Origin of the sequence: Pseudonocardia sp. ICBG1034 (genome assembly GCF_020131375.1) — a bacterium.
Classification (GTDB): Bacteria; Actinomycetota; Actinomycetes; order Mycobacteriales; family Pseudonocardiaceae; genus Pseudonocardia; species Pseudonocardia alni.
Genome location: NZ_JAHLEK010000024.1, coordinates 57,402 through 114,088 on the forward strand (window position 1 = coordinate 57,402; position 56,687 = coordinate 114,088).

A 56,687-nucleotide genomic window follows, 5' to 3' on the forward strand; every position below is an offset into this window, starting at 1 on the left:
GCCCCTGGGGATGGCCGTCAACTCGTTCACCTCGCTGTCCCTGGACCCGCCGCTTGTCCTGTTCTGCCCCGCACTGGCCTCGTCCACCTGGCCGGGGATCCGGGCGGCCGGTCGGTTCGCCGTGGACGTGCTCGCCACGCGGCACGCGGCGCTGGCCGGTGTCTTCGCCCGCTCCGGCGGGGACAAGTTTGCGGGCGTCCCCCTGCGGGAGACCGCGGACGGCCTGCCGGCCATCGAGGGGGCCGTGGCTCGGTTGGTTTGCTCCGTCGACGCCGTCCACCCTGGCGGTGACCACGAGATCGTCGTGGGTCGGGTGCAGCACGCCGAGCACGAGGACGATCTCGATCCCCTGCTGTTCCATCGGGGCCGGACGCCGGACTACCACTTCGTCTGAGCTACTGGTGTCGACACCTCCGGACTACGGTGAGGTGGTCTGCGAAGAAGGAGTCCGCCGATCATGACCGCAGTGCGCGCCGGGCTGCACGCCAAGACCCTCGCGGCGTGGGAGGCCAGCTACTTCGCGGAGCTCTCGCGTGAGATCCGGCACGCGATGCTGCGCGACGCGTTCGTGGTGACCGTGCCCGCTGGTCAGCCAATCTACGAGGCACTCGGCCCGCCCAGGCTTGCCCTGCTGCACGAGGGCCAAGCCCGGGTCAAGGTCGTCTCCAAGGACAGCCGCGCGGCCACCGTTCGGTACGCGGGCCCGGGGCAGGTGATAGGCCTGCCGTCGGCGATCGCGCAGAGCTCCCCCGTGGGCGCGGACGCGATCACCGACTGCGAGGTGTCCATGCTCAACGTGGCCACCCTGCGCAGGCTCGCGGCGACCGACGCGCAGCTGGCCTGGCTGCTGGCCCAGCAGGCCTGCCAGATCGTGTTCGAGACCGTCGAGTTCCTGGGCGACAACCTCTTCGGCACGGTCCAGCAGCGGGTCAGCAGGCACCTGCTCGACCTCGCGTCCAACGCCCCCGAGGGCCTGATCGTCAGGGTCGAGCAGCAGGAGCTGGCGGACGCCATCGGCTCGGTTCGCGAGGTCGTGGCCCGAGCCCTGCGCAAGCTGCGCGAGTCGGGGATGGTCGAACGGCACACCAGCGGCATCCGCATCGTGGACCCGAGTGGCCTGCACCGCCTCGCGTCAGGCGGACAGTAGGCCGCCCCCGACCAGCGCCGATTCGTCGGGGCTGCCGAGAATGACCCGGAAGCTGTTCCCGCAGGTCATCGGCTGGAAGATGACATACAACTACGAGAGCTACCGCAAGGTCGGCGGCGCAATCCGCCGCGAGCACCCCGCGGTCTCGGTACTCGGGGCGACCGCGGTCAACTTCCACGAGAACCTCGCAATGGACCTATTCGACGGCACCGTCACCGGCTCGTTCAACTACGCCCTCGAGCCGATGCTGGAGCACATAGCCGCCTGGCGGGACGGCGATCTCGCCGGGGCCCGCAAAATATGGCTCGACGGCGGCCTCATGGCCCTGCACGAGTTCGTCTACGCCGAGTGGGGACGGTTGCACGTCCGGTACAAAATCGCGACCTGGCTCCGGGGGCTGATCGCGAGCCCGCTCATACGGTCTCCGATGCCAAAGCCGCTGCGGGCCGAGGTGGAGACACTCGCGCACCTGCTCGCCGGCGCAGGTCTGTCCGTGCGCGACCGCGCCCACATCGAGGCGCTGACCGCTGACCCCCCCACTGACCGCACGACGAGCGCCCGGCCCCGCGAACGGGGTTGGGCGCTCGTCATCGGTCAGAGCCAGGCGGGCAGGGCGGGGGTGCCAGCGAGGAAGGCGCGGCCGGTGAGCCAGCCCGCGACCTCCGCCGCGGGAGCGGTGACGGTGTGGAGACGGGGCTCTGCGCCCAGCCGCCACTCCCCTGCGCGGTCGGTCGGGCGCAGGGTGCAGGCCGGGCAGCCGTCCTTCGTGGACAGCATGCCGGTAACGTCGTCCAGCAGCAGGTCGACGAGCTCGGCGGGCAGGTCCGCGGTGGTCACTCCGGTGTCGAGGTCCACGGCGTGCAGCCAGACCTCGCGGTTGCGCATCCAGGGCACCTCGGCGGCTGGGATCGCCCGGCCCAGGGCGCTGCGGACCTGCGCCGCCCACTCCTGCGGCGCGAGCGCGGCGAGGGCGACGTCCAGGTCCTCTGCCGTCGAGTGCAGCTCCGCGCGCAGCCGCTCCGGCGGGAACGCCGCGGACTCCTCGATCTCCGCGGCGCGCTGGGCGCGGTCGGCGTACATCGGGGCCTCGACGCCGGTGCGGGCCCAGGTCGCCAGCCGCACCAGTGCCTCGGCGTTGCGTGCCACGTGTCCCACCAGGTGCGCCCGGCTCCAGCCGGGGAGCCCGCTGGGCTCGGCGAACGCGGCGTTGTCGAGCTTGTCCACCGTGGACAGAAGCAGGTCGGTGCCCTGTCGCAGCCACGGCAGCGTCGCGGAGGTGTCGTGCCGGTCGGTCATGCGTTCGCTCCCGCGGACTCGGTCTCGAGGCGCTCGGCGATGTCCGCCCGGAGCGCCTTCTTGTCGATCTTGCCGACCTTGGTTGACAGCAGCGTCGCAACGAGCTCCAGGCGCTCCGGCCACTTGAACCGCGCGACCCCGATCGCGGCCATGGCCTCCCGCACCGCCTCAAGGGAGACGGTCGCGCCGGGCCGGGGCACCACGTAGAGGCAGACCCGCTCGCCCAGCTCTCGGTCCGGCATCGCCACGGCGGCCACCTGACTCACCGCCGGCAGCTGGTAGACCAGGTTCTCGACCTCCTCGGCGGAGATCTTCTCCCCGCCGCGGTTGATCATGTCCTTGTCCCGGCCCTCGACGATCAGGTTGCCCTCGGGGGTCCGGCGGCAGATGTCCCCCGAGCGGTACCAGCCGTCCTCGGTGAAGGCGCGGGCATTCTGCTCGGCGGCTCTGTAGTAGCCGCGCGGGGTGTAGGGCCCGCGGGTGAGCAGCGATCCCGGCTCGCCCTCGGGCACGTCCTGATCGAGGTCGTCGACCAGCCGCACCTCGTCCGCGGGGCACATCGGACGGCCCTGGGTGCCGCAGACGACCTCGACCGGGTCGTCGAGGCGGGTGTAGTTCAACAGGCCCTCGGCCATCCCGAACACCTGCTGCAGCCGGGCCTCGAGCACGGGCTCGACACGCCGGGCCAGCTCGTCCGCGATCCGGGCACCGCCGACCTGCAGCACCCGCAGCGGGGCGGGCGCACCGTGCTCGACGGCGTGCTCCAGCCACCGCCCGGCCACTGCCGGGACGACGGCGGTGTGGGTGATGCCCTCCGCCGCGATGGTCGCGAAGGCCCGCCCGGGCTCCGGGGACGGCAACATGACGACCGTGCCGCCCGCGAGCAGCACACCGAGGATGCCGGGGCAGGCCAGCGGGAAGTTGTGGCCCGCGGGCAGGCTGACCAGGTAGACCGTGTGGGCGTCGACGTCCGCGACCTCGGCGCTCGCCCGGGCGTTGTAGGCGTAGTCGTCGTGGGTCCGGGCGATCAGCTTGGGCAGGCCGGTGGTGCCACCGGAGAGCAGGAAGACTGCGACCTCCCGGCTGCCCGGGGCGGCGGCGTCGAGCCGAGCCCGCTCCTCCCCCGTTCCCGGGGCACACAGCGCACGCAGGTCCACGCTGGACTCGTCGATCTCGGTCCCGTCGACGAGGACATGCCAGTCGGCGTCGGTGACCGCCCGGACGTCGGGTCCCAGCTCGTGGGCGAGGGCCTGGTGGTCGAAGTCCCGCATCCGGTCCGGCACCGCGATGGCGACCGCCTCGGCATGCGCGGCGAGGTAGCTCAACTCGGTGCGGCGGTGCGCGGGCAGCGCCATCACCGGCACGATCCCGGCGCGCAGGCAGGCGAGGGTGAGGATGACGAACTCCGCGCCGTTGCCCAGCTGGACCACGATCCGGTCCCCACCGGAGAGGCCGAGATCGAGCAGTCGCGCCGCTGCGGCGTCCGCACGGTCGGCAAGCTCCCGGTGGGTTAGCCGCAGCCCGGTGGCGGCGTCGACGAGCGCGGTCGCGTCCGGGGTGCGGTCGGCGACCTCGCGGAGTAGGTGGCCGAGCGGCACCCCCGCCCAGTAGCCCGCCTCGACGTACCGCGCGGCGTCCGCGGCGGGCCAGGGCACGGTGTGCTCACGGATGGGGGTGGGCATCGTCGGCCTCCCGGTGCAGGACGACGGAGTCGAGCGCGACGAGGCCGGCGTCGGTGAGTCGGAGTGGGTTGACCTCGATCTCCGCGAGGTCGGGGGCGCCATCGAGGGCGCCGCCGAGCCGGGCGACGACCTCCCCGAGCGCTGTAGGGTCCAGCGTGGGGCCGCCGCGCCACCCCTCGAGCAGGGCGTGGCCTACCAGCTCGGCGGGCATCAGGGCGGCCTCGGCGGCGGTGAGCGGGGCGAGCCGGACGGTCACGTCGGCGAGCGCCTCGGCGGTCGTCCCGCCGAGCCCGACGAGCACGATCGGCCCAAACACGGGGTCCCGGCGGGCACCCAGGACGAGGTCGATCCCGTGGGGCGCCATGCGTTCCACGAGGAAGCGGACCGCGCCCGCGGCCTCCAGCGCGTCCAGCGCGGCGTCCAGCTCGGCGGCGTTCCGGATCCCGAGCCGGACGCCGCCGATCTCGGTCTTGTGCAGGACGGTCGCGTCGAGCAGCTTCACGGCCACCGGTCCGCCGATCTCTGCGAGCGCGGCGTGGGCCGCGGCCCGGTCCGCGCAGGCCCGGCGGGGCATGGTGGCGATGCCGAGGGTGTCCAGCAGCGCCTTGGCCTGGTCCTCGTCGAGCGGACCCGCGGTAACGGCCAGTTCGACGGGTGCGGGCAGGCCCGCCGGGCGGGCGCGGCCCCGGGCGTCCGCCAGGACCGCCGCGATCGCAGCGGCGACCCCGTGCGGGTCCTTGGCCACAGCCACGCCGGCGGCGATCAGCTCGGCCCGGCAGCGCAGCACGTCCAGCCCGGTGCCGCCGACGCCTAGCACCACCGGCACGCCGGGGACCCGGCCCTCCTTGACCGCCGCGGCGAGGTCCACCGCATCCGGCTCGTGCAGGGCATACCCGGCCACGACCGCGACCTCTGGGTCCCCCGCCACCGCAGACAGAACGGCGCCGAACTCCGGCCCCGGCCGCCCGGTGTCGACCGGGTTGCGCTGAAAGGTCAAGGGCGGCAGCAGGGTCGAGAGCGCGTCCTGGGTGGCGGCTGTTAGACCCGGGACGCGGGCGCGGCGGCCGCGGAGGTCGTCGAGCAGCAGCAGGCCCGGGCCAGCCTGCGCGGTCACCACACCGACGCCCGGGTCGGCAGCGGGGGCCGCACGGATCACCGAGAGTGCGCCGACGGCGTCGACCAGCTCGCGCTCATCGTCTACCAGGACGGCGCCCGCCTGGGCGAGCGCGGCGCGGGTGGTGCGCCACGAGGTGGCGAGCGCCCCGGTGTGGGACGCGGCGAACTCGCCGACGTCGTTGCGGCCCACGACGAGCGCGACGACGGGCTTGTGCGGCACGAGTGCCGCCACCGCCTCGACAAGCGCCCGCCCGTCCGCCACCGACTCGATGTGCAGGGCGACGGCGCCGGTGGCGGGGTCCGTGGCCAGGTGGGCGAGCACCTCCGGCGCCGTGACGTCCACGCCGTTGCCCAACCCGACGGCGAGGCTGACCCCGTGGCCGGCCTCGGCGAGCAGGAAGGCGAGCGCGTGGTTCACACCGCCACTGGCGGCGACCACCGCCACCCGGCCGGCCTCGACAGACGCGACGCCGGGAACGAAGCTCGCGGTGAGGCCGCGCGGCGGCGCGAGGAAGCCGCTGGTGTTGGGTCCGAGCAGGCGGATCCCGGTGTCGCGCACCGTCTGCACGAGCCGTTCCTGGAGCCCGATGCCGGGGCCGCCCGCCTCGGCGAAGCCACCCCCGCAGATCACCGCCGCTCCGACGCCGGCGGCCGCGGCCTCGGCCAGCACGCCGGGGCAGGCGCGCGCGGGCACGCAGATCATCGCGAGGTCGACCGGACCCTCCGCGGTGGCCGCGGCGAGTGAGGGGTACATCGTCTCGTCCCGGCCGTTGACCAGGGCGAGCCTGCCGCTGAACCCGGAGAGGGAGCGGGCGAGTGCGGCCCCGAGTTTGCCCGGCGTGCGGGAGGCTCCGACCACCGCGATCGCCTCAGGAGCGAACAGTGCGGCCAGCGGTGTGGTGGTGGCGGTCACGAGGTCCCCCAGGCGTCGAGAACCTCGGCAGGGGCGCCGACGAGATCGGTGCGGCCGGACAGCACCGCGGTGACGGCCGTGTCCCGGTCCAGCGCGGGATCGACGACGAGGGTGGGCAGGCCCTCGGCCAGCCGGGCCTGCTCGGCGACGAGGGTGCGGGTGTGCGCGGTGCCGCCGTGCACGGCGACCAACACCGGACCGCGTAGGGCCAGCGTGGTGAGCTCCGCGAACACCTCCGGGAGACCGGCCTCGGTACCCGGCGCCGCGAGCACCCCGCCCCACGACCCCTCCGCGGGCTCGCCCAGGGGCAGCCCGGCGGCACTCGTGGGGACTCCCCCGGCCGACTCGACGGCCACGGCGCGGCCGGGCAGCGACCAGCCCCTGTGTGCGAACGCAGTCTCCAGCGGCTCCGCACCGTGCGCCTCGACCCAGCCCCGATGGCTCGCCTCTACGAAGTCCGGGGCGCGACGGGCGAGCCTGCCGTCGGAGATGCTGCGGGACAGGAAGTGGTAGGCGAACTGCCAGGGCTCGAACGCCTCGTGGTACCGCCCGAAATGCTCCCACCAGGCCAGGCTCGGGCGCGCCGAGTCCTGGATCCGGCGGACCGAGGGCTGGGCCGCCTCCTCGTAGGCGGCGAGCGCCGCGCCCAGATCACCCGGCTGCGCGGCGACGGCGGCGGCGAGCGCTACCGCGTCCTCCATCGCCATCTTCGTGCCCGAGCCCACGGAGAAGTGGGCCGTGTGCACGGCGTCGCCGAGCAATGCGACGGGCCGCGGCGTGGTCGTGTGCCACCGCTTGGTCCGACGGGTGCGGAAGTTGCCCCACCGGGAGTTGTTGGTGAGCAGCCGGCCGCCGTCGATCTGCTCGGCGAACAGCTTTTCGAGGTACTCCTTAGAGATCAGGTCGCTCTCGCCGGGCGGGCGGGTCACGTTGAACTCGTCGAGCCCGGCGCGCCGCCAGGAGGCCTCGTCGGTCTCCACGATGAAGGTCGAGACCTCGGCCGAGATCGGGTAGCCGTGCACCGCGAACACCCCGTCTGGGCTGCGCTCGTGCACGAAGGTCAGGCCGTCGAACAGGTAGTCCGTGCCGAACCAGATGAACTTCGCGGTCGCGGTGTCGATCTCCACGCCCAGGTCGGCGTCGAGCTCGTCGCGGATCCTCGACCCGGTGCCGTCCGCGGCGACCACGAGGTCGTAATCGCCCAGGTCGGCCAGTGATACCTCGGTGGCGAAGCGCAGCTCCGCGCCGACCTCGGAGGCGCGCTCCTGCATGAGCGAAAGCAGCGTCCTCCGGACGACGGCGGCCATGCCGTTGCCGCCGCAGCGGATCCGCTCGCCCTTCAGCCTCACCTCGATGTCGTCCCAGTGCGTGCCGTGCTCGGTGAGGGCCTCGCGCAGCACCGGGTCCGCCTCGTGGATGCCGGCCAGGGTCCGGTCGGAGAACACGACACCGAAGCCGAACGTGTCGTCCGCCCGGTTCCGCTCGAACACCGTGACCTCGATCGACGGGTCCGCCCGCTTGACCAGGGTGGCGAAGAACAGCCCACCGGGCCCGCCCCCCGCGACGGCGATGCGCATGTCAGCCCGCCTTCACGAAGCTGTTCTTCAGCTCGCCCACACCCTCGACCCGGGTGACCACGACCGAGCCCTCGCCGAGGTAGCGCGGGGGCTTGCGGGCGTGCCCGACCCCACCCGGTGTGCCGGTGGCGATGATGTCGCCGGGCACGAGGGTGATGATCTGGGAGATGTAGGCGACCAGCTCCGCCGGACCGAACACCAGGTCGCCGGTGTCCGCCTTCTGCACCACGTCGCCGTCGACCTCGCAGGAGATCTCGCCGGGCTCGGCGTCAGTGACCAGCCAGGGCCCGACCGGGGTGCTGCGCTCGAAGGTCTTGCCCTGCAGCCACTCGACGGACCGGTATTGGAAGTCCCGGGCGGTCACGTCGTTCACCACGGTGTAGCCGGCGATGGCCGCGGCGGCCTGCTCGGGGGAGGCGTGCCGGACCTCGGTGCCGATCACCACACCGAGCTCCGCCTCCCAGTCCACCTGCTCGGAGCCCGCGGGCAGCTCGACCGGGTCGAGCGCGCCGACCAGCGAGCGGGCGAACTTGGCGAACAGCGCCGGGTACTGCGGCAGCTCGCGCCCCATCTCCAGGATGTGGGTCCGGTAGTTCAGCCCAACGCAGAAGATCTTCTCGGGCTGCGGCACCAGCGGGGCGTAGTCGAGCCCGGCGAGCTCGTGCCGGGTTCCCGTCGCGGCCTCCGCGGCGGCGCGCCAGTCCGGGCGGGCCAGGAACGCGCCGAGATTAGCCACACCGAGCTCGACGGCCCCGTCCACGTCCACCCGAACGGCAGCGGTTCCGGTGGCGGTCCTGATGGTGGCAAGCTTCACGTGCGGACCTCTCGTGCGGTGCGGGCGAGGCCGAGGGCCTCGAAGACGGGGTCGTCGGAGTAGCGGAAGGCGTCGAGCCCACCGGGGCTATCGAAGGCGAGACCGGCCCAGGACGGCACGCAGAACAGGTCGCCCGTGCCGACCTCGTAGCGCTCGTCCCCGACCGTGACCACACCGGAGCCCTCGAAGATCTGCCAAACCGACGAGCCCGCCGTGCGGGTCAGCGCGGTCGAGGTGCCCGCCAGAAGGCGGTGCATCTCGCAGCGCATGGTGGTGAGGCAGTCCCCGGCGGTGGCGGGGTTGGTGAACCGGACGACGGCGTGCCCCGGCTCGACGACACCCGGCTGCCCCTCGCGCTCCAGCTCGAGCTGGGCGGTCAGCGCTGCGTCGGTGTGCTCCCAGCGGTAGGCCATGAGCGGGGAGGCCTTAGGCGTGGGCGCGCCGACCGGCGTCAGGCCCGGGTGCCCCCAGAGCCGCTCGTTGCGGGAGACCTCCGGGGTCTCCTTGGTGGCCAGCACCTCTGGCCCGAACTCGAAGAAGCTCGCGTCGATCGTGCGGACGAGCGGGATGTCCAGCCCGTCGATCCAGGCCATCGGGTGGTCGGTGGTGTTGTGGTGCTCGTGGAAGTGCATGCCCGGGGTGAGCAGGAGATCGCCACGCCGCATGGCGACCGGGTCGCCCTCCACATTAGTCCAGACGCCCTCGCCCTCGACCACGAACCGAAAGGCGGTCTGGGTGTGCCGGTGAGCGGGCGCCTCCTCGCGCGGGCCGAGGTACTGAATCGCCGCCCACAGCGTGGGAGTGGCGTACGGGGTGCCCGACAAGCCGGGGTTGGCCAGCGCGATCGCGCGCCGCTCGCCGCCCCGACCGACAGGCACGAGGTCGCCCGCGCGCTCGGCCAGCGGCAGCAGCGTGGACCAACGCCAGAGCATGGGCACCGAGTCCGGCCGCGGGCTCGTCGGCATCAGGCCGCCGATCTGCGTCCACAGCGGCTTCATGTGCGCGGCATCGAAGGCCGCGTACAGCTGCTCGAGCTGCTCCTGCTCCTGGGGGGTTATCTCCGGCGCAGTGGTCATGCCCCGCTCCTTCCGTCCCCGCGGCGGCGCGGGCGAGATGGGTTCCGACCCCCATAATATACAACGTTCCTTCAACGACCGTCTATCGTTTGTAACTTCCGTCAGCGTGTCCGGCCCGCGGGCAGCTCGGCGGCGCCGAGCAGAGCGTCCACGCACGCCTCTGCCGAGCCGCGGAGCAGCCCGTGTGCCTCCAGGAACACCTCGTGCGCCTGCCGCCCGCTCCACCGCTCGGGCAGCAGCTCGGGCGGCAGGTCGGGGTCGTGGAAGGGGAAGCGGCGGTAGTCCTGCACCAGCCGCATCCGCTCGACGAGCGCGGCCGCCCCATGCAGCTCGCCCGCCCGGTAGCCCGCGAGCCGCGGTCGGTACGTGCGCAGCAGCTCGGCGTACGCCCGGTCCAGCTCGGGCAGGTCCCACGACCGGCCAGCGATGTCCCGGTCGGCCGCGCTGCCTGCCGAGCGCGACCGGAATACGTCGAGCTGGACGGCGGGCTCGGCGGCGAACTCCGCCCGGATCAGCGCCGTCCGGTCGTGCGGGCTCACCCAGACCCCGGCCGAGAGCGGCCCGAAACCGAACCAGGCCAGCTTCTTGCGCAGCTGCTCACGCAGCCCACGCTCGCTCTCCGGGACCGAGTACAGGACCATGTGCCACTGCCCGTCCCAGGGACCCTGAGCGCGGTGAAAGATCCGCTCGCGGCCCTCATTGAGGAGGGTCCAGGCCGCATCAGTGAGTGCGTAGACGGTCTCGCGCCCCTCGCGGCGGCTGGCCAGCCAGCCCTGCTTGCGCAGCCGCGTGACTACGACCCGCACGGTGGACTCGGGCACCTCCACGGCCCCCATCAGCGCCACCAGCCCACGCAGCCGCACCTCTCCCCCGCGGTAGCGGAGGTAGTCTCCGAACAGGTCGAACACCACCGACCGTGCCTGCACGCCGACGCTCCTCTCCGCCGTGAGGGGAGCATGCGACGTTTCCCTCACGGTCGGCGCGATTGTGACACGTCGGAGATCGACCGACCACCGTCAGTCGGCGTACACCGGGGCCAGGTCGAAGAACACCCGATAGTCCTCGACCAGGCCGTCCTCGCGGCGCCGGACGACCGACACGACCGGGACGGTGACCACTCGGCCATCGAGGCGGGTGTAGGTGATCTCCAGCTCGACGACTTCGGTGTCGGCCTAGTGCCAGTGCCGGGTGATGCGGTGGCTCAGGCTCGCGATCGTGGTGAAGAACCCGCCCCCCGCCGCGATCTCGTCCGGGCCGGTCATCGGCTTGCCGTTGCCGAACACGAGCACGCCGTCGGGGCGAACAGCTCCGCGAAGAGGGCGGGGTCGAAATGTCCACCTGGCGGAACACGTCCTGCACGAACTCAGGGCGGTCTGCGGCTCGACCTCCTCGACACCCTGCTCGGCCGCCACCCGCTCGCGCACCGCGGCGAGGGTGGTCCGCACAGCGTCGAGCTAGTTGTGATGCCCAGCCAGGTTGTTCAGTCTGGTGATGGGTGCTGCCTTGCCGATCGCGGAGTGGGGCCGGTGATGGTTGTACTCATGGACCCATCCCGGCAGTGCGGCGAGGCGGGCTGACTCGGAGTTGTAGAACTTCTTGAACGCCCAGCCCTCGGCCAGCGTGCGGTGGAAACGCTCGATCTTCCCGTTCGTCTGCGGTCGGTAAGGGCGGGTCTTCTTCGCCGTGATGCCCAGCTCGACGCAGGTGTCTTGCCAGAGATGGGACTTGTAGCAGGCGCCGTTGTCGCTGATCACCCGCTTGACCGTGACCCCGCGGGCGGCGAACCAGGCCACGGCGTTGCGCAGGACCGCGGTCGCGGTCTGTTTGGTCTCGTCGTCGCGGGCCTCGACGTAGGCGACCCGGGAGTGATCGTCGATCATGGTGTGCAGGTAGCAGGTCCCGATCACCGGGTCGCGCCATGTGCTGCGCGGTGTCCGGTGTGTTCGACGGTGGCGCAGCGGTTCCGATCGCCCTGTTGACGTCCGACGTAGCGTCACCCTCCGCCATCGGGGACCCTGCCCAGCTTCTTGACATCGACGTGGATCAGGTCGCCGGGGGCGGGGTGTTCGTAGCGTCGGATCGGTTCACCGGTCGCTCGGTCGATGTGGGTCAGTCGGTTGATCCGACAGCGGGTCAGGACCGCGTGCACGGTCGAGGAGGCCACAGCAAGCCGGTCGGCGATCTCGACCGGCCCCAGGCACGACCGGTGCCGGGGTCCGGTTCGGCTGACGATGCGGAGCCGAGGACCGGTCATGCATGCCGGCGGGGCCTTCGTCGCGGTAGCGGGCGGCCCACTTGTTCGCGGTACGCCACGACACGTCGTAGCGCTCCGCGGCGCGGGCCACCGACCAGCCGTCATCGACGACCAGCCGAGCGAGCCGCAGCCGGCGCGCGGGGTGAGAGCGGCGTTGGAGTGGGTAGCGTGAGCCACGAAGGCCTCCCTGGGTGGCGGAGCGGTTCCTCGACAGCTCCACTCCACACCCGGGAGGCCTTCACCCGTCTACAGATCAGACCGTGTCGTCACACGATCTCGACCAACGTGCCCGGGCATCACAGCTAGACCGCCTACATGGCCTCGGCGAACTCGGCCTCCTACGGGCTGCCGGCCTCCACTCCGTCGACGTCGATCCGGAACCGGAACGTCAGGACCGGCTCGCCCGCCTCCTCGGCGATCTCGTTGGCGATGGCGCCCCGGGCGGTGCCGTGGGTGCGGACGTAGGACAGCGGGTTCGCCGCCTTCTCCACCAGCCCGGCCCACACGTCGTCGCCGCTAAGGGTGGGTAGGCTGCCGTCGTTGACCTGGAGGGTCTTGCTGACCTCGATCATCGTCGATCTCCGTCTGTCGGGCTCGTCAGAGGGTGTGGACGAGGCTCACCCGTCCGACGTTCGTGTCGGACTCCACGTGGCAGTGGGCGGCGGCCGCCTGGTCGATGGGGAACGCGCGGTCGAGCACCGGCCGGAAGCCGAGCGCGACCTCCGCCCAGGTCGCGCGGACGCTGGCCGGGTTGCCGGTACGGACGCCGACTACCCGCTGGCAGCTCGAGTAGAGCCGCAGCAAGTTCATCGAGACTCCGCCGCCGAGGAAGGCACCGGAGGTGACCACGGTCCCGGCCACGGCGAGGGCGTCCATGGTGGCGGCCCAGACGGCCGGCTCGCCAAGGTCGTCGATCGCGAGGTCGACACCGTGGCCGTCGGTCAGCTCGCGGACGTCGGCGACGAAGGTCGGGCTGGTGGCATCAAGGACCGCCTCGATCCCGAGGGCGGCGAGCCGCTCCCGCTTGGCCGCCGACCGGGAGGTCGCGACGACCCGTCCGCCCAGGTGCCGGGCCAGGGCCACGGTCGTCGAGCCGAGCGCGGACGCCGCACCCTGGACCAGGACCCACTGTCCCGGTTCGAAGCCCGCCCTGGTCAGCTGGTTGCGCGCGACCGGCCCCGACAGGGCGAGCGCGCTCGCCTCCACCGGAGACACGCCCTCCGGCACGGGGTGGACGTTGCGCGCGGGCACGGCCACGTAGTCCGCGTAGGCGCCCGGGCGATGGGTGCCGATCAGCTGGAGCGACGGGCAGGCCTCCTCCACGCCGCGCAGACAGAGCGCACAGGCGCCACAGCTCACCGCAGGGAAGACCGCGACCCGCTGCCCGACCTCGAGCCCGGAGACCTCGGCGCCCAGCGCGGCGACCACGCCAGCGTGCTCGGCGCCCAGCACGTGCGGCAGATCGAACTTCGCGTATGGATGGGTGCCCGCCCGCGCGCTTAGGTCGAGCAGCCTGCCCACGCTGACGGCGGCGACCTGTACGAGCACCTCATCCGCGGCGGGCCGCGGGGTCGCCACGGTGGCCCGGTGCAGCACGTCCGGTGGGCCGAACTCTGCGAAGACGGTGGCCGACATGGTGTCGCCGGGGGTCGCCGCGACCGGCCATGGTGCGAGGTCGGCGGCGACGCTCACGAGCCGCTCACCGGGTTCACCAGCCGACCCACCCGCTCGATCTCCACGACGACCTCGTCGCCGGGCGCGAGGAACTCCCCGCGCGGCAGGCCGACCCCGGCGGGTGTGCCGGTAAGCACGACGTCGCCGGGCTCGAGCGTGACGAACCGGCTCACCGCGGACACCAGGTCCGCCACCGGGCTGACCATGTCCGCGGTCGTCGAGTCCTGCTTGACGACGCCGTTGACGCTCAGCCCGATCCGGAGCGCCTGCGGGTCCCCGACCAGCCAGGCCGGGACCACTCCCGGGCCCATCGGCAGGAAGCCGTCCTGCGCCTTCGAGCCCACCCAGTCGAACCCGAAGGGTGGCGCGACGGCGTCCTCCCGGGACAGCCGGGCCCGCGCCGAGACGTCGTTCGCGGCGACATAGCCGGCGACGTGGTCGAACACCTCCGGGGGTGCGAGGTCCTTGCACCGGTCGGCGATGACGACGCCGAGCTCGGCCTCCCAGTCGATCCGGGTGTCCCCCGTGGGCAGCGGGATCGCCGCGCCCGGCCCGATCACCGTGGTGGTCGGCGGCTTGAAGAAGAAGAACGGCTCGGGCGGCGTCTCCGGGCGCCCGATCCCCATCTCGGTGAGGTGCCCGTAGTAGTTCGCGCCTGCACAGACGATCTTCGACGAGTAGGTCAGCGGCGCGACGAGCACCGCGTCCGGGACCACAGCCGCGGCGTCCGGGCGCCAGCCACGCAGCACCGGCTCGACCTCGCGCCAGCGGGCCAGCACAGCCAGCAGGTCGCGCCCGCCGAGCTCGGCGGGCGCCTCGACGATTTTGTCGCCGGTCAGCACGCCGACCGCCGCCCCAGTGCCGTCGCCCAGCACGTACTGCACGAGCGACCACTCCGCTGGTTCCATGAGCTCACCCTCTCCCGTGCCTGCCGACACCGTGGGCCGATACTCGGCCCGGAAGCGATATCGACGTTTAGCTCCGAGCGATAGAGTGTCGACACTTGCGCCGACCGTCAAGCCTCCCCGCCCTCAGGGCGCTAGGCTCGCCTCTGGGAGGATGCGCCGGTGGAACAGACAGAGGCGTCGACCGCGGTCGTTCCCGGCCTGCGGATCACCGATCCTCGGCGGATCAGTGTCGAAGTCCACACGCACCTGCGGCAGCTGATCGTCACGGGGGCGCTTCCCGCCGGGACCGAGCTCAAGCAAGCCGAGCTAGCCAGAGCGTTCGCAGTAAGCCGCGCGCCCCTGCGCGAGGCCTTCCGGATGCTGCAGGAGGAGGGCCTCGTCTCCGCCGAGCCCAACCGGCGCAGCGTCGTCCTCGGCTTCGATCCGGCGGAGCTCGAGCTGCTCTACGCCGCGCGGATCGCTCTGGAGTCGCTCGGCGTCCGGATCACCGCGGGCAGGCTGACCACGACAGAGGCCAAGGACGCAGGCGCCGCGCTGCGCGAGATGGAGCGCGCCCACCGGGCCGCGGACATGGGGAGCTGGTCCGCCGCGCACCACCGCTTCCATCGCGTCGTGGTGGTGCGGTGCGGCTCGCGGGTGACCCGCACGATCGCCTCCTACGCCGAGCAGAGCGAGCCCTACGTCCGCGCTTACCAGGCCGACCACGCCGACCTGTTCCCCGACCGGCACCGCGAGCACACCGAGATCCTCACCGCGGTGCTCGACGGGGACGGAGAGGGCGGGTCCGCTCTGATGGCGACCCACCTGGCGGGCACGGCGCTGCGCGTGCTCGGGGACTTCACCCCCGACCATCCCGCCGAGGCCGTTCGGGCCGCCGTGGCGCAGGCGGGCGCGCAGCTCCACTAGCCCGGGGCTGGACAACTGAAGCAAGTGTCGACACTATTGCGCGAGCGGTCGCCGAGGGCGGTTGCGCGGCAGGGACACCGGCGTCCGCCTGACGGCCCCGGTGCCCCTTTCGAGTTCCACGACCTGCGTGCGTGCACGCACGCCATGGGAAGGAGAAGGCAGTGGCCACACCGGAGACTGCGGAATCGGCGGTCCGGGTGTCGAAGGTCGGGTACCTCGGGTTCGAGACCCCCGACCTCGACCGCATGATCGACTACTACACGAAAATGCTCGACTTCCACCTGCAGGACCGCTCGGCAGACACCGCGTTCCTCACCACGGGCGCCGACCACCACTGCGTAGTGCTCACGAAGGGCGGCCCGAAGGCCCGTGTGTCGGTCGGCTACGAGATCTGGGAGCCGATCGCGGACGCCCAGCGGCGGCTGGCCGAGGCGGGCTACAAGGTGGAGCGCCGCACGGACGTGGCCCCCGGCACCCCGGACGTCCTCGTGATGGCCGAGCCCGGCACCGGTGCTCAGCTGCACCTGTTTGCCGCCCAGGAGCGCAGCGACGCGGACAACACCCCGCCGCTACGCCCGACCAAGCTGGGGCACGTCGCGGCGTTTACCCCCGAGCTCGCGTCGTTGCAGAAGTTCTACCAGGAGCTTCTCGGTTTCCGCTGGTCGGACACCATCGGGGACTTCTTCGTGTTCCTGCGCTGCAACGCCGACCACCATGCGGCCAACTTCATGGCCAGCACCAAGTACGACGGCATGCACCACGTCGCGTACGAGATGCGGGACCCGAACCACCTGATCACCATGATCGACCACCTGGCGAAGAACGACCTCCGGCTGCACTGGGGCCCGGGGCGGCACGGGCCGGGGCACAACCTGTTCACCTACCACAAGGACCCCGACGGGAACACGATCGAGCTGTTCACCCAGATCGACGTGATCCACGACGAGAACAAGGGCTTCTGGGAGCCCCGGCCCTGGCACGAGACCTACCCGATGGGCCCGCGCACATGGGAGGTCGACCTCGCGACGGTCAACATCTGGGGCCCGATCAACGAGCGCGAGATGGACCACTAGGAACCCGTGGCCGGGCTCGGGAGACCCGTGCCCAACCGTCGGGTCCCCACCCCAGGACGCGAGGAGGCGCCCATGCAGCAGGCAGCCCAGGTCGCCGTGACCGAGGCCGCGTCCGTCACAGACGTCGTCCGGCTCGGCGACGCCACATCGTCGGTCGACAACGCCCTCCGGCTCATCGCCGCGCTCGCCGAGCGCGGCAGCCTGCGGGTCAGCGAGGCCGCGGACGTCCTCGGTGTGGCCCCGTCGACCGCGCACCGGCTGCTCGGCAGGCTCAAGGACCACGGCTACGCCGAGCAGGACCACCGCCGGGTCTACCGGGGCAGTCCGCGGCTCGGGCTCCGCACGGACACCGCGCGGCCGGACGCCGCGCGGGCTAAGGGCCACCTGCTGTCGCTGGCGCGGGCGAGCGGGCTCACCGCCCAGCTCGCCGTGCGCGAGGGCAACGGAGCCCGGTTCGTGGCGGGGGTGGCGGGCGCGGGCGCCGACGCCGTCGTCCCCCGGACAGGGTGGCTGCTGCCCGCCCACGTCACCTCCGTCGGGAAGGTGCTGCTCGCCGAGCTGCCGGAGGAGACGCTCAGCGGGCTCTACCCGCTCGGGGTCCCTGGCACCGAGCGCGAGCCCGCCTGCCGGCTCGCCGAGCTGCGCAGGCGGCTGGAGCCGGTGCGCCGCAAGGGCTGGGCCATCAACGCCGAGGAGTCGGAGTCCGGTGTGGTCGCCGTCGCGGTGGCAGCCAGGGACCCGCGTGGCGTGGCCACCGGGGCGGTGGCGCTGGCCGGCCCTGCCCGGCGGACCGATCCCGCGGCCCTGATGCTCGAGCTCCCGCGGCTGCGGGCGGCCGCGGCCCTGATCGGACACGACTGACAGGAGCCGGCCCCGAGATCCCGCGGGGCCGCCTCCCTCCGTTCAGCCCTGTGGCAGCTCGTAGCCGCCCGCGTCGAGGCTCTCGGCACCGAGGTAGCCGAAGATCGCGCGCATCGGGGTGTCCCCCACGTTACGCACGCCGTGCCACTCGTTGCGCGGCACGAAGACCAGCTCACCGGCCTTCATCGGGTGCTCGGCGCCGTCCTCGGTGAGGTGCACGGCCTGGCCCTCCCAAACGTAGAACACCTCCTCGGCCGACGGGTGCCGGTGCAGCGCGTGCCGCCCGGTGCCCGGCGCGAAGGTGCTCTGCCCCAGGGTCAGCGTGCTGCTCCCCCGGGTCGCCTTGTCCACCAGCCAGCGCGCGTGCATGTCGAAGAACCCCATGTCGGGGATGTCGAACGGGTGGTTCTCCTGGTCTGCGACCGCGAACAGGTCGGCAGGCCCCGCGGCCCCACCCGCGTTGTGGTGGTCGGTGTCCGTCCAGCGGACGGACCCGCCGACGTAGGCCAGCAGCGACGCGGCGAGCCGCTGCGCCGCGACCGTGAACGAGCTGCCCGGCGGCACGAACAGCGCGGTCCCGGCCCCGGGTCCCGAGGCCTCGTCGACCGACACGACGGCGTCCCCAGCCACCAGCACCGACCCGATCTCCACCGGCGTTCGGGGCAGGTGCCGCGTGACGCCCGCGGGCACCGTAACCATCGCGATCTCGCCGCCCTCGGCCCCGCAGATGTCGCGGGACACCAGGGTGGTCACCGCGCTGCCGTCCGGCAGCGCGTGCGCGGTGCCCGCGGCGGTCGCCTTCTCCAACGACGTGATGTACATGTCTTGTCCTCTCAGGTGTTCATGGCGTCGAGCAGGCGCGCGGGGGTGATGTCGGGCCCGGTCAGCTCGGCGCGGAGCGCGCCGCGGCGCAGCACGAGGACCCGTCGGCACAGGTGGCCGTAATCCTCGAGCTCGCTGGAGGAGAACAGCACCGCGGCGCCCGCGGCCGCCGCGGCGTGGATCATCCGGTAGATCTCGTACTTGGCACCGATGTCGATGCCACGGGTGGGGTCGTCGAGCAGGAACACTCGTGACTCGGCGCCGAGCCACTTGGCCAGCACGACCTTCTGTTGGTTCCCGCCGACCGGGTCGTCGAGCGAGTGGTACTTGACCATGAGGCGGGTCGCGGCCTCGGTGGCGGCGGCCCGCAGCCTGCGGCGGCGCAGCAGCCGCCCGCTCCGCCCGCCCGCGGTCGTCACGGCTGAGAGGTTGTCCAGGATGATCCGGTCGATCATCAGGCCGTCGGCGCGACGGCCCGAGGGGACGAGCGCGACGCCCGCCCGCGCGGCCGCGCGGCCCCCAGCGGTCGCCGAGCCGCACCTCCCCCGCCGCCGGGGTGTTTAGTCCGAACGCCACGTTGATGACGTCGCGGCAGCCGGCGTCCTTCAGCCCTGCCAGGCCGAGGATCTCGCCCGGCCGGATCTCCAGCGACACCCCGTCCAGCCGCCGCGGCACGCTGACTTCCCGCAGCGTCAGCACCGGGTCGCGGCCCGGCTCGGGCCGGGTGCGCTCGTCCGGCAGGGCCGCAGGCTCGGTCCCGATCGTCTTCGTGATGAGCCGGTCGATCGAGGTGTCCGCCATCGGTGGGGTCCACCCCAGGCGGCCGTCGCGCAGCACGGACGCGCGGTCGGCCAGCCCCAGGAGCGGCCCGACGGCGATGGTGACCAGTGCGGCCAGCCAGAGGTTCACCCCGACCTGGGCCAGCAGCGCCGCGACCGTGGCAGAGAAAGCGAAGTTGCCCGCGACGGAGAGGTCGAGCTCCCCCTCGACAGCAGGAACACCATTCCGACCGCGATGATCCCGTAGAAGGCGGTCTGCATCGCCATGTTCGACAGCGAGGCCCGCTCCACGAACTGCGGGTGGAAGGCGGACACCACCCCGACCATCAGGACGAGCACCAGGACTACGCCCAGGTCGTCTACCTTACGGAACACTCGCAGCGGCCCGGCCCGTTCCGGATCCGTCTCTGGTCCGGTGTGGACGGTGACCGATGTATCGCTCACCCCTGCCGCCTCTCCTGCGCCTCGTCGCGCGTTCGGCGAGGACGATCCACCGGCCGCCGCCGCCCCGTGCCCGCCCCGCGCGACATTCCCCCGACCCGAATCGCGCGGGACGCCGGTCACAGCAGGATTCGGCGGAGCGGAAAGCCGTGGACCACCGCTTGACGGTCCGCGCGCGGCCCGGCACTCCTGGAATCCGAGGAACGATCCGGAACGGGGAGTGTCGTGGCAGGTCGATTGGCAGGAAAAGTGGCGCTGGTCTCCGGCGCCGCACGGGGACAGGGCCGGGCGCACACGGTGCGCCTGGCCGAGGAGGGTGCCGACATCGTTGCGTTCGACGTTTGCGCGCCGCTGCCCGCGCAGGGCGCGCCTCCCGCGACGCCGGAGGACCTGGCGGCGACGGTCAAGGCGGTCGAGGCGACGGACCGGCGGATCCTGTCAGCCCGGCTCGACGCGACCGATCGGCCGGGGGTGCAGGCGCTCGTCGATCAGGCCGTCGCGGAGTTCGGCCGCATCGACGTCGTGGTGGCGAACGCAGGCCTGACCAGCAGCGGGACCTGCTCGGTGGACACCACCGAGGAGGACTGGCGCTCGGTGATCGGCACCAACCTCACCGGCGTTTTCAACACGGTCACGACGGCGGTGCCACACATGATCGCCGCCGGGAACGGTGGCTCAGTGATCATGACGAGCTCGTCGGTGTCGCTGCGCGCCGTGCAGAACCTGAGCTCCTACATCGCCGCCAAGCACGGGCTGGTCGGGCTGATGCGGAGCATGGCGCTGGAGCTGGGCGAGCACTCGATCCGGGTGAACACCGTGCACCCGACCGCGGTGGCCACGGACATGCTGCTCAACGAGCAGAACTACCGCATGTTCCGCCCCGACCTAACGGACCCGACGCACGAGGACGCATTGCCGGCCTACCGGAGCCTGCACGTTCTGCCGATCCCGTACGTCGAGGCGGCGGACATCGCCCACGCCGTCGCGTTCCTGGCCTCCGACGAGGCCCGCTACATCACCGGCACCGTGCTGCCGGTCGACGCCGGAATGAGCATCAAGTGAGCGGAGGACCCTCGATGGGCGGACGGTTGGCGGGCAAGGTCGCGCTGGTCTCGGGTGCGGCGCGCGGCCAGGGCCGCTCGCACGCCCTGCGACTCGCCGAGGAGGGCGCGGACATCCTCGCCTTCGACGTGTGCGAACCCGTTCCCGCGCAGGGGAACCCGCCAGCCGCGCCGGACGACCTGGCGAAGACGGTCGCGGAGATCGAGAAGCTGGACCGCCGGGTCGTCTCGGCGCAGCTCGACGCGCGGGACTACGCCGCCGTCGAGGCGTTCCTGGCCGAGGGCGTCGGCGAGCTCGGCGGTCTGGACGTGGTGGTGGCCAACCACGGCATCACGGGGATCGCGGGCGTGGCCCACGAGATGCGCGTCGAGGACTTCCAGGCGGTCCTCGACACCAACCTGACGGCAGTGTGGCACGTCGCCAAGGCGAGCATCCGGCTGCTCGTGGCCCAGGGCCGGGGTGGCAGCGTGATCATGACCAGCTCGTCGGCGGGCATCAGGGCGCTGCAGAACATGAGCGCCTACACGGCGGCCAAGCACGGCGTCGTCGGGCTGATGCGGGGCCTGGCCCACGAGCACGCCGCGGACGGAATCCGGGTCAACACCATCCATCCGACCTCCGTCCCCACGCCGATGCTATTGAACAACAACACCTTCCACATCTTCCGGCCGGACCTCGACGCCCCGACCGCCGAGGACTGCATGGACGGCTTCCGCAGCCTGAACCTGCTCCCGGTGCCCTGGGTGGAGGAGATCGACATCTCCAACGGGGTGCTCTACCTGGCCTCAAACGAGGCCCGCTACGTCACCGGGATCACGCTGCCGGTGGACGCCGGCAACGTGATGCGCTGAGCCCCGGCCGCGGCGCCCTGTGCGGGGCGCCGCGACTCCTCACACCTCGTCGAACCGCGGGGTCGAAGCCGCGGACCAGATGTGCGCGCGGATCACCGACTCCGCCCACTCCGCGCTGCCCGCCCGCAACGCGTCCACCAGCTCGTGGTGCCCGCTCATGGACCGCTCGAGCGCCTCTGGCGAGTAGTGCCGGAACGTGCGCCGCACCAGCGGGACCACCGCCAGGTTCGCCAGCAGCATCTCCAGGCTCGGGCTGGCCGCCGCCACGAGCACCGTGCCGTGGAACTCCTTGTTGAACTCGCCGATCTTGTCCAGCGCTGCCGGACTGCGCTCCGCCGCGAGCGCGCGCATCTCGTTATCCAGCGCCGCGAGGCGGGTCAGCTGCTCGGCCGAGATCCGGCTGCTCGCCCGCCGCGCCGCCGTGCCCTCCAGGGCCGCGCGGCACTCGGTCACCTCGTCCAGGTGCGCGAGCGCAAAGGTCGCCACGACCGCGCCGCGCTTGGGCTGCAGCTCCACCAGCCCCTCGGACGCGAGCCTGCGCAGCGCCTCACGCACCGGCGTGCGGCTCACCCCGAGCTCCTCGGCGATCGGGTCCTCGCGCAGCCGGTAGCCCGGCGCGAGCCCGCCCTCGATCACCAGCGAGCGAATCAAGGCGTAGGCCCGTTCGGCAGCCGACATATCCCCTCCAGCAGTACTGCGTATACGATATTGAACCAGGCTCGGCGGCCCATGTCACCTCGAAACCCTTGCCAGCAGGCTTTCTGCATAAGAATCTCCCTCTTGACAGCGGAATCTGGCTCGGATTGCATACGAGCTGTCACCCACCGGCTCGCGCGTCGCCGTCGACGCCCGCAGGGAATGAGGTCCGGACCATCGTGACGTCCACACAACGCCGTTGGACGCGGCGCGCAGTACGCGGCACCCTCGCCGGAGCCGTCGCACTGCTCACCGCCGTCACCGCCGCCTGCGGTTCGCAGGCAGGCGGATCGGGCGACCAGCCCACCGTCCGCTACGTCAACAACTCCGCCCAGCCGCTCGTCGGGCTCGTCGCCGAGCAGGAGGGGTTCTTCACCCGCTCGCAGGTCCAGGTCGACTTCACCGAGATCCAGACCGGGACCGAGGCGATCGCCGGGATGCTCGGCGGCTCGTCGGACTTCGTCACCGCTGCGGACGCACGGTTCGTGCAGGCGGTGAGCAAGCAGCTTCCGGTGGTCGCGGTAGCGGTGCACAACACCGGATTCCTCGCCAGCCTGCTGGTGCCCGCCGGGGACACCGCCACCATGAGCATGGAGGACCTGCGTAGCAAGCGGATCGGCATCCAGCTCGGCTCCGGCGTGCACACCGCCTGGCTGCGCCATCTGGACGCGATCGGGATGAAGGAGTCGGACTTCCAGGTCGTCAATCTGGCCGTCACGGACATGCCCGCCGCGCTGGCAGGCGGCTCGCTGGACGGCGCGCTGGTCTGGCAGCCCTACGTCAACCGGTCCGTCGAGGCGGGCCTGACCCGGGTCGCGATGACACCGGACCGGATCGCCGGACCCGCGGGCGTCATCTATCCGTTCTACGTGCTGACCACCCGGTCCATGGTGGACGAACGGCCGGACGACGTGCAGCGGTTCGTCTCCGCCCTCGTCTGCGCCGAGGGCTGGATCACCCAGAACCCGGACGCCTCCGTGGGCCTGCTGGAGCCGGAGTACCGCGGGCTGTCCCGGGACACCGTGCAGGCGATCTTCGCCGAGCAGACCTACGGCGCCCACGTGGCGGTGGACGACGAGGTGCTCGCCGACACCACCGCGCAGGCCCGCAAGCTCACGGAGCTGGGCTCGATCCCCATGGTACCGGACCTCGCGGCCAATGTGGACACTCAGTTCACCGATGCCGCTGCGGCGCAGGGGTGTGCGGCATGACCGCCACCTCCGAGCGCACCTCGCAGTCCGAGACCGCCCGGCCGGACGTCGGGACCCGGATCGCGTGGGTTACCCGCACCGCGGGCAAGCAGCTGGTCATCACGTCCCTGCCGATCCTTGTCGCTCTCGCCCTGTGGCAGGTCGTCGCGGTGAGCGGGCTGGTGCCCGAGGCCTTCTTCCCCGGGCTCGGCGCGATCTTCGGCGCCATCGGGGGCATGGCGGCCGACGGCACACTGTGGACGGACATCGGGCAGTCCTTGTACCGGCTACTCGTCGGCGTGGTCATCGGCAGCGCGATCGGCACCGCGCTGGGCCTGCTGATGGGCACCCGCCGGCTCGCCGAGCGCACCCTGCTGCCGCTGATGAACTTCGGCCTCGCGGTGCCCGGCATCGCGCTGATCCCGCTGGCCATCTTGTGGTTTGGGCTCACCGACACCACGATCATCGTGATCCTGGTCAGCGAGGTCATGCTCGTGACGATGCTCAACACCTGGGGTGCGGTGCGCGCGGTGGATCAGCGGCTGGTCGACGCGGGCCGCACGCTCGGCTGCCGGGGCATGGAGATGTTCACCCGGGTGCTGCTGCCCGGCTCGCTCGGCGGGATCATCGGCGGCTACCGGCTCGGCTTCTCCCGCGCGTGGCGCATCCTCGTCGCGGGCGAGATGCTCGCCGGCGTCGCGGGCGGGCTCGGCTACCGGGTCTTCGAGGCCCGTCAGTACTTCCAGGCCGACATCGTCTACGCCGGGATCCTCGTGATCGGCATCGTCGGGCTGATGTTGGAGCGCGTCGTCCTGCGGTCGCTGGAGGCGGCCACGGTCGAGCGCTGGGGAACTCTTCGGGAGGCGCGATGACCGGGCTGGACCAGACCCTGACCACCGACCGGGAGCTCGAGGCGAACCGCGCCAAGCTCGCCATCCGAGACCTCGGCAAGCGGTACGTGACCGGCGAGTCCTTCGGCCGCACGCGCACCACCGTGGCGCTCGAGGGCATCGACCTCGACGTGGCGGACGGCGAGTTCGTGACCCTGATCGGGCCCAGCGGCTCGGGCAAGTCCACACTACTGATGATCATCGCCGGGCTGGTGTCGCCCACCGCGGGCACCCTGAAGCTCGACGGGCGGGCCATCCGCGGGGCGGGCCTGGACCGCGGCGTGGTGTTCCAGGACTTCGCGCTGTTCCCGTGGCTCACAGTGGCGGACAACGTCCGGTTCGGGCTGCGCAAGCAGGGCCTATCCCGCGCGGAGGCCACGGCCCGGGTCGCCGAGCTGCTGCACCTGGTGTCCCTCGACGGGTTCGGCGAGCACCGCCCGCACCAGCTCTCCGGCGGCATGAAGCAGCGCGTGGCGATCGCCCGGGCGCTGGCATGTGACCCGGCGCTGCTGCTGATGGACGAACCCTTCGGCGCGCTCGACGCCCAGACCCGCGGCAGGCTGCAGCACGAGTTTGAGCAGATCTGGGAGCGCACCGGCAAGACCGTGCTGTTTGTGACGCACTCGGTGCGGGAGGCCGTATACCTCTCGGACCGGGTCGTGGTGCTGTCCGCGCGGCCCGGCCGGATCCTCGAGGAGGTGCCGGTCGACCTGCCCCGGCCGCGGTCAGTGTTCGCGCCCGAGTTCGCCCGGATCGAGCGACACCTCGCCCGGCTGCTGGTGCCCGCGGACTCCGACGAACCGGACGCCGCGGCGTCCTTCACGGACTGACCCGTGGACGCGGTGCTGCTGCGAACGCACGGCGGGCCGGACCGGCTCGTCGTCGAGCGGGTGCCCGATCCCCGCCCCGGACCGGGCGAGACCCTGGTCCGGGTCCGCGCCCGCGCCGTCGAGCCGGGGCTGGACGTGAAGACCCGGCGGGACGCGGCGGGCTGGCCCGTCGCCCTGCCGCACGTGCTCGGCACCTGCTCGGTCGGCGAGATCGTGGAGGGGCCCGCAGCGGGCGGCCTGGTCGCCGTCGCCCCGTCGATCACCTGCGGGGAGTGCCCGGCTTGCCTCGCGGGCCGGGACGACACCTGCGCGCGCCGGACGTTCATGGGCGTGCACCGGTGGGGCGGCTATGCAGAGCTGCTCACCGCTCCGACCCGTAACCTGCTGCCGCTCCCGACGGACGCGGACCCGGGCGCGGTCGCGAGCGCGCTCGTCACCTTCCCGACGGCCTGGAACATGGTCGTGACCCGGGCCGCGGTCCAGCCCGGCGAGACTGTGCTCGTATTCGGTGCGACCGGCGCCGTGGGCGTCGCCGCCGCCCAGATCGCCCGGCACCGGGGCGCCCGAGTGCTGCTCGCGGGCCGGGACCCGGACCGACTGGCTCGCGCGGCCGTACTGACCGGCGCGGACGTCCTCCCGCCCGGCGGTCCCGTGCCCTCGGACGTCGACCTGGTGGTCGACACCGTCGGGGCCGCCACCTGGCCGACCGGGCTCGCCGCGCTGCGCCCCGGCGGCAGGCTCACCTGCTGCGGCGGCGCGAGCGGGGACGAGGTCACGCTCTCGCTGCGCTCGCTCTACCGGCGCAATATCTCGCTCCACCTCACCTCGGGCGGCTCCGCCGCGGAGCTGCGGACCGTGTTGCGCCTGGTCGGCGGGGGCGAGCTCGCCCCCGCCGTCGGCGGCGTGCTGCCGTGGCGCGCGGCCGCCGAGGCCCACCGGGCCCAGGAGTCCGGCCATCCCCTCGGCCGGCTCGTGCTGGCCGACGACGAAAGGACACGCGCATGACCTCCTCGACATCGCAGACATCCCCCGCCGTCACCGGCTGGCACCACCTCGCCTACCCCGTCCCGGACCTCGAGCGCAGCGGCGAATGGTACGCCCGGGTGCTCCGCGGCGAGATCACCATGCGCACCGGCTGGTCCGAGATGGACCGGCGCGCGGGCCGCACCCGGCAGGTCTGGGTCACCGCGGGCACCGCGGTGATCAACCTGGCCGAGGGCCCGATCGTCGAACGCCCGCCGGGCCTGCACTTCTTCCACTTCGCGATGGACGCCCCGGCCGCGGAGCTGGACGCCTGGATCGCCCATCTCACCGACTCCGGGGTGAAGGTGCTCGGCCCGTACGGGCACGGCGGCGTGGGGCTGCTGTCGCTGTACTTCGACGACCCAGACGGATACCGGCTGGAGCTCATGTTCGACTTCGGGGACTACGAGACCGCCAAGACCGAGGCGATCGCCCGCGGCGGCGCGCTCGGCAACCCCGACCTGCAGTACGAGTGGGTGTGACGGGATGCGGATCGCCTTGTTCGACGCGGACCGGGTGGGTCTCGTCGACGCCGCCGGGGAGTCCGTCGTGGACTGCACCGACCTGCTCCCCCACCACGACCCGGGTCTGGGGGCCAACTACTGGGTGCGGCTCTGCGCCGACCTGGACCGTCTCCGTGAGCCGCTGCTCGCTCGGTTCGCCACCGGCCCGCGCACCCCGCTGGCCGCGGTCCGGCTGCGCGCACCGGTCCTGAACCCGGGCAAGATCATCGCGGCCGCGGCGAACTACGCCGACCACATCGACGAGATGCGCCCGCACGAGCTGGCGGACTGGCTGCTGGCCTTCGACCTCTTTCTGAAGGCGCCCAGCTCCGTCGTCGGGCCGGGGGCGGTGGTGCGGCTCCCGGACGTGCCGGGCGAGGTGCACTACGAGTGCGAGCTCGGGCTCGTGCTCGCGCGCGGCGGATACGACATCCCCGCCGAGAGCGCGCTGGACCACATCCTGGGCTGGACCGTGCTGCTGGACATCACCGAGCGCGGCAAGGGCGACCGCTCCCGGCGCAAGTCCTACGACGGGTTCACACCCGTCGGGCCATGGTTGGTCACCCGCGACGAGGCGGGAGACTGGACCGAGCTCGCCATCTCGTTGCGCCGCAACGGCGAGCTCGCCCAGCAGGTGAAGGCGGGCGAGATGCTGGTGGGGGTACCGGAGATCATCGCGCGGGCCTCCCGGGTGATGACCCTGCAGCCGGGGGACGTGATCGCCACGGGCGCACCCGCCGGCGTCGGCCAGATCGAGCCCGGCGACCGCCTGGACGCCACAATCGACGGCATCGGCACCCTGACCGTGACGGTCGGTTGAGTCAGCCCGACCCAACGGTCGCGGCGAACTCCCCGTACGCCGCCAGGACGTCCTCCAGCTCGACCATCGCCGGGAAGTCGGGAACGCCCTGGTAGCAGAGCAGGAACTCCACCGTCCGGCGCACCATGTCCGCCTCGTCCTCGGCGAGGCCCCGTTCGCGCCGAGCGCGGCCAACGCCTCCGGGGACGTGTGGAACCAGGACTCCACCCGCTCGCCGTCCGCCATGAGCGTCACCAGGTACTCGTGATCTCCCAGACGCTCGATGTTCGGCTCTGCCATGACGTCGTGGTGCTCCACCGAGGTGGTGGAGCGCATTCGCGAGGTGGCGCACAACACTCGTGCCCGCCGGTGGCTCAGCCGAGCCCGCGGACGAGGTGGTCCCAGACCGCGTGGACGGCCCGGTCGTGGTAGATGTGCCCCCGCTTGGCCTCGGCCTCCGCGGCGTCCGAGGAGCTGGGCCACCCGCCGAAGGAGTGCGTGAGCAGCTGCTGGTGGCAGGCCCGCTCCAGTACGACGGCCCGGACGGTGGCCGTCTCCAGGTCCGGGCCGACGGTCACGATCCCGTGGTTGACCAGGAACAGCGCCGGCGCGTCGCCGAGTGCCTCCGCCACCTGCCGGCCAAGCTCGGGGGTCAGGATCAGGTCCGCTGTCCCGGTGAATCGCGGGATCGCGGGCGGCACGAACATCGTGGCCGCGTGGCTGACCGGCAGCAGGGGCTGCCCGGTCGCGGCGAGCGCCACGGCGTGCGGCGGGTGGGTGTGCACCACCGCTCCGACGTCCGGGCGCGCCGCGAGGATCTCGGTGTGGATCGGGTACTCGCTGTGCCGGACGCCCTCCCCGCTCAGGACCGCACCGGTGCCGTCGACGAGGTGCACCCGCTCCGGGGTGACCTCCCCGAGCCCCCACTCGGCCGACTTGATCCAGCACCCCCACTCGTCGCGCAGGGAGGCGTGGCCCCAGATCAGGTCTTCCTGCCCTTGGTCGGCGAGGACGCGGGAGGCGAGGGAGACCAGGGTGCGGGCGGAGTCGGTCATCGGTGGCTGATCCTTGAGGTGGACGGCGGGGTCGCCGACCAACTTACAGAGGAACACTCTGCATGAGAGAATTAGGTCGAGCGGGGTGCCCTCCGCGGGCGGGCGACCAGTGAGGTAGGTGGTCGAACCGCTCCCGGTCCGTCGTGTGTGACAGCCCCACGATCACTCGACGCCGCACCCATCCGGTGATCTGTTCGACTACCCATCCTGGGTGCTCCAGGTGCACGAAGTGCCCGGGACCGGGCGCGAGGACGACCTCGGTCGGTGCCACCCCGTACGGCTCGATCCACGCCCTCGTCGTACCCTCGGACCACGCGCAGGTCGTGGCACAGCCGGTCGGGATCGGCCCGGCCACCGGCGGCGACCACGTACACCGCTCGTTCCGGACCGCCGTGGTCGCCCTGCGTCTCTGCGACCCGGAGGTAGCACCGTCGGCCCTTGCCGACGACTACGGCGGACTCGTCGGCCTACTCGCCGACCTTCCACCGGATACCGACATCCCCGACGTCGATGCGCTGGGCACGATCATGACCCATGCATGGGGATCGACCACGATTGACGCTCTCGTGCGGACCAACTCGGTACGCCAGGCCGCGAGGACGGCGAACGTGCACCACAGCACGATGCAGGCCCACCTCGAGACCATCGCCGCCGAACTCGGGTACGACCCTCTCGACGACGGCATCGGACGAACGCGCTTCGGGCTCGCCTCTCTGGTCTGGCGGCTGCGCAACTCCCGCGTCTTGGATCTCCCCGCTCCCGGCCACACCGCACACGGCTCCCCACGGTAGCGGTACCCAGACGGCGCGGCCCGTGTCGGCGAGAGGTGCGGTAGCCGGCCGGTTCAGCATCCGTGCCCGTCCCACTGGACGATCACGGCGGTCTGTTCGCCGGCCTGCTGGTGGAGTTCGGCAACGAAGTCCTCGCCGCCGAGAGCCAGGGCGTCCGCGACCAGCGCGTTCTGTTGATCGCACTTCGGGTGAAGTGCGGGGTCCTGGCCTTCTTGCAGGGGTGCCCGGTCGGAGATCTCGTGCGTGACTACAGGTGACCCCGACCGGGCACCGGTCGGTGAGTGGCCTGGAGTTCAGGGAATCACTGGAAGGTGATCGCGTACATGATCCCGAAGCCGGGGTTGTAGACCACGGTGGTGACGCCGGTGGTCTGAGTGTCGGCGCAGACCTGGCCGGAGACCTTCCCGCCTGGGGTGAGCTGCCCGGTGTTGAGCGCCTTGTCGGCGTTGAACGGAATGTTCGCCGTCACCTCGACCCCGTCCTTGGTGCGGAACTTCCAGTCGAACGGGGAGAACGACTTCTGGGAGTCGGCCTCGTTCCGGAGCGTGAGCGGTGACGATCATGCCTCCCGCGTTGACGTCCTCGCCGAACGAGGCGGTCTTCTTCCCGTAGCCGTCGGCGTTCTCCTCGGCGGCCGGGACCGCCTCGGCCTGCGCCGGTGCCGCGACGGCCGGTGCAGCAGCGGCAGGGGCCGCGGCTGCGGTGGTGTCAGCGGGTTCGTCCTTGCCGCCGTTGATCATGCCGACCAGGACCAGCAGGCCGACGACCGCGACGACCCAGCGCAGCTTCCCGCCCTTCTTCTTCGGCGGCTCCGGCATCGGGGGCGGGGTGGCAGCCCACTGCTGCTGCGGCGGCCCTCGCTGCTGGGGCTGCCCGTACTGGGGCTGGCCAGCGGGTCCAGGCCGGTAGGGGGGCGGGTTCTGCGGGCTGTTGGGGCCGTACGGAGTAGTCACCTCCGACATAGCCGCGATCGCCGGAAGGGCGTTTCCTCCCCGACGCCGGGATCATCAGAAGTAACTACATGCGGTAGCAGTTCCGCCACGGCTGTCCTGGCGAGCCGCTCACCGCACACACGGCAGTAGACAATTGTCTATTGGAGTCGTAGGTTCGGAGCGTGGACTCCTCCCCCGCCGTCCGATACATCTCCCTGTCGATCACTCTGGCCATCGACCCGCCGATCCCGGCCGATACCGATGTCCACGAGATCGGCCAGGCCGTGGCCGCAAGGGTCGGCAACGACGGGGTCGCGATGACCACGGCCCCCGTTCGCGGTGAGCCGATCGACCGCCTCGGCTGGGTCATCCCCACCACCACCAATCGCGCCATGGGCAGCGGCCTTGCCGACTTCGCACGCGTCTTGGAGGCCGCCGCTCGCGAGGGGCTCGAACGCGTCGTCCCCCTGACGACCCCGGAGAACCGCGGCCGCGTCCGCACCGTCGCCTTGGAAGTCCTGACACTCGACGAGGTCGATCGTCGCCTGGCCATCGACCGCTTCCCCGACGTTGTCGGCATCGACGAGGTCTGCCAGATCCTCGGCGTGAAACGAGCCATGGCCTACCGCCACACCTCCCGCGACAACTTCCCCCCGCGTGTCCGCGAGGGGGTCGCGATCTGGTTCCGCGCCGGCGTCGAGCGCTACGCCGCCGAGCTACGTGGGGAACCAGACCCCATGATCGAGAGGATGCGCAGCCTCGGATACTCCACAGCGCCCGGCGAGATCGGAACATCGCCGACGGCCGCAGCAGGTAGGGAAGACACCAAGACCACCGGCCCCAGCTGACCCGCAGCCGAGGACGCCCGGCACGGGCGCGACGGCGACGCGCGCCAGAGAATCAACGGCTGGCAGGCGATGGCGGCATGCGAGGTGGTGCAGCCGTCGGGGCTGCACCACCTCCTCGTCAGGGAGCGGATCAGACCGTGTGTCCTCGGAAGCGGCGCAGCCGGAGGCTGTTGCCAACCACGAAGACCGAGCTGAACGCCATCGCCGCGCCGGCGATCATGGGGTTGAGCAGTCCGAGCGCCGCGAGCGGAATGGCTGCGGTGTTGTAGGCGAAGGCCCAGAACAGATTGCCCTTGATCGTGCCCAGGGTCTTGCGGGACAACCGGACCGCGTCGGCCGCGGCCCGCAGGTCGCCCCGCACGAGGGTGATGTCGGAGGCCTCGATGGCGACGTCGGTGCCGGTGCCCATGGCGAGACCCAGGTCGGCCTGGGCGAGGGCGGCGGCGTCGTTGACGCCGTCGCCGACCATGGCGACGACTCGGCCCTCGCGCTGCAACCGTTCGACGACGGCGAGCTTGTCGGTGGGCATGACGTCGGCGATGACAGTGTCCTCGCCGACCTCGATCCCCACCTCAGCGGCGACGGACTCGGCGACGGCGCGGTTGTCACCGGTCAGCAGGACCGGCCTGAGTCCGAGCCGGCGGAACTCCGCGATCGCCTCAGCAGAGGTATCCTTGACGGTGTCGCCGACGACGAGCACCGCTCGCGCCTTCCCGTCCCAGGCCACGGCCACGCTCGTACGGCCCCGAACCGCTTCGGCAGCCGCGGCATCGGCGAGCTCGCCGGTCAGCGGCGCCGACCACTGCTCCAGCAGACGCGGCCGCCCCACGAGCACGGCGTGCTCATCCACCACTCCCTGAACACCCAGGCCTTCGTGATTGGTGAAGTCCTCGACCGCGGGCAGCGCACCACCCCGGGATGCCGCGGCCCCGGCGATCGCCGCGGCGATCGGGTGCTCCGACGCCGACTCCAACGCCCCGGCCAGGCGCAGCGCGTCGGCCTCGTCCACCTCGCCTGCGGTGTGGACCGCGACCAGCGACATCTTCCCGGTGGTCACCGTGCCGGTCTTGTCGAGCACGACGGTGTCGACCCGGCGGGTCGACTCCAGCACCTCTGGCCCCTTGATGAGCACCCCCATCTGGGCGCCGCGGCCGGTCCCGACGAGCAGGGCGGTCGGTGTGGCGAGCCCGAGTGCGCAGGGGCAGGCGATGATCAGGACGGCGACGGCGGCGGTGAACGCCGCGGTCGCGCCGGCCCCGACGCCCAGCCAGAATCCGAGCGTCACCACGGCGACGACGATGACGATCGGCACGAAGACCCCTGAGATCCGGTCGGCGAGGCGCTGGACGGCGGCCTTGCCGTTCTGGGCGTCCTCGACCAGCGATGCCATCTGGGCGAGCTGGGTGTCCGAGCCCACCCGCGTCGCTTGGACGACCAGGCGCCCGCCGGCGTTGACGGTGGCGCCGACGACGGTGTCGCCGACGGCGACCTCGACCGGGACGGACTCGCCGGTGAGCATGGAGGCGTCGACAGCCGAGCGGCCGTCGACGACCGTGCCGTCGGTGGCGATCTTCTCCCCGGGCCGGACGACAAACCGGTCCCCGACAGCGAGTTCGGCGATCGGGATGCGGACCTCCGAGCCGTCGCGCAGGACGGCGACGTCCTTGGCCCCGAGTTCGAGCAGGGCGCGCAGGGCGGCGCCTGCGCGACGCTTGGAGCGCTGCTCGAAGTAGCGGCCGGCGAGGACGAACGTGATGACCCCGGCCACGACCTCGAGGTACATGTTGCCGGCGCCGTCGGTGGGTGAGACCGACAGCTCGAAGGGGTGGACCATGCCGGGAATTCCTGCGGTACCGAAGAACAGCGCGTAGACCGACCAGGCCATCGCCGCCGTGGTGCCCATGGAGATGAGGGTGTCCATGGTGGCCGCGCCGTGACGCAGGTTCGTCCAGGCTGCCCGGTGGAACGGGGCGCCGGCCCAGGCCCAGACCGGCGCGGTGAGGACCAGGCAGAGCCACTGCCAGTTCACGAACTGCAGGGGCGGGGTCATCGACAGGACCACGACCGGGACCGACAGCAGGACGGAGCCGAGGAGACGGTCGCGCAGGGGACGCAGCTCGTCGTCCTGTTCGGCGGGGTCGTCGGCGGTGTCGTCGCCGCGGTGCGGCGGGGTCGGAAGGACGGCCGAGTAGCCGGCCGATTCCACGGCGGCCACGAGCGCGTCGGTGCCGACGCCGTCCGGGGCGGAGACCTTCGCCTTCTCGGTCGCGTAGTTGACCGTGGCGCTGACTCCGTCGAGCTTGTTCAGCTTGCGCTCGACGCGGTTCGCGCAGGACGCACACGTCATGCCGCCGATGGCCAGCTCGATCTCGCGGACCTTGTCACCGGACGGGGGCAGGGTCGCGGTCATCAGTGGCCTCCGTCGGTGTGCGGGTGGCCGGTCTCGACCGAGCCGGGCGCGGCCGGCGCGGGCCCGGTGGTCGGGACCGTGAACTGCGCGGTGCGGACCTGGCCGTCGTGCTGGAAATCGAGGAACAGCCGGTAGGTGCCGGTCGAGGGGACCTCGGTGTGGAAGGTAATTCCGGGTCCGGGCTCGGTGGTGCCGTCCCTGGGTGCTCCGTCGGGGTGGACGTGGAGGTAGCCGAGATCGCCGCTGCGCAGCGCGACCAGGTGGCCGTAGGCGCCCAGGTAGGGCTGCAGGTCGCGCACCGGCTGACCGTGGCGGGTCACGGTGAGGGTGACCGGGCTCGACCGGCCGGGCTCGAGCACCCCGTCGAGGGTCACCTCGTATCCCCCGGGGGCGGTGGCGGTGCGGTTGGCCTGCGGCGCGATGGGCGCGAAGGTGCCCGGGGCGAACAAGTCGACCCCGAGCGTCGTGGCCTCGCCACCGGTGGGGGCGAAGTCGGCGAAGGCACGATAGGTGCCCCCGCCGGGCAGGGTGATCGGGGCCCGCCAGGTGCCGTCGGAGTCCATCGACGGGTGCAGGTGCTGGAAATAGGCCGTGTCGCTGCGCACGACAATCAGGTGCATCCGCTTCTCGTGCTCGATGTCGAATCCGGTGATCGCAGCCCCGTCGGGGCCGGTGATCCGGAACGCGAGCTCGCTCGCCTGCCGGGCCACGAGCGTGGTCGAGGCGGGCGTCAGCGTCAGGCCGCCCTCGGTCGAGGCCAGGCCGGCGGGCCCTGTCGACCCGGAGGCGGTGGGAGCGCCGTGACCCGCCGCCGGGTCAGCCCCGTGGTCGGCGGTCTGCGTGGTGGGGCGTAGGTGTGTGGTGGGGGCATCGATGGTCGCGCCGGTCGCGAATGCGCCGGCTCCGAAGAGGACGACAGCCGCACCGTAGGCGGACAGTCGTGCTGCGGTCTTCATCGTCAGAAGTCCTTCGGTGAGACCCGGTACGGGTGGACGGCCGCGCGCAGCGAGCTGCGGGGCCGTGACCCGTACCGGGTGGCGGACTGGTGCTGGTGGTGCTCAGGCGGCGGTGACCTCGTACCCGGCTTCCTTGACGGCTGCGCGGACCGCGTCGGGGGACACCTCGCGGTCACTGGTGACAGTGACGGCGCCGGTCGGTAGGTCGACCGCCACGTCAGTCACACCGGAGATCTCGCTGATCTCCTCGGTGACCGACGAGACGCAGTGCCCGCAGGTCATGCCGGTGACGGTGTAGGTCGCTGTGGTCACAGCGCTCATTCCTCTCTGTCGTCGTACTCAGGAACGGACCAGTCGCGCGATCGCGGCGCTGGCCTCTTGGATCTTCTGATCGGCGACGGGGCCACCTTCGGTGGCGGCGTCGGCGACGCAGTGCTTGAGGTGCTCGTCGAGCAGGCCCAGGGCCACCGCCTCGAGGGCTTTGTTGACCGCCGACACCTGGGTCAGGATGTCGATGCAGTACTTGTCCGACTCGATCATCTTCGTGATCCCGCGGACCTGGCCCTCGATCCGACGCATCCGCTTGATGTGGGAGTCCTTGCTGTCGGCGTATCCGTGCTGCATCGCCCTACCTCCTCGTGACACCTCCAACATACCCCTACGGGGTATCCGCATTCAACCGTGTCGATCTGTGATCCCCACCGGATCGCCGGGGACAGGTATGGCGCAGCACAAGCCGATCACCCGAGATCGAACGACCGGGGCCGGGCACTATCACGAATGAACCAGCCAACTGAGCACACCCTTGCTTGATACCCCCATGGGGTATGGCGTATCCAGGTGCCATGAACCCCGGAGAGCGATCGAGCAAGGACACAGACGGGCCTGCTCGCCACCCACGCCAAGCAACCGACACGACGGGCAGCGCTGCCGGACCGGCCGAGGAGAGCCGCCCGGCGGCCCCATCGGTCAGGACCGGCCCAGGCGAGCAGCCGCAACATCACGAACCCGGTGCGCACGAGGGGCACGGCGGGCATCAGGGACACGACGGTCACGGCGATCATGGCGATCACGTCGGGCAGTTCCGGCGGCTGTTCTGGGTCATGCTCGTCCTGGCCGTCCCCGTGGTCGGGTTCAACGACATGTTCGCCCACCTGGTCGGCTATCACCTGCCTGCCGGCGAGTGGGTGCGGTGGGTCTCCCCGGTGCTGGGCACGGTGATCTACCTGTGGGGAGGGCGTCCGTTCCTCACCGGCGCCATCGCAGAGATCCGCTCGCGCACGCCGGGCATGATGCTGCTGATCGGCCTGGCGATCACAGTCGCGTTCATCGCGTCCTGGGGTGCCAGCCTGGGCCTGCTCGACGGCGAGCTGAACTTCTGGTGGGAGCTCGCGCTGCTGGTCGTGATCATGCTGCTGGGTCACTGGATCGAGATGCGCTCACTGGCCCAGACCACCTCGGCGCTGGACTCCCTGGCGGCGCTGCTGCCCGACGAGGCCGAGCGGGTCGATCACGGCGATGTCGTCGTCACCGTCTCACCGGCCGACCTGGTGGTCGGAGACGTGGTCATCGTCCGGCCCGGCTCGTCGGTGCCCGCCGACGGAACGATCGTGGACGGGGCGGCGAGCATGGACGAGTCCATGGTGACCGGGGAGTCCCGTACGGTGCGGCGCCAGACTGGCGATCAGGTCGTGGCAGGCACCGTTGCGACCGACTCGGGCCTGCGGGTCGAGGTCACGGCGACCGGGGACGATACCGCACTGGCCGGGATCCGCCGGCTCGTGGCCGACGCCCAGGCATCGTCGTCGCGGGCTCAGCGTCTGGCCGACACCGCGGCCGGGTGGTTGTTCTGGTTCGCCCTCGGCGCAGCAGTGCTCACCGCGGTGGTCTGGTCTCTGGTCGGGTTGCCCGACACCGCCGTGGTGCGCACCATCACCGTGCTCGTCATCGCCTGCCCGCATGCTCTCGGGCTGGCCATCCCGCTGGTGGTCTCCATCGCCACCGAGCGTGCCGCCCGTGGCGGCGTGCTGGTGAAGGATCGTCTGGCGTTGGAGTCGATGCGCACCGTCGATGCCGTGCTGTTCGACAAGACCGGGACCCTCACCAGGGGTGAGCCGACCGTCATCGACATCGAGCCGGGAGAGGGCCGTGCCGTGGACGAGGTGCTCGCTCTCGCGGCCGCGGCCGAGTCCGACAGCGAACATCCCCTGGCCCGAGCGATCGTCGGCGCGGCTAGCAACCGGGGCTTGACCGTGCCCCCGGCGCGCGAGTTCTCCTCGTCTCCTGCGGTCGGGGTCGAGGCCACCGTGGACGGCACGCGGATCCAGGTCGGCGGACCCCATCTGCTTGACCAGCACGGCGCCGCCGAGTTCGCGGTCGCGGACCAGTGGCGCCGCCAAGGGGCGATCATCCTGCACGTCCTCGCTGACGGGAAGGTCATCGCTGCGCTGCGACTGGCAGACGAGATCAGGCCCGAATCCCGGGAGGCGGTCGAGGCCCTGCACGCCGTCGGCACCCAGGTGGTCATGATCACCGGCGATGCCCGGGCCGTGGCCGAGACCGTCGCTGCCGACCTCGGCATCGACCGGGTCTTCGCCGGAGTCCGCCCGGAGGACAAGGCCGCCAAGGTGGCCGAGCTGCAGAGCGAGGGTCGTCGGGTCGCGATGGTCGGCGACGGCGTCAACGACGCTCCTGCCCTGGCCCAGGCCGACGTGGGTATCGCGATCGGCGCCGGGACCGACGTCGCGATCGGTTCCGCCGGCGTCATCCTCGCCTCGTCCGACCCGAGGTCGGTGCTCTCGGTGATCGACCTGTCACGCGCGTCCTACCGGAAGATGAAGCAGAACCTGTGGTGGGCGGCCGGCTACAACCTGGCCTCCGTCCCGCTCGCGGCCGGGGTGCTCGCTCCCGTCGGGTTCGTCCTGCCGATGAGCGTCGGCGCCATCCTGATGTCCGCATCGACCGTCGTCGTCGCCCTCAACGCTCAGCTTCTTCGCCGTCTCGACCTGACGCCGGCGCGCAGCACAGCACGTCTCGCCGGCGCCGACACCACCGGGTGATGCCCTCGTGTCGCGGTCGGGCCTCGGTAGCTCATCGACCGCCGTGACCATGCGGGGCAACGGTTCGTGCGGCGTGAGCAGGACAAGCTGCGTCGAGGTGGACGGAGGTGGCTTACGTCGGTGGTGCTGTCGGTCCGTGACTGGCCGGCCTGTCAGAGCGAGGGCACAGCACGCGCGGACCGGGCAGCCCTGCCGGTACCGTGATTGCATGGGCAACAGGCGAGAAGGGTTGCAGCTGGTGCTGCTGGTCCTGCCTGTTCTGCTCGGTCTGATCGGAATGCACGCACTCGTCGCCCCGGCCCCCGCGGCAGACACCGGGCACGGGATGGCGGTCGCAGCGGCCGCGGCCGGGCACAGCGACCACCGGGCCGACGCGGCATCCGCGCAGCAGGCACCGATGGCGTCCGAGCAGCCGATGCCCGCCGGCCACGGCGAGCACGACGCCACCCACGCGCTGCATCTGTGCCTGGCCGTACTGGCCGCCGCTGGGGTCGCGTTGCTTTCGGTGTGGCTTTTCCTCGGGCGCCTGCCGCTTCCGACAGCGGTCGCCGCGGCCCTCCAGCGCCCCCGCGGCCGCCCTGCGCAGCGGCCGCCCCCCGTCTCCCGACGACTCGCTCAGCTCTGCGTGTTGCGGACCTGATCGGCCCCCGGCGCGGCAGAGCGTCGGGTCCCGGCCGATCACCCGTCCTCGACACGGAGAGTCAGAACCACACATGAAGATCACCCGCGTGGCCACCGCGGCCACGACACTGACCGCTGCCCTCGTGCTGTCGGCCTGCGGCGGCGCAGAGCCTGCCGGCAGCGCCCCACCCGCGGCTCCGGCACCCGCACCGACCAGCGCCGCCGCTCCGAGCGCGGTGGTCTCCGCCGAGCACAACCAGGCCGACATCGCCTTCGCCCAGGGCATGATCCCGCACCACCAGCAGGCCGTGGAGATGTCGAAGCTGGCCACCGACCGCGCCGGCAGCGACGACGTCCGCGGCCTGGCCACCGAGATCGAGCAGGCCCAAGGCCCCGAAATCGCGCAGATGCAGGCCTTCCTCACCACCTGGGGCGCACCCACATCCGGTGCCATGCCCGGGATGGACCAGGGCGGCATGCCGGGAATGGACCACGGCGGGATGGGGCAGGGCGGCATGGATCACGGCGGTATGGCCGGGATGATGACGCCGGACCAGATGCGTCAACTCGAGCAGGCCAACGGCGCCGACTTCGACCGCATGTTCCTCGAGATGATGATCGCCCACCACGAGGGGGCGGTGCAGATGGCCCAGACCGAACTCGCCGGCGGAATCAATCCCGAGGCGAAGGCACTGGCCCAGCAGATCATCGACGCCCAGCAGGCCGAGATCGGCCAGATGCGCGGGCTGCTCGGCTGACCGTCCTCCGGCCACGGGCGACGACGGCGACAGAGAGCCGCACGCACCCTGGCCGATACGGGTGGGGGGTATGTACCGTGACAGTCATACCCCCCACCCGTATTGACGACGGAGGCTGTCCGATGGTGAAGAGCGCGAGTCGGCCCGCTGCCCGAGGTCCACTCTCGGCCATGGTCGCGGCCGCCAGATCCGAGCCCGGCCGTGCGGTCCTGCGCTGCCTGCTCGGGTGCGCGGTGCGAGCGCTGTCTGCCCACACACCCCCCGGCGACCGCCGCGCGCCACATTGCGAGGGTCGATGACCACGCAGCCACGACGGCCTCGACATCCTGCCCACGGTTCGGCCCGCCGAACCGACCGCGATGCCGGAGCACGCCCCGGCTGAAGAGAGACCACCACCGCTGATGATCGACTCACCTCCGGTAGACCGCACGAACCTCAAGCTCGGTAGACCCCGAGCACCCCTGACCTATGCCGTGCTGACCGCGGGCATCGCCGTGCTGCTGATGGGCTGCGGCGGACCGGCTCAACCGGCCGCCGCGCCCGCCACCGCCGGCACCGCCGGCGTGTTCGAGCAGGTCGGCCACGTCCACGGGGTCGGAGTCGACCCTGCCGACGGCAGCACGGTCATCGCCGGCCATCACGGCCTGTTCAGCCTCACCGCCGAGGGAACAGTGACGCCGCGCCAGAACCCGCAGGCCGGCGGCCCCGACCTGATGGGCTTCACCGTCGCCGGCCCGAACACCTACCTGGCCAGCGGCCACCCCGCCCCGCAGGACACCAGCACACCGAACCCGCTCGGCCTGGTCCGCAGCACCGACCGCGGTGCGACGTGGGAGCCGATCAGCCTGCACGGCGAGGTCGACTTCCACGCCCTCGACGTCGACGGCACAGTTGTCGCCGGCCTCGACGCCACCCGCGGACTGCTCCTGACCAGCACCGACAGCGGCCAGAACTGGCAACAAGGGGCGTCGCTGTCCGCTCTCGACATCGCCTTGGCACCCGGGGAGAACACCCGGATCCTGGCCACCACCGAGGCCGGAGTGATGGCCAGCCATGACGGCGGCACCACCTTCACCAGCATCGCCGGGAGCCCGCTACTGGCCTACCTGGCATGGGCCGACGACGGCAGCGTGTATGGGATCGCACCGGAAGGAACGCTGTACGCCAGCACCGACCGCGGCGTGACCTGGCAGCGTCGGGGCGCCACCGCGGCCCCACCGCAAGCGATCAGTGCCGAACACGGAGGCCGGCTGACGGTAGTGACCGAAGTCGGGGTCGAGCGGTCCACCGACGGCGGCGTCACGCTGCAGCAGCTCGCCTAACCGGAAACTCCCACCGGAGCCGGGCGTACTGGAAGTGATCGTCCACGGGACTGTAAGAACATCGGTGTAACTCCGATCAAGGAGTGTGGACCCGATGACTGTACTGCCCGGACAGGTTGGTCAACCTGCTGATCGGTGGGAGACCACCGATGGCGGTGTGGGGCCTGTGGTGGTTGTACTCGTGCAGCCACCCGGGTAGCGCCTTTCGGCGTTGCGACTCGCCGGTGTAGAGCCGGGCGAAGGCCCAGCCGTCGGCGAGAGTGCGGTGGAACCGTTCGATCTTTCCGTTGGTCTGTGGGCGGTAGGGACGGGTGCGTTTCGGGGTGATCCGCAGCGCGTGGCAGGTGTCGCGCCAGGCGTGGGAGCGGTAGGCCGAGCCGTTGTCGGACAGGACTCGGCGGGTGGTGACCCCGCGGGCGGAGAACCAGGCCACCGCGCGGCGCAGCACAGCGATCGCGGTGGCGGCGGTTTCGTCGTCGTGGATCTCGGCGTAGGCCAGGCGGGAGTGGTCGTCGAGCACGGTGTGGACGAACGCGGTGCCATCTTCGCCTGGTGGTGGGCGTTGCGAAGTTTCCCAGGGGTCGCGGCCCGGTTGCGGTCTCCCTGGGCGCGCCCGACATAGCGCCAGCCGCCGCCGTCGGGGATGTTGCCCAGCTTCTTCACATCCACGTGCAGCAGATCCCCGGGGGCGGGGTGTTCGTAGCGGCGCACCGGTTCTCCGGTGGCGCGGTCGACATGGGCGAGGCGGTTGATCCGACACCGCACCAGCACCCGGTGCACGGTCGAGGCAGCGACACCGACCCGGTCGGCGATCTGGACCGGGCCCAGGCGCTTCTTCCAGCGCAGGTGCACGATCCGGCGCACCACCGGTGCCGGCGTCGCCCGCGGCCAGTGGTGCGGCCGGCTGGAGCGATCGGCCATGCCGGCCGGGCCGTCGAGGCGGTAGCGGTCGGCCCAGCGTTTCGCGGTCGGCCAGGCCACCTGGAACCGGGCAGCGGCCGCAGCGATCGGCACGTCGCCCTCGACGATCAGACGCGCCAGGCGCAGTCGGCCGCGTTCGGACAGTGGAGCGTTAGCGTGGACCACGAGGACCTCCTGTGGTTGTGGGTGCGGGTGCCTTCGACAGCTCCACACCCTCCGCAGGAGGTCCTCACCCTTCAAGATCAGCTAGATCGTGTCGTCACACGAGTTCGACCAACGTCTCCGGTCAGTACAGCTAGCGATGGGGCAGAGCGATCAGGGCATTCAGATCAGGGCATTCGTCTGCGGCGATGCTGCGACCGTGTCGTGCTCACCAGTGAAGGCCCTGGGGCGGCCATGCGTCGGCCGGCCACCGACCACTGCAGCCGATCGCTGGGGGCACCAGGCCACAGCGCGCATCCCCATCGTCCGACTCCGCGCTGCTCGACGCGACGACGCGGATGCAGGGTCGCCACGAGCCGGCTGGAGCAAGCTGATTCCGCCGACAGCGCGGTGTGGTCGTTCAATCACGGGTACTGCCGAGGCCGATTGGAGCTAGCCGTATCGGCGGCGGCACGCACTACCTGGAAGTGCGTGCTGCCGCGGAACCGGACGGGACGCACGATGCGTCCGTCGGACCGCCTGTACACCCGCACTCGTGAAACCTGTTGCGGGGTACGTGCCGTGGCCCGCCGCCATCGGCCAAGGGCCTCACCACAGAGGGCCGGGAGCCGCTGCGTCTCGATCACGATGACGCCCGCGAATCGGGTTCATCGATAAAGCTGGTGCAGTCGTCCAGCTGCCGAGCTGTGTGACCTTGAGATCCTGGCCCTCGGGTTGCGCTGTCCTGCACCGACGCGCCACGAGGCTTGGGTAGGGTCTTGTCTCCACCGGTGCAGGACTGAGCGGCCGAGGCGTGGTCGACGTACTCGGTCCTACCACCGGTAGTCGACCATGGCGTGCCGGGAACGCTGCTCTCGGACGCTGCCCGACCGTCGAGCTCAGCACGGGGCACGCGGGCTTCGAATGCGAGTAGCTCGAGGTGATGCTCGATAACAGCCGAACGCTCCACCCAGCGGCCCGTGCGCACCAGAAAGACCATGTTGCCGTTGTCAGCGATGAGCCCGTGGCGGAGAACCGCCGTGGCGTGGTCGAGGACATGTCTGGACCCGACGGAACCACTCGGCATACCAGCGTCATGGAGACTGAGGACAAAACGGTCGATGAGCATATCGGGACTAAAGCCGGGAGCACCAGTCCACGTCACAATGAGTGACGCCTTCTGGGGCGTCGGTCCGTGACCTGTCCGACTGAGAACCTGCCGGCGTCCACGTCCGTTCAACAACGTGTCGCTCCGCAGCACAGAAAGCACAGAGTCTCGCACCCAGTGGAAAGAATGAATGTCCTCATACATGAATGGATCCCTTGATTCGTATCCGCAATCGACAACAGACTCGGAGAGTAGGGTGGCAGCGGGCAGAATGAGACATGAGCGAGCATTTTGCCAGCGGCCACATAGGAGCTGACTCGAAGACAATTGTGACGCAGTCCAGAGTCGCAGATCGAATTGCGACCGAAGCAACCGATCATCAAGTACCTGTCGATACAACGACAGCGAAGTATGTGCCGAGTAAGGTCAGGCGGTAACTGAAGACGTCAAGGCAGGAACCTAGATGAACTAGCCCTTGAATGATTGAAATATAGTGGGGTCGCGACGACCCGTTAAGCTCCCTGGCGAAAATAGCGCGAGCCAGCGACCAGAAACGTTCGCAGCGGCGCTTCCGGTTCGCATAGCCGCATCTGCAGGCATGCCGCAGGCGCCGTCTGCATAGCTCACCCAGTCAGCTCCGGCGGCTCGTCAGCCTTCAGCAGCCGGGAGCCTCAGCGCCTGGAGGACCACGACGAGCCGACTGCAACCTCCAGCCGCACCACCGCAGCATCGAGCCATGCCGACGCGCACGACACAGCCGAGTGACGGGTCGCCGCACCGAACGACTGCGCGGAGTCAAGCGAGCGAATCGCGCTCGCAAGTAGCCCACCACGAGGTCGGTGGCAGCACCACAGATCAGGACCATCGCGACGGTCAGCACACTGACAGCGAGCTGGGGCCCGGTCACCCCATCCGAAAATGGGTGAGGCCAGACACCGCCCGGCGGCGTCAACCACTCCAGCCCAGATGCTTCAGTCGAGCGCCCCAGCCACTTGCCCGCTAGGTGCAGGGCGGGCTGGATCACGATGGTCGCGCTGAGGAGGCTTAACAGGCTGCGGAATTGCGGCGCGATCCACCAATGCAGCCCGGTGACCGTTCCGACCAGGACAACCAGGTAGAGAGCGTGTGTCGGTTGTTCCCGACCGAGCACATCAACCATCAGCGCCGCCACAACCGTGGCGATCAGCCCACTGGCCCAAGCGCCGCGTGACTGTGACATCCCGCCGACGCGCGCAATCCTCGTCCGAGACTGCGCGGCCGATGCCATGTCCCCAGTCTCCCTGCGCCGTGCTGTGACAACGCTGAGAGACCGTGCCGGACCATCGTCGCCAGCAATCCGCGAGATGAGCTCGGTCGCGCTGCCCGATACTACTGTGCGCGACCGCCTGACGTGTATCGTCACTCGTGCCGGTAGCTCGGCTGAGTGGTGTCGGACCGGGCCCCCACCGGACTGGACGGATACGGGCGCGGCAGCACCGGCCGGTAGCGGCGTTGCCAGAGCGAGCCTGTCGTCGCAGGCCGTCAGGGCCAAGCCCGCAGCTAGGCGGTAGTGATCGGCAACCGCATTCGCCGGCCGACTAACACGATGGCGTCCCATCAGCCGGCCGACTGCCCCGGATGCGGCTCTGCACCGCTTGACCAGTGGCTCGATCAGCGGCGAAAGGACACGTGGATGTGATCGTAGTGCCCGCCCACCGGATCTGCGGCGTCGTACACCCCGCCGCCGGTGTAGTCGCTCCACTGTCCGGGATCTGTCTCGGGCCGTAGCCAGATCTGGCCCTGCCAGATGATGTAGGAGACGTCGAGGGCGACGGCGTTGCGCCGGAACCACTCGGCGATCAGCCAGCCGTCATCGACGTCGCGGTCGGAGGCGAAGGTGCCGGCGGGTCCGGGGAACAGGTCGCACCCCTTCCCGAGGGGGTGATCGCTGGTCGGGTTCGCCGGGCGGTCGGCGAAGCACCGTGTCGAGGTCAGATACGGGCTATCGCTGAGCGCGCCGAAAGTGGTCCGGACCTGCTCCAGTGCGAACCGCGTCGTGGGGGTCACACAGCCCCGGGAGGTGGGGTCGTCCTCGGTGCAGCCGGCTGGGCGCGGCCCCGGGTCGTCGCCGATCACCGCACTCGAGGGGTCGGCGCAGCTGCCGCCGTCCGCGATCGTGCGTGCCCCGGTGGTTCGCGCCGCCCCGTCACCGACCTCGGTGAGCACGTTCGCGGCGGTGTCCTCCCATTTGGCGTAGGCGGTCGGGAACGCCGAGCGTTGGACCGCCTGGGCGGCCTCCCACAGCTCCATGTCGGCCCATCCGGGGATCTGCAGCAGGCGGTCGTAGAAGATCGCGGCCGAGTACCGGGGATCGGTGACCTGCTCGGCCGAGCCCCAGCCCATCGACGGGCGTTGCTGGAACAGCCCGAGCGAGTCACGGTCGCCGTAGTCGAGGTTGCGCAGGCCGGATTCCTGCAGCGCGGTGGCCACGGCGATCCACACAGCCCGCTCCGGGACCGCGCGGTCACGGCCAACCGCGATGATGGTTGCGGCGTTGGCCAGTTGTTCGGCGCCGAGTCCGCTGGGGCCGGTCGCGGAGATGGGCACGGCCGCTGCCGGGGGCAGACAATCCGGCCTGATCGCTACCGGGGTGAGGAAGTGCCCCATCGTGATCCGGACCAACACCAGCCCCGCGGCGAGGACCCCCACGACGACACCGACGGCGAGCAGCCGAACACCCAGCCGCCGCAACGCCACGGCGGCGTGTCCGACGCCGTTCACCGCCCCATGACGGACGCGCCGCTCGGTGGTCGTCGCGGACGGCTGGGCTTGTCCGCTCCTGCGGGGGTCACCATCGTCGGGCGGCCCCAGGCAGGTCGGCCAGCGGCCGCGTCGTCTCCACCGGCGTGGGAACCGGCGGCTGCTGGGCAGCACCGATGGCCGGTAGCGGGCGGGTCGGGCTGTCGTCGTGCTGGCCGACCGCCCACAGTTGGGTGGTCGGGGGGTCGCCATCCGGTTCGCTCTGCGCTGCTTGGGTGTCCTCGGCGGGTGCGGTGAGCAGTCCGCGCCGATACAGCACCGCGAGGGCGAACCCGCACAGCAGCCCAATGACCAGTAACACCAACCACGGCGCGTAGGGGGCGCCGAGCGAGCGGGCCAGGTCGATCGCCCAGCCCGTCCCCGCGTTGCCGAGCAGGATCCCGACCCCGCACACGGTGTTGTAGAAGCCGTAGTGGGTCGCGACGAGCCGGTTGCGGGCGAGCCCGACGATGGTGTCCATCTCGAACGGCAGGACCACGGCGGTCCCGATCGCGAGCAGCGCCGCGGTCGACAGCAACGCCGCCACCCCCAGCACCGTCGCGATCATCGCGCTGACGTCGGGCAGCGCGACCAGCAACCCGTCGGCAGCGAGCAGCGGCACAAAGGCCACGCCGAGCACGACCAGGCCCCGGCTCAGCGAGCCCGCCGGCCCCCACCGCGCACGACACCAGGCGGTGACCTTCATCTGGGCCGCGATGGTGACCCCGCCGGACACGACATACAACGCTGTCACCAACGCCGTGCCCAGGTTCCCGTCGCCGGCCAGGGTTCGGGCGTGCAACGGCAGCGCCAGATACACCTGATACGACAAGACGTAGGTGCCGATCATCGCGACCGAGAAGGGCAGGAAGCCCCGGGTCGTGGCGACGTCGCGCCACTGCGCGAGGACCGGGCGCCGATCACCGTCGCCGCCGCCGTCACCGCGGCGGGCCGGCAGGGCCCGGATCTGCAGCACCGTGAGCACGGCGAACACGGCGGCGGCGACCAGGCAGGTGACGGCGAAGCCGATGCCGGTCAGTGCCAGTCCGACGATCGGGCCGATCAGGATGCCCGCCTGGTAGAAGATGCTGAACAGGGCGAACGCCTCGACGCGCCGCTCACCGGTGTCATGGGCGATGTAGGCGCGCACGGCCGGGTTGAACAGCGCCCCGGCGAATCCGGTCGCTGCCGAGGCCACGACCAGGGCCGGGACGTTGTCGACCAGGCCGATCAGTGCGAATCCGCCGGTGCGCAAGGCGCAGCCGGCCACGATCATCGGCTTGTAGCCGAACCGGTCGGCCAGGCTGCCCCCGACCAGGAACATGCCCTGCTGGGAGAAGTTCCGTACCCCGAGGATCACCCCGACCATCAGCACCGAGAGCCCCAGGCCCTGGGACAGGTGGTCGGCCAGGTACGGGATGAGCATGTAGAAGCCGAGATTGATGGTCAGCTGGTTGAGCAGCAGCAGCTGGACCGGCCGGTCGAACGACCGGTACCTGTCGAGGACGCGCATCAGCTCTCCGCCCTGTCGGGCGCGAGCACCGTGGTGCAGCGGGTCCAGCGGTGGACTTCGATCGCGTCGGGTCGGTCGATGACGTCCGGGGCGTGCACGGGTGGGCCGCTGACGGTGATCCCCTTCGCCTCGCAGAACTCGTCGTTGTAGACGGTGTCGAAGTAGCGCTGCGGCCCGTCGGGGAAGATCGCGGCAATCCGGGTGTCCTGTGGCCGGGTCCGGGCGAGCCAGCCGGCCACCGCACCGACCGCGCCCACGCTCCAGCCGCCGCTGGCATAGCTGGCACACGCCATCGCCCGGCATGCCGACACTGCTTCGTCCGCCCCGACCCAATGCACTTCGGAGAAGATGCTGTGATCGACGTTGCGCGGATGGATGCTCGAACCCAGCCCGCGCATCAGTCGCGGTCGTGCCGGCTGCCCGAAGATCGTCGATCCGACGGTGTCGACGCCGACGACCTCGAGCTCGGGCAGGTACCGGCGCAGCGCACTCGAGATTCCCGCCGAGTGACCGCCGGTGCCGACCGAGCACACCAGCACGTCGATGTGGCCGAGTTGGCTGCGCAGCTCGTCGGCCAGGGTGGCGTAGGCGCTGACGTTGTCGGGGTTGTTGTACTGGTCGGGGCACCACGCGCCGGGATGCTGGTCGAGGATCTCGGCGACGCGCTCGCGACGCGCCTGCTGCCACCCACCGCTCGCTGCAGCGGCCTGCACGGTCACCACCTCGGCGCCGTAGGCACGCAGCAACCGGTACATCAGCGGTTCCATACCCGGATCGGATACCAGCGTCACAGGGTGGCCGAAGGCGATACCGGCCAGCGCCAGTCCCAGGCCCAGCGTGCCGCTGGTCGATTCGACGATCCGGGCACCCGGCTGCAGGTCACCGCGCTCGCGCGCTTGCTCGACCATGTGCAGCGCGGGGCGGTCCTTGATGCCGCCGGGATTGGCGCCCTCGAGCTTGGCCCAGAAGCCCCGCCCGCTGGGGGCAAACGGCGCGTCGATCCACACCGTCGGGGTGGACCCGACGACGTCGGTCAACCTCAGGCAACGCCGGAGCGCGCCCGGGCGATCCAAGGGAGCAGTAGTGAAGGGCAGGGACATGACAGACCTCGTTCAGGCGCAGCGATACGCCGCGCCGGGGAGCAGGGATGGGACGCAAGAAGAAGGCGCCTCGGGCGATAGCCCCAGGGCGGACGCTTCTAGGTCCGAGAGATCTGCGCCAAGGTCAGGTGGTCACGCCCGGCAGCCGGCCGGGCGGGTGTGGTCTCGACCGCGCTCACCGTCCACGGGGGTGCACGTGGTGCAGCCACCAGGCGAACGGTGACACCGGCTCCTGCCACGACGTCGGGCAGAGCGGAACGGTCCCCGCGAGCCGTCAGAGTCGACTCGTCATGGCCACCGGCGTCATGGCATGCCGGCGCGTCGTGATCCGAATGCGGCGCGGGGCCGCTATCGGCCTCGGCTTCGTCGTGATGGTGCTGACCCGGCGGGTGGCCGACCGCAGCTGTCGCGTACAGCTGCGATACCGCGGACTGCGCCGATGATCCGTCGACGACGAGCTCAGGCTCATGGGACGACGCCGGGTGCAGCCCACACACCAACACCATCGCGGCCAGAACGGCAAAAAGGACAAACCGTCGATTCCGGAAGCCCAGCTCCCGCGCTTTCAGCGCACCGACGGTCTCGCTCACAGTGACCGAACCGTACCAACGCCACAGTCGAGGTAGCGCGCGGAGTCGAGACCAAGCACGAGTCTGCTCTCCTGGCCGAGACCACCGCCTCGCCTCTGCCCCCTTGGCCGCCGGTCTCGACGGCCAAGGACTGACCGAAAGCCTGAGCACCCCGCTTGAGCCGAGGCGGGACACCCCGCTGGTGCTGCACTGGCACCAAGCTCATGCCCCGCCCCGCCCCGCCCCGCCCTGCCCACGTCCGCTGCCGACCTCAGCGGGTACCCCCCCCCCCGGCGCCCCGTGGCTGGCGGAGCCCACGGCCAAGAGAGGATGCGCTGCTGCGATCAGGACTCCTGCCCCTCCAGAACCTCGAGGTGAGCGCTGGGTGCGCAGAGGCGTGGTTCGCGACTGTGGCGTGATCCGGATGAAGGCATATGGTCTAGAGCTAGATCAGGGAGTACTGGGCTGTCGAGGGATCGCGAGGGCGGACACGCCCGCCGCCACCAGAGCTGCCACCGCGGCGAAGCCGAACGCCTGCTGGTAGCCGGTGTCTCCTCCCGCGGCCAGGCTCACCGCGGCGATACTCGACACCGTCGCGACGCCGATCGAGGCACCGAATTCGTGGAAGGTGCTGAGGAGGCCGGAGGCTATGCCCGCCTCGTGTGCCTCGACCTGTCCGAGTGCGGTGGCGGAGGCGACCACGAAGAGAGCTCCGATGCCGAAGGCGCCGAACGAGACCCCGATGGTGGTCGCAAGGGTGGTGGGCCAGAGCGCGGGCACGAGCAGGCCGATGGCGGCGACGACCATGCCGGCGGCGCCGAGGGTCCGGGCGCCCAGGCGCGCGATCAGGCGCCCGCCGAGGTTCGCGCCGGTCATGGTCGCGACCGCGATCGGCAGGAAAAGCAGGCCGGTGGTGAGCGGTCCGTGCCCGGCGGACTGCTGGAAGTAGAAGGTGCCGAGGAAGAACACCGCGACCATGAGCGCGGTGGCGATCAGGATGACGAATACTCCTGCGCCGACAGGTCGGCGGGCGAGCAGCCCGAGGTCCATCAGCGGTGACGCCGCGGTCCGCTGACGCCATCCGAACAGTAGGTAGAGCACTAGCGCTGCTGCGGTGGTGACCAGCGTCGGCGCGCTGACCCAACCCTGCTCGCCTGCGACGGTGAGGGCGTAGATGGCCGAACCCGTGGCCGCAGTGACCAGCAGCGCCCCGACGACGTCGAGCGTCGGGCGGTGCCCGGTCGGCGGCGGCGGCAGCGGCGGCAGGACACGGAGCAACCCGAAGAGTACGACGAGACCGACCGGGATGTTGAGGAAGAACACCCACGGCCATCCCGGTCCGGCGGTGATCAGCCCCCCGAGCAGGACCCCGACGGCGGCACCTCCGCCTCCGAGCGCGGACCAGATCCCCAGCGCACGGTTGCGCTCGTCGCCGCTGAACAGCCGCACCACGACCGACAGAGCCGCCGGGGACAGCATCGCCGCACCGAGCCCCTGGGCGACCCGGCCGGTCAGTAGGAGCCCGCCGTTGTCGGCCAAGCCAGCCATGAGCGAGCCCGCGGTGAACACGGACAGCCCGGCGTAGACCACCGGACGGGCTCCGAACAGGTCCGCGCTGCGGCCGCCGAGAAGCATTAGACCACCGAAGGTCAGCGTGTAGGCGGCGACGACCCAGGTCACCGCCTCCCGGGACAGGCCGAGGTCGACCCCCATCTGCGGGAGAGCGACCGCGACGACCGTGACGTCGAGGATGAGCATGAACTGGGCAGTTCCCAGCAGGGCCAGGGCTGCCCATCGGTGGGGATGGGCAGCCCTGGCAGTCGGAGGCCGGGCTTCGGATGTGGACACTGATCGACTCCTAACTCGTACATCAATGTTCAGCTTGAGCGCTGGTACCGTAACTCATACACTTATGTTCAGGTAGTGGAGGATTCATGGTGAGCATCACGGCGACCGTCGGCACGAAGCGGGCCGACGCCGTCCGCAACATCGAGCGCGCACTGGACGCGGCGGTGACCTGCTTGTCGGCGCGCCCGAACGCGACAATGGCCGAGATCGCGAAGCAGGCCGGGATCGGTCGGGTGACCCTCTACGGGCACTTCGCGTCCCGCGCGGAACTCATCGACGCGGTCGTCGCCAGAGTCGTCGAACGGGGCGACGAGGCACTGGCGCAGGTCGACCTCGACGGTGACCCGAGGGCCGCACTCGAACGGCTGATCAGGAGTAGCTGGCGGCTCGTCGACGAGGCGCGGACCGTGATCGCCGCCGCGGAGGCCGAGCTGCCGGCCGAGCGGATCCGAAGTCTCCACGACAGCCCGGCCGCGCGGGTTCAAGCCCTGATCGAACGAGGCCGCGACGACGGGGCCTTCCGCGACGACACGCCCGTGACGTGGCAGATCGCCGTGCTGCACCAGGTTCTGCACGGCGGGGTCGCCGAGGTCGCCGCCGGCCGTGTGGCCCTCTCCGACGCTCCCGACCTCATCACGACGACTGTGTTCGATCTGCTCGATCGTCGTTGACAGCCACGTAAAGAACGTCCAGCCCTCACAGCGGTGCCAGAACCCGCCCCATTGGGCCGCGTGGCCAAGGTCAGTCAGAACGCCTGGGGTGGCCTGGCGGCACTGCGGCCTACGGCGGCCAACTTCACAGACCTCTTTGGCCCGGCGTGACGCGTTGCGGCGAAGTCCGGTTAAGGACACCGGAAGGACGCTTCCGGCACCCCAGCTGGCGCGGGCTGAGACTCGACCGCGACCTGGACGACCGGTGATGGTCACCCCCGCGATGACGCCTGGCCCCGGGGCCGGGCCGTCTCTGTGCTGCGACCAATGCCACCAGCCCCCGGCCGACCCGCTGCAGCAGATCCTGATGAGCGCGGTGTGGCTGGTCCCCGACCCCGACGGTCCGACCACCGCACGCTACTGCCGAACCTGCCCGCCGGCCGGACCGATCACCGACCTCACATGCGCGCGCTGCGGCGACGGCCCCCTGCTCGTCGGAGACCTCGCCGCCGACCCCCACGGACCCGACGACGTACTGCCCGCAGCCGCGCAGCGGTGGCTCACCGCGGCAGGTTGGCGTCTCGACGGGCCGATGTGCCCGAACTGCCGACCCCGCCAATGACCACCGCGCCGGGCGGGACCGCCACCGACGCCGTCCGAGTCACTGTCGTACCCATCCGGTACACCAGACCCAGCCCCCAGTCCGGCCGTCCCCGCGGAGTCGAGAAGAACCCGAGATGAACGCTGACACGACCGGCGAGCTCGCCGCCGCCTCGCCCGGGTCCTGGACCCGGTCGCGTTCGACGACCGAGCGGAACCGCGCACCCTCGGCCAGCTGTGGGACCAGGTGTCCCGGCGAATGACGGCCCAGGAGCATGCCCGGCGCGCGATCACCGCCGGCTGGACCTTGCCGGACAGACCATGACCGCCACCCAGCCCCGTGTGCCCACCCGGCGGGGTGACCCGGTGCGCCGGGAGCGCCCCGGTGGGCGCCCCCGGCTGTGCGGTTCGGCGCGGGGCTCGACCGTGCACCACACCTCGGCGGGATGCCCGGTGGCGGCGCGGCTACTCGCTGAGCCACGATCGGGGGCGTGGACCTGACGCCTCTCCAGCGCGTGACGCTGCACCGCCTCGTCGTGGGCGAGGTGACGGGAGCGACGGCGCATCGGCGGTCGCTGCGGTGGCTGCGTCGGTACGGGCTCGTGGACGCGGACGGCTGCCCCACCGACGAGGGGCGGGCGTACCTGGTCGAGCTGCGAGCGGAGGTGCAGCGCCGGAGGGACGCACGCGAGGAGGCGGAGAACCGGCGGCGCCGCGAGGACCCGGCGTGGGGGATGCGGGACGCGATCCGGCGGTGGAAGGCCGGCGACCGTGACGGGTGACGGGCCTTCCGCGGAGGAGCTGACCGATGCTGCGGTGGCGCGGATCCAGGCGGTGTGCGACGCGGAGCGGATGCGGTACGAGGAGGTCGTCGGACGCGACCCGTCAGTGAAGGCCGCGATGGAGGGCCGGTACCCCGATGAGCTGTCGGCGTGCGTGCACGCGGTGCGGGACGCCTACTGCGCGGAGGGGGTCTCCCGGGAGCGGGCGGCGCAGGCGTCCGAGGCGTGGCTGATGATCAAGTCCGGGGTGCGGGGTGACCTCGCGTTCGGGGACGAGATCCTGGCGGACTTCGCGTCGGGGAAGCTCCGGCGTGGCGGGTCAGGGCTCGGCGCACAGCCGTAGTTGTCCACCCGGAGTGGACACGGCAGTCCGGCCGGGGCGTACCATCGTCGGTGTGGTCCGTCCATGAAGCTTCGCGACGTCGAGCGAGCGCTCCGCGCTCACGGCTGCCGCGTGCTGTCGGACTCCGGGCCGCACACCAAGTGGGGCTGCCCCTGCGGCGCCCACATCACGCCGGTCCCCCGGCACCGCACCATCTCCCCCGGAGTGGTGCGCAGCATCGGCAAGCGCATGGAGTGCCTGCCGGAAGGGTGGTTGCAGTGACGTCGACGTACTTCGTGACCGCGCACCGGTGGGAGCGCGGCTGGGAACTCCACATCGCCGACGCCGCCGGCCAGGAGGTCGGCGTGACCCAGTGCCGCACCCTCGGCGGCGCCGAGGCGATGGTGCGGGACTACCTCGCCCTGGACGACCGGGACGGGGACGCGCCGCTGGAGATCCGGCCGGTGTTCGACCCTGCCGTGCAGGAGCAGGTCACCGCGTCCCGGGCTCGGATTCGGGCGGCGCAGCTGGAGCAGGAGGCCGCGGCGAAGGAGTCCCGCGCCGCGGTTGCGCGGCTCGACGAGCTCGGGCTGTCCGGGACGGAGATCGCGCAGGTCCTCCAGCTGTCCAAGCAGCGGGTGTCGGACCTGCGGAAGGCGTCCCGGTAAGCCGGGGAGAGGATGGCCGGCGTGAGTGATGAGACCGCGCCGCAGGACGTCCCGACCGTGAGGAGCCGCCTCGCGTGGCTCGGTGAGGACGCCATCGCGGAGCACTTCGCCGCCGGGCGGATCCACCTCGACGGCGTCCGTGTGACGGACCTGGACGCTCCGGCGCCGGAGGGCACGCGGCCCGTGCTCCGCTGAGTCGTCCGTCCCTGGTGTGGTATGAGCCGGGACGGCCGCACGGCCCGCCCCCGCTGGTTCCGGGGGCGGGCCGTCGTCGTCAGTGGGAAGGTCGTCGGGGTGGTTGCAACAGCGTGAAGGGCACCGGTCACGGCGCTGGCTCCCCGCGTACGCGCGCAGAGAACCCAACCGGTGGGCCAGGTCGAGGATCATTTGCGATCAGGGCTCCGGTGCGATGTTGTAGGCGACATGGCTGATCGTGACGGGCATCGGCGCTGGGTGGCTCCGCCGACTTGGCCGGCGCCGCCGCACGGCTGGGTTCCACCGTCCGGTTGGCAACCCGATCCTCGGTGGGGACCTGCGCCTCCGGGATGGCAGTTCTGGGACGACACCGCCGAAGAACTCCCCGCGGACAGTCAGGTGGGTGATCCCGCCGCAGCGGTGGACGAGACCGCAACTGAGCCGCAGAAGCGGTCGGGGCCCGGCGTTCGGGCGGAGGACGACGACACCGGTGACAGCCCGGTTCTGGGACACAAGGCAGAGAAGATCGCAGCCGAGGTGCTGTTCCACATCCGCGACGCGGCCCCGGCGGGCGAGGTCGTGCGGGCGGTGTTCCGCGCGAACAGCCTGCGGCCACTGGCGAACTTCGTCGCGATCACCAACGTCCGCATCGTCGTGGGAGACACCACCGACCAGGGCCGCAAGTACCTCAAGCGCCACGTGCTGGTCGACGACCTCGCCGAGTACAACCTGCGCAAGTACCCCGGTAGCACCCCCCGCCTGCGAGTGCTTACCAAGACCGGTGAGGACGTCTTCCTCACCCAGATGTTGCACCGCCAGGACAACGAAGCGGTCGACGCAGCGCTGGCCCGTCTGATGGCCAAACCTGGTCCTGCAGAGGTCATCGCCGCCGCACGCCAGCGAGGTCTGACCCCTTATGGGACGGGGAGCGCTGCGACGCCGCCTCGAGTTGCGCTCGTCCACGATGACGCGCGGCGCCTGCTGTCCTTGGCAGCAGCCGCCGCAGAAGCCGGCGACATCACCCACGAGGAAGGCTTCCTACGCGATGTGATGAGCCTGGCCGGCCGGGCGCCCTTGCTCTCACGGACCGAAGTCCGCCAATGGCTCCGCCTGCAGATCGACCGTGACCACGGCAAAGGTCTCATCCGCCGCGGAGCGACCCTGCTCGGAGCTATCGAATCGATTCGCGGCGAGGGGGTCACCGTCTTCAGCGACCGGATCCTGCACGGCATCCGGGTACACCGAATGGACCCCTTCGTCTCTGCCGCGGTCCAACTCGACGGGAACGTCGTGGTCTCCCACCGGCCGACCCTGACCCGCATGATGGTCGGCTCGGTTCTCCCTGGCACCGCGTTGATCCCGGGGTTGGCGTTCCAGAAGAAGCAGGAACACGACAACCGCACCGCTACCGTCACCATCAGCCACCCCGAATGGTCGGTCGGCATCGCCATCAACCCCGACCAGCTCGCGTCGCCGCGCTCCATCGCCGGCCGGATCAACGCCACCGCGGACCAGCTCCAGAGGCAGGAGGCACTTCCCACTACCGATATCGGCGCCAACAACGAATCCGACCGCATCAGCAAACTTGAACGAATCGCCGCGCTACTTGCCCAGGGCCTTATCACACAAGAGCAGGCCAGCACCCTGCGTGATGACGTGATGCGCTAGCGCTCTAGGACCAGGGTCGCGTACCGCTTGCGACACGTCGTCGCAAGATCGGCCTTAGAGCCGTATCGCAACGCAAGATCATCCGTTTCATCCGGTACACCACGAATCGACCGGACGGACATCATGCGCGCCCTACTCCTCCCCGCTCTGCTCATCGTCGCCGCCACTCTCACCGGATGCGGTGGCGATGAGACCGCCACTCCCACCACCGTGACGGTGACGGCACCGCCCCCGGCCGCTGCATCCCCCTCGACGACGACCGCTCCAGTGCAAGACCTTGAGATCCCCGATGTCGAGGGCAAGAACGGCGCCATCGCACTCGATGAGCTGGAGCGAGCCGGGTTCACCAACGTTCAGGCCGGGTCTGCCGACGAGCAGGACACCGTGGTCATCAACGCAGCGAATTGGAAGGTCGTCTCGATCGAGCCGGGAGCGGGCGAGACGATCCCGTCGGACTCCACTGTCGTGCTCACGATGACCAAGCAGTAGCTGGGGAGACGCTCGCGACCCCACCACCATGCGCGGCAACGAACATCACGTCCTAGATCCATCCGACTGGATCGTCTACCCTCCTTCGTATCAACGAATGGACGGCCGGATGAGGGCTGGGTCTCGCCGCCGGCGGGCACCGATAGGCGTGGTCGCCGGGGCTGTCGCGTTGCTCGTGGCCGTGCTCCCCGCCGAGGAGTCCGCGGTCGCGGTGACGCGGTCGGCGACGGTCGGCGTCGAGCGGACCCCGGCCGTGGCCGCCGCGGCTGTGCGGGCGGCGGTCCCGCTGGGCGGCCTGGAGGTCCCGGATCCGCTCGCTCTGGACTCGGGTGGTCGTGTTACCAGCGTGCGCCAGTGGGAGCAGCAGCGCCGCCCGCAGCTGCTCGAGGCCTTCCAGGAGAACGTCTACGGCACCTCGCTGCCCGCACCGACGAAGACGACGTTCTCCGAGGACAGCAGCGGGGGCGGCGGGTCGGCCAAGAAGGTCACGATCGCGGTGACCGGGCCTGAGGGCACGGCGAGCTTCACGCTGCGGCTGTTCACCCCGTCGTCGGGCAAGCCGAAGGGCACGTTCCTGCTGATCGACCACCGGGGTTCGGTGGGAGACGACCCGGGTTCGGGGGGCTACGCCCCGGTCTCGACGATCACCGGTGACGGCTATGCCCTGGCCGCGCTCAACGCCGAGGAAGTCGCCCCCGACGACGCGGGCTCCTACCGCAACGGTGTGATCAACGCGTTCTACCCCGCTGGGCAGGATCTCCCGGCCGACGCGGGTCGCACGATCAGTGCGTGGGCGTGGGGCGCCAGCCGAGCGATGGACTACCTGCAGACCGACCCCGATATCGACCCGAGCAAGGTCGCGGTGATCGGACACTCCCGCGGTGGGAAGGCCGCGCTGTGGGCCGGCGCCCAGGACCCGCGGTTCCCGGTGGTCATCTCGAACAACTCTGGCTCCACCGGGGCGAAGCTCGCCCGCCGCGACTCCTCGGGCGAGTCGATCTCGGCGATCAACTCCCAGTTCCCGCACTGGTTCCCCGAGACCTACAAGCGTTTCGACGGCAACGCCGACGCCCTGCCGGTGGATCAGAACGAGCTGCTCGCGCTGATCGCGCCGGGCCGGGTCGTGGTCGCCTCGGCCGCCGACGACGGCAACGCCGACCCGCAGGGCGAGTTCCTCTCCTACCTCGGTGCCGCCCCCGTCTATGAGCTCTACGGGCTCGGGGAGACCGGCTTGTCCTCCGCGAACTGGCCACCGGCCACGGGGAAGGGTTTCCGCGGCCCGGGGATGAGCTATCACCTGCGATCCGGGGGGCACGGGCTTGAAGACGCCGACTGGCAGATCTACCTGGGCAGCAACCTGTTCACGCGCTGATCAGCGGCGTCGTGTCGCAGCCGCGGTC

The 56,687-nt window shown here is 71.1% G+C and carries 55 protein-coding genes and 2 pseudogenes (1 of these 57 only partly in view); 29 read left to right on the forward strand and 28 right to left on the reverse strand.

Features of this window, described 5'->3' with window-relative positions:
• Positions 1-394, forward strand: partial view of a flavin reductase family protein gene (locus KPF22_RS29935; RefSeq protein ID WP_224404053.1) — the 3' portion only. It extends 92 nt beyond the left edge of the window; the window shows 394 of its 486 coding nt (coding positions 93-486); its start codon lies beyond the left edge, outside the window; the stop codon is at positions 392-394.
• A gap of 63 nt (positions 395-457) precedes the next feature.
• Positions 458-1,147 (forward strand): Crp/Fnr family transcriptional regulator, encoded by a 690-nt coding sequence (locus tag KPF22_RS29940; protein ID WP_224404054.1) that lies wholly within the window; start codon positions 458-460, stop codon positions 1,145-1,147.
• Between the two features lie 594 nt (positions 1,148-1,741).
• Here the strand turns inward: KPF22_RS29940 and KPF22_RS29945 are convergent.
• The 11 genes and pseudogenes from KPF22_RS29945 to KPF22_RS29995 all read right to left on the reverse strand — a co-directional run bounded on the left by KPF22_RS29945 (position 1,742) and on the right by KPF22_RS29995 (position 14,457).
• The gene (locus KPF22_RS29945) at positions 1,742-2,443 is read right to left on the reverse strand and encodes a maleylpyruvate isomerase family mycothiol-dependent enzyme (RefSeq protein ID WP_224404055.1); all 702 of its coding nucleotides are present in this window, start codon (positions 2,441-2,443) and stop codon (positions 1,742-1,744) included.
• On the reverse strand, positions 2,440-4,125 hold the full coding sequence (locus KPF22_RS29950; protein ID WP_224404056.1) for a (2,3-dihydroxybenzoyl)adenylate synthase: 1,686 nt from the start codon (positions 4,123-4,125) through the stop codon (positions 2,440-2,442). Before KPF22_RS29950 ends, KPF22_RS29945 begins: the two co-directional genes overlap by 4 nt.
• Entirely contained in the window at positions 4,106-6,154 is a 2,049-nt protein-coding gene (locus KPF22_RS29955) for an acetate--CoA ligase family protein (RefSeq protein WP_224404057.1), read from the reverse strand. Before KPF22_RS29955 ends, KPF22_RS29950 begins: the two co-directional genes overlap by 20 nt.
• On the reverse strand, positions 6,151-7,731 hold the full coding sequence (locus KPF22_RS29960) for an FAD-dependent monooxygenase (RefSeq protein WP_224404058.1): 1,581 nt from the start codon (positions 7,729-7,731) through the stop codon (positions 6,151-6,153). The genes KPF22_RS29955 and KPF22_RS29960 overlap by 4 nt, the downstream gene beginning before the upstream one ends.
• Position 7,732: 1 nt before the next feature.
• Positions 7,733-8,545 (reverse strand): fumarylacetoacetate hydrolase family protein, encoded by an 813-nt coding sequence (locus KPF22_RS29965; RefSeq protein ID WP_224404059.1) that lies wholly within the window; start codon positions 8,543-8,545, stop codon positions 7,733-7,735.
• Positions 8,542-9,621, reverse strand: a complete 1,080-nt coding sequence (locus tag KPF22_RS29970) for a cupin domain-containing protein (RefSeq protein ID WP_224404060.1) — start codon at positions 9,619-9,621, stop codon at positions 8,542-8,544. The genes KPF22_RS29965 and KPF22_RS29970 overlap by 4 nt, the downstream gene beginning before the upstream one ends.
• Positions 9,622-9,722: 101 nt before the next feature.
• On the reverse strand, positions 9,723-10,547 hold the full coding sequence (locus tag KPF22_RS29975) for a PaaX family transcriptional regulator C-terminal domain-containing protein (protein WP_224404061.1): 825 nt from the start codon (positions 10,545-10,547) through the stop codon (positions 9,723-9,725).
• 528 nt (positions 10,548-11,075) lie between these two features.
• Positions 11,076-12,052 (reverse strand): annotated as a pseudogene (locus KPF22_RS29980) (IS481 family transposase).
• Between the two features lie 161 nt (positions 12,053-12,213).
• The gene (locus KPF22_RS29985) at positions 12,214-12,447 is read right to left on the reverse strand and encodes a hypothetical protein (RefSeq protein WP_224404062.1); all 234 of its coding nucleotides are present in this window, start codon (positions 12,445-12,447) and stop codon (positions 12,214-12,216) included.
• Between the two features lie 25 nt (positions 12,448-12,472).
• Entirely contained in the window at positions 12,473-13,567 is a 1,095-nt protein-coding gene (locus KPF22_RS29990; protein ID WP_224404063.1) for an alcohol dehydrogenase catalytic domain-containing protein, read from the reverse strand.
• Positions 13,564-14,457 (reverse strand): fumarylacetoacetate hydrolase family protein, encoded by an 894-nt coding sequence (locus KPF22_RS29995; protein ID WP_224404064.1) that lies wholly within the window; start codon positions 14,455-14,457, stop codon positions 13,564-13,566. Before KPF22_RS29995 ends, KPF22_RS29990 begins: the two co-directional genes overlap by 4 nt.
• Positions 14,458-14,616: 159 nt before the next feature.
• Here KPF22_RS29995 and KPF22_RS30000 point away from each other — a divergent pair, with 159 nt between their 5' ends.
• From KPF22_RS30000 to KPF22_RS30010, 3 genes are all read left to right on the forward strand, one after another.
• Positions 14,617-15,363 (forward strand): GntR family transcriptional regulator, encoded by a 747-nt coding sequence (locus KPF22_RS30000; RefSeq protein WP_224404065.1) that lies wholly within the window; start codon positions 14,617-14,619, stop codon positions 15,361-15,363.
• A gap of 161 nt (positions 15,364-15,524) precedes the next feature.
• On the forward strand, positions 15,525-16,436 hold the full coding sequence (locus KPF22_RS33465) for a VOC family protein (protein WP_224404066.1): 912 nt from the start codon (positions 15,525-15,527) through the stop codon (positions 16,434-16,436).
• A 72-nt stretch (positions 16,437-16,508) separates the two neighbouring features.
• Complete coding sequence (locus tag KPF22_RS30010; protein WP_224404067.1) at positions 16,509-17,297, forward strand: IclR family transcriptional regulator; 789 nt, start codon at positions 16,509-16,511, stop codon at positions 17,295-17,297.
• A 42-nt stretch (positions 17,298-17,339) separates the two neighbouring features.
• On the opposite strand, the gene KPF22_RS30015 is transcribed toward KPF22_RS30010, so the two are convergent.
• From KPF22_RS30015 to KPF22_RS30025, 3 genes are all read right to left on the reverse strand, one after another.
• Complete coding sequence (locus tag KPF22_RS30015; protein WP_224404068.1) at positions 17,340-18,119, reverse strand: cupin domain-containing protein; 780 nt, start codon at positions 18,117-18,119, stop codon at positions 17,340-17,342.
• 11 nt (positions 18,120-18,130) lie between these two features.
• Complete coding sequence (locus KPF22_RS30020; RefSeq protein ID WP_224404069.1) at positions 18,131-18,574, reverse strand: hypothetical protein; 444 nt, start codon at positions 18,572-18,574, stop codon at positions 18,131-18,133.
• Between the two features lie 450 nt (positions 18,575-19,024).
• Positions 19,025-19,273 carry a hypothetical protein gene (locus KPF22_RS30025; RefSeq protein ID WP_224404070.1) on the reverse strand — a complete coding sequence of 83 codons (249 nt, stop codon included), beginning with the start codon at positions 19,271-19,273 and terminating at the stop codon, positions 19,025-19,027.
• Positions 19,274-19,564: 291 nt separating this feature from the next.
• Here KPF22_RS30025 and KPF22_RS30030 point away from each other — a divergent pair, with 291 nt between their 5' ends.
• The gene (locus tag KPF22_RS30030; protein ID WP_224400985.1) at positions 19,565-20,401 is read left to right on the forward strand and encodes a mycofactocin-coupled SDR family oxidoreductase; all 837 of its coding nucleotides are present in this window, start codon (positions 19,565-19,567) and stop codon (positions 20,399-20,401) included.
• Positions 20,398-21,252 (forward strand): mycofactocin-coupled SDR family oxidoreductase, encoded by an 855-nt coding sequence (locus KPF22_RS30035; RefSeq protein ID WP_224400986.1) that lies wholly within the window; start codon positions 20,398-20,400, stop codon positions 21,250-21,252. The genes KPF22_RS30030 and KPF22_RS30035 overlap by 4 nt, the downstream gene beginning before the upstream one ends.
• A gap of 39 nt (positions 21,253-21,291) precedes the next feature.
• On the opposite strand, the gene KPF22_RS30040 is transcribed toward KPF22_RS30035, so the two are convergent.
• Entirely contained in the window at positions 21,292-21,930 is a 639-nt protein-coding gene (locus KPF22_RS30040; protein ID WP_224400987.1) for a GntR family transcriptional regulator, read from the reverse strand.
• A 197-nt stretch (positions 21,931-22,127) separates the two neighbouring features.
• Here KPF22_RS30040 and KPF22_RS30045 point away from each other — a divergent pair, with 197 nt between their 5' ends.
• Genes KPF22_RS30045 through KPF22_RS30070 form a run of 6 tightly spaced genes read left to right on the forward strand, consistent with a single transcriptional unit; the run spans position 22,128 to position 27,204 of the window.
• Positions 22,128-23,159 (forward strand): ABC transporter substrate-binding protein, encoded by a 1,032-nt coding sequence (locus tag KPF22_RS30045; protein ID WP_224400988.1) that lies wholly within the window; start codon positions 22,128-22,130, stop codon positions 23,157-23,159.
• The gene (locus tag KPF22_RS30050; protein ID WP_224400989.1) at positions 23,156-24,010 is read left to right on the forward strand and encodes an ABC transporter permease; all 855 of its coding nucleotides are present in this window, start codon (positions 23,156-23,158) and stop codon (positions 24,008-24,010) included. Before KPF22_RS30045 ends, KPF22_RS30050 begins: the two co-directional genes overlap by 4 nt.
• Positions 24,007-24,858: an ABC transporter ATP-binding protein gene (locus KPF22_RS30055; protein ID WP_224400990.1), complete on the forward strand. Its 852-nt coding sequence runs from the start codon at positions 24,007-24,009 to the stop codon at positions 24,856-24,858. Before KPF22_RS30050 ends, KPF22_RS30055 begins: the two co-directional genes overlap by 4 nt.
• Before the next feature lie 3 nt (positions 24,859-24,861).
• Positions 24,862-25,863 carry a zinc-binding dehydrogenase gene (locus tag KPF22_RS30060; protein WP_224400991.1) on the forward strand — a complete coding sequence of 334 codons (1,002 nt, stop codon included), beginning with the start codon at positions 24,862-24,864 and terminating at the stop codon, positions 25,861-25,863.
• Positions 25,860-26,363 carry a VOC family protein gene (locus KPF22_RS30065; RefSeq protein WP_224400992.1) on the forward strand — a complete coding sequence of 168 codons (504 nt, stop codon included), beginning with the start codon at positions 25,860-25,862 and terminating at the stop codon, positions 26,361-26,363. The genes KPF22_RS30060 and KPF22_RS30065 overlap by 4 nt, the downstream gene beginning before the upstream one ends.
• A 4-nt stretch (positions 26,364-26,367) precedes the next feature.
• Positions 26,368-27,204, forward strand: coding sequence for a fumarylacetoacetate hydrolase family protein (locus tag KPF22_RS30070; protein ID WP_224400993.1), 837 nt, complete (start codon positions 26,368-26,370; stop codon positions 27,202-27,204).
• 1 nt (position 27,205) lies between these two features.
• Here the strand turns inward: KPF22_RS30070 and KPF22_RS32540 are convergent, their stop codons facing one another.
• Together KPF22_RS32540 and KPF22_RS30075 are read right to left on the reverse strand one after the other, a co-directional pair.
• Complete coding sequence (locus KPF22_RS32540) at positions 27,206-27,331, reverse strand: hypothetical protein (protein WP_255624079.1); 126 nt, start codon at positions 27,329-27,331, stop codon at positions 27,206-27,208.
• A gap of 226 nt (positions 27,332-27,557) precedes the next feature.
• On the reverse strand, positions 27,558-28,238 hold the full coding sequence (locus KPF22_RS30075) for a class II aldolase/adducin family protein (RefSeq protein ID WP_224400994.1): 681 nt from the start codon (positions 28,236-28,238) through the stop codon (positions 27,558-27,560).
• 323 nt (positions 28,239-28,561) lie between these two features.
• Here KPF22_RS30075 and KPF22_RS30080 point away from each other — a divergent pair, with 323 nt between their 5' ends.
• Both KPF22_RS30080 and KPF22_RS30085 read left to right on the forward strand, forming a co-directional pair.
• A complete protein-coding gene (locus tag KPF22_RS30080) occupies positions 28,562-29,029 on the forward strand; it encodes a hypothetical protein (protein WP_224404071.1) in 468 nt (155 codons plus the stop codon).
• A gap of 62 nt (positions 29,030-29,091) precedes the next feature.
• Positions 29,092-29,286, forward strand: coding sequence for a hypothetical protein (locus KPF22_RS30085; protein ID WP_224404072.1), 195 nt, complete (start codon positions 29,092-29,094; stop codon positions 29,284-29,286).
• Between the two features lie 44 nt (positions 29,287-29,330).
• Here KPF22_RS30085 and KPF22_RS30090 read toward each other — a convergent pair whose 3' ends face one another.
• Positions 29,331-29,498 (reverse strand): hypothetical protein, encoded by a 168-nt coding sequence (locus KPF22_RS30090; protein ID WP_224404073.1) that lies wholly within the window; start codon positions 29,496-29,498, stop codon positions 29,331-29,333.
• A 645-nt stretch (positions 29,499-30,143) separates the two neighbouring features.
• Between KPF22_RS30090 and KPF22_RS30095 the strand changes: the two genes are divergently transcribed.
• The gene (locus KPF22_RS30095; RefSeq protein WP_224404074.1) at positions 30,144-30,809 is read left to right on the forward strand and encodes an AlpA family transcriptional regulator; all 666 of its coding nucleotides are present in this window, start codon (positions 30,144-30,146) and stop codon (positions 30,807-30,809) included.
• A 130-nt stretch (positions 30,810-30,939) separates the two neighbouring features.
• Here the strand turns inward: KPF22_RS30095 and KPF22_RS30100 are convergent, their stop codons facing one another.
• From KPF22_RS30100 to KPF22_RS30115, 4 genes are all read right to left on the reverse strand, one after another.
• The gene (locus tag KPF22_RS30100) at positions 30,940-33,219 is read right to left on the reverse strand and encodes a cation-translocating P-type ATPase (RefSeq protein WP_224404075.1); all 2,280 of its coding nucleotides are present in this window, start codon (positions 33,217-33,219) and stop codon (positions 30,940-30,942) included.
• The gene (locus KPF22_RS30105) at positions 33,219-34,175 is read right to left on the reverse strand and encodes a hypothetical protein (RefSeq protein WP_224404076.1); all 957 of its coding nucleotides are present in this window, start codon (positions 34,173-34,175) and stop codon (positions 33,219-33,221) included. Before KPF22_RS30105 ends, KPF22_RS30100 begins: the two co-directional genes overlap by 1 nt.
• A 102-nt stretch (positions 34,176-34,277) precedes the next feature.
• Positions 34,278-34,487, reverse strand: a complete 210-nt coding sequence (locus KPF22_RS30110; protein WP_224404077.1) for a heavy-metal-associated domain-containing protein — start codon at positions 34,485-34,487, stop codon at positions 34,278-34,280.
• A 27-nt stretch (positions 34,488-34,514) separates the two neighbouring features.
• On the reverse strand, positions 34,515-34,799 hold the full coding sequence (locus tag KPF22_RS30115; RefSeq protein WP_224404078.1) for a metal-sensitive transcriptional regulator: 285 nt from the start codon (positions 34,797-34,799) through the stop codon (positions 34,515-34,517).
• A gap of 221 nt (positions 34,800-35,020) precedes the next feature.
• On the opposite strand from KPF22_RS30115, the gene KPF22_RS30120 reads away from it, so the two are divergent.
• The 4 genes from KPF22_RS30120 to KPF22_RS30135 all read left to right on the forward strand — a co-directional run bounded on the left by KPF22_RS30120 (position 35,021) and on the right by KPF22_RS30135 (position 39,935).
• Positions 35,021-37,234: a heavy metal translocating P-type ATPase gene (locus KPF22_RS30120; RefSeq protein WP_224404079.1), complete on the forward strand. Its 2,214-nt coding sequence runs from the start codon at positions 35,021-35,023 to the stop codon at positions 37,232-37,234.
• A gap of 208 nt (positions 37,235-37,442) precedes the next feature.
• The gene (locus tag KPF22_RS30125) at positions 37,443-37,874 is read left to right on the forward strand and encodes a DUF6153 family protein (protein WP_224404080.1); all 432 of its coding nucleotides are present in this window, start codon (positions 37,443-37,445) and stop codon (positions 37,872-37,874) included.
• A 73-nt stretch (positions 37,875-37,947) separates the two neighbouring features.
• A complete protein-coding gene (locus KPF22_RS30130; RefSeq protein ID WP_224404081.1) occupies positions 37,948-38,613 on the forward strand; it encodes a DUF305 domain-containing protein in 666 nt (221 codons plus the stop codon).
• Between the two features lie 359 nt (positions 38,614-38,972).
• Positions 38,973-39,935, forward strand: a complete 963-nt coding sequence (locus KPF22_RS30135) for a F510_1955 family glycosylhydrolase (RefSeq protein WP_224404082.1) — start codon at positions 38,973-38,975, stop codon at positions 39,933-39,935.
• A gap of 76 nt (positions 39,936-40,011) precedes the next feature.
• Here KPF22_RS30135 and KPF22_RS30140 read toward each other — a convergent pair.
• The 6 genes and pseudogenes from KPF22_RS30140 to KPF22_RS30165 all read right to left on the reverse strand — a co-directional run bounded on the left by KPF22_RS30140 (position 40,012) and on the right by KPF22_RS30165 (position 49,823).
• A pseudogene (locus tag KPF22_RS30140) lies at positions 40,012-41,021 on the reverse strand (IS481 family transposase).
• Positions 41,022-43,755: 2,734 nt separating this feature from the next.
• Positions 43,756-44,865, reverse strand: a complete 1,110-nt coding sequence (locus KPF22_RS30145; protein ID WP_224404083.1) for a hypothetical protein — start codon at positions 44,863-44,865, stop codon at positions 43,756-43,758.
• A gap of 67 nt (positions 44,866-44,932) precedes the next feature.
• Positions 44,933-46,396: an MFS transporter gene (locus KPF22_RS30150; protein ID WP_224404084.1), complete on the reverse strand. Its 1,464-nt coding sequence runs from the start codon at positions 46,394-46,396 to the stop codon at positions 44,933-44,935.
• Positions 46,396-47,496 (reverse strand): PLP-dependent cysteine synthase family protein, encoded by a 1,101-nt coding sequence (locus KPF22_RS30155; RefSeq protein WP_374107546.1) that lies wholly within the window; start codon positions 47,494-47,496, stop codon positions 46,396-46,398. The genes KPF22_RS30150 and KPF22_RS30155 overlap by 1 nt, the downstream gene beginning before the upstream one ends.
• A gap of 98 nt (positions 47,497-47,594) precedes the next feature.
• The gene (locus KPF22_RS30160) at positions 47,595-48,086 is read right to left on the reverse strand and encodes a hypothetical protein (protein ID WP_224404085.1); all 492 of its coding nucleotides are present in this window, start codon (positions 48,084-48,086) and stop codon (positions 47,595-47,597) included.
• A gap of 429 nt (positions 48,087-48,515) precedes the next feature.
• A complete protein-coding gene (locus tag KPF22_RS30165) occupies positions 48,516-49,823 on the reverse strand; it encodes an MFS transporter (RefSeq protein WP_224404086.1) in 1,308 nt (435 codons plus the stop codon).
• A 176-nt stretch (positions 49,824-49,999) separates the two neighbouring features.
• Here KPF22_RS30165 and KPF22_RS30170 point away from each other — a divergent pair, with 176 nt between their 5' ends.
• The 9 genes from KPF22_RS30170 (at position 50,000) to KPF22_RS30210 (ending at position 56,659) form a co-directional block, all read left to right on the forward strand.
• Complete coding sequence (locus KPF22_RS30170) at positions 50,000-50,584, forward strand: TetR/AcrR family transcriptional regulator (RefSeq protein ID WP_224404087.1); 585 nt, start codon at positions 50,000-50,002, stop codon at positions 50,582-50,584.
• Between the two features lie 1,070 nt (positions 50,585-51,654).
• A complete protein-coding gene (locus KPF22_RS30175) occupies positions 51,655-51,945 on the forward strand; it encodes a hypothetical protein (protein ID WP_224404088.1) in 291 nt (96 codons plus the stop codon).
• Complete coding sequence (locus tag KPF22_RS30180) at positions 51,935-52,288, forward strand: hypothetical protein (protein ID WP_224404089.1); 354 nt, start codon at positions 51,935-51,937, stop codon at positions 52,286-52,288. The genes KPF22_RS30175 and KPF22_RS30180 overlap by 11 nt, the downstream gene beginning before the upstream one ends.
• Positions 52,289-52,351: 63 nt before the next feature.
• Positions 52,352-52,549, forward strand: a complete 198-nt coding sequence (locus tag KPF22_RS30185) for a type II toxin-antitoxin system HicA family toxin (protein ID WP_224404090.1) — start codon at positions 52,352-52,354, stop codon at positions 52,547-52,549.
• Positions 52,546-52,935 (forward strand): hypothetical protein, encoded by a 390-nt coding sequence (locus tag KPF22_RS30190; RefSeq protein WP_224404091.1) that lies wholly within the window; start codon positions 52,546-52,548, stop codon positions 52,933-52,935. The genes KPF22_RS30185 and KPF22_RS30190 overlap by 4 nt, the downstream gene beginning before the upstream one ends.
• A 21-nt stretch (positions 52,936-52,956) precedes the next feature.
• Positions 52,957-53,130 carry a hypothetical protein gene (locus KPF22_RS30195; protein ID WP_178376943.1) on the forward strand — a complete coding sequence of 58 codons (174 nt, stop codon included), beginning with the start codon at positions 52,957-52,959 and terminating at the stop codon, positions 53,128-53,130.
• 399 nt (positions 53,131-53,529) lie between these two features.
• Positions 53,530-54,798: a hypothetical protein gene (locus KPF22_RS30200; RefSeq protein WP_224404092.1), complete on the forward strand. Its 1,269-nt coding sequence runs from the start codon at positions 53,530-53,532 to the stop codon at positions 54,796-54,798.
• A 123-nt stretch (positions 54,799-54,921) separates the two neighbouring features.
• Complete coding sequence (locus KPF22_RS30205; RefSeq protein ID WP_224404093.1) at positions 54,922-55,287, forward strand: PASTA domain-containing protein; 366 nt, start codon at positions 54,922-54,924, stop codon at positions 55,285-55,287.
• A 148-nt stretch (positions 55,288-55,435) separates the two neighbouring features.
• Positions 55,436-56,659 carry an acetylxylan esterase gene (locus tag KPF22_RS30210; RefSeq protein WP_224404094.1) on the forward strand — a complete coding sequence of 408 codons (1,224 nt, stop codon included), beginning with the start codon at positions 55,436-55,438 and terminating at the stop codon, positions 56,657-56,659.
• The last annotated feature ends 28 nt before the right edge of the window (positions 56,660-56,687 follow it).

Excerpts from the sequence above, each read along its gene's own strand:
- KPF22_RS29940 (WP_224404054.1), top strand. The coding sequence starts at position 458 with ATGACCGCAGTGCGCGCCGGGCTGCACGCCAAGACCCTCGCGGCGTGG.
- KPF22_RS30020 (WP_224404069.1), bottom strand. The coding sequence starts at position 18,574 with ATGATCGACCGGATCATCCTGGACAACCTCTCAGCCGTGACGACCGCG.
- KPF22_RS30170 (WP_224404087.1), top strand. The coding sequence starts at position 50,000 with ATGGTGAGCATCACGGCGACCGTCGGCACGAAGCGGGCCGACGCCGTC.
- KPF22_RS30070 (WP_224400993.1), top strand. The coding sequence starts at position 26,368 with ATGCGGATCGCCTTGTTCGACGCGGACCGGGTGGGTCTCGTCGACGCC.
- KPF22_RS29950 (WP_224404056.1), bottom strand. The coding sequence starts at position 4,125 with ATGCCCACCCCCATCCGTGAGCACACCGTGCCCTGGCCCGCCGCGGAC.
- KPF22_RS30010 (WP_224404067.1), top strand. The coding sequence starts at position 16,509 with ATGCAGCAGGCAGCCCAGGTCGCCGTGACCGAGGCCGCGTCCGTCACA.
- KPF22_RS29960 (WP_224404058.1), bottom strand. The coding sequence starts at position 7,731 with ATGCGCATCGCCGTCGCGGGGGGCGGGCCCGGTGGGCTGTTCTTCGCC.
- KPF22_RS29945 (WP_224404055.1), bottom strand. The coding sequence starts at position 2,443 with ATGACCGACCGGCACGACACCTCCGCGACGCTGCCGTGGCTGCGACAG.
- KPF22_RS30100 (WP_224404075.1), bottom strand. The coding sequence starts at position 33,219 with ATGACCGCGACCCTGCCCCCGTCCGGTGACAAGGTCCGCGAGATCGAG.
- KPF22_RS30040 (WP_224400987.1), bottom strand. The coding sequence starts at position 21,930 with ATGTCGGCTGCCGAACGGGCCTACGCCTTGATTCGCTCGCTGGTGATC.
- KPF22_RS30125 (WP_224404080.1), top strand. The coding sequence starts at position 37,443 with ATGGGCAACAGGCGAGAAGGGTTGCAGCTGGTGCTGCTGGTCCTGCCT.
- KPF22_RS30155 (WP_374107546.1), bottom strand. The coding sequence starts at position 47,496 with ATGTCCCTGCCCTTCACTACTGCTCCCTTGGATCGCCCGGGCGCGCTC.
- KPF22_RS30065 (WP_224400992.1), top strand. The coding sequence starts at position 25,860 with ATGACCTCCTCGACATCGCAGACATCCCCCGCCGTCACCGGCTGGCAC.
- KPF22_RS29985 (WP_224404062.1), bottom strand. The coding sequence starts at position 12,447 with ATGATCGAGGTCAGCAAGACCCTCCAGGTCAACGACGGCAGCCTACCC.
- KPF22_RS30115 (WP_224404078.1), bottom strand. The coding sequence starts at position 34,799 with ATGCAGCACGGATACGCCGACAGCAAGGACTCCCACATCAAGCGGATG.
- KPF22_RS30135 (WP_224404082.1), top strand. The coding sequence starts at position 38,973 with ATGCCGGAGCACGCCCCGGCTGAAGAGAGACCACCACCGCTGATGATC.
- KPF22_RS30130 (WP_224404081.1), top strand. The coding sequence starts at position 37,948 with ATGAAGATCACCCGCGTGGCCACCGCGGCCACGACACTGACCGCTGCC.
- KPF22_RS30150 (WP_224404084.1), bottom strand. The coding sequence starts at position 46,396 with ATGCGCGTCCTCGACAGGTACCGGTCGTTCGACCGGCCGGTCCAGCTG.
- KPF22_RS30205 (WP_224404093.1), top strand. The coding sequence starts at position 54,922 with ATGCGCGCCCTACTCCTCCCCGCTCTGCTCATCGTCGCCGCCACTCTC.
- KPF22_RS30120 (WP_224404079.1), top strand. The coding sequence starts at position 35,021 with ATGAACCCCGGAGAGCGATCGAGCAAGGACACAGACGGGCCTGCTCGC.
- KPF22_RS30185 (WP_224404090.1), top strand. The coding sequence starts at position 52,352 with ATGAAGCTTCGCGACGTCGAGCGAGCGCTCCGCGCTCACGGCTGCCGC.
- KPF22_RS30050 (WP_224400989.1), top strand. The coding sequence starts at position 23,156 with ATGACCGCCACCTCCGAGCGCACCTCGCAGTCCGAGACCGCCCGGCCG.
- KPF22_RS30015 (WP_224404068.1), bottom strand. The coding sequence starts at position 18,119 with ATGTACATCACGTCGTTGGAGAAGGCGACCGCCGCGGGCACCGCGCAC.
- KPF22_RS29970 (WP_224404060.1), bottom strand. The coding sequence starts at position 9,621 with ATGACCACTGCGCCGGAGATAACCCCCCAGGAGCAGGAGCAGCTCGAG.
- KPF22_RS30105 (WP_224404076.1), bottom strand. The coding sequence starts at position 34,175 with ATGAAGACCGCAGCACGACTGTCCGCCTACGGTGCGGCTGTCGTCCTC.
- KPF22_RS32540 (WP_255624079.1), bottom strand. The coding sequence starts at position 27,331 with ATGGTGCGCCGGACGGTGGAGTTCCTGCTCTGCTACCAGGGCGTTCCC.
- KPF22_RS30055 (WP_224400990.1), top strand. The coding sequence starts at position 24,007 with ATGACCGGGCTGGACCAGACCCTGACCACCGACCGGGAGCTCGAGGCG.
- KPF22_RS30075 (WP_224400994.1), bottom strand. The coding sequence starts at position 28,238 with ATGACCGACTCCGCCCGCACCCTGGTCTCCCTCGCCTCCCGCGTCCTC.
- KPF22_RS30165 (WP_224404086.1), bottom strand. The coding sequence starts at position 49,823 with ATGCTCATCCTCGACGTCACGGTCGTCGCGGTCGCTCTCCCGCAGATG.
- KPF22_RS29995 (WP_224404064.1), bottom strand. The coding sequence starts at position 14,457 with ATGGAACCAGCGGAGTGGTCGCTCGTGCAGTACGTGCTGGGCGACGGC.